This is a genomic window from Campylobacter concisus, assembly GCF_902460665.1.
Lineage (GTDB): Bacteria > Campylobacterota > Campylobacteria > Campylobacterales > Campylobacteraceae > Campylobacter_A > Campylobacter_A concisus_AL.
The window spans coordinates 20,472-77,397 of the sequence record NZ_CABPUR010000001.1; the positions used below are offsets into that span (position 1 = coordinate 20,472).

60 protein-coding genes (1 of these 60 running past the window's edge) are annotated in these 56,926 nt (G+C 38.7%); 20 read left to right on the forward strand and 40 right to left on the reverse strand.

The features are described from left to right. Positions 1-399 precede the first annotated feature (399 nt). The 5 genes from F3G66_RS00100 to mqnE are packed head-to-tail and all read right to left on the reverse strand — an operon-like array spanning position 400 to position 5,151. Positions 400-1,101 (reverse strand): pilus assembly FimT family protein, encoded by a 702-nt coding sequence (locus tag F3G66_RS00100; protein ID WP_149706735.1) that lies wholly within the window; start codon positions 1,099-1,101, stop codon positions 400-402. Next, positions 1,102-2,319, reverse strand: a complete 1,218-nt coding sequence (locus F3G66_RS00105; RefSeq protein ID WP_149706736.1) for a glycosyltransferase family protein — start codon at positions 2,317-2,319, stop codon at positions 1,102-1,104. A 9-nt stretch (positions 2,320-2,328) separates the two neighbouring features. Further along, positions 2,329-2,769, reverse strand: coding sequence for a phosphoribosyltransferase (locus F3G66_RS00110; protein WP_149706737.1), 441 nt, complete (start codon positions 2,767-2,769; stop codon positions 2,329-2,331). 12 nt (positions 2,770-2,781) lie between these two features. Beyond that, positions 2,782-4,074, reverse strand: a complete 1,293-nt coding sequence (locus F3G66_RS00115) for an NCS2 family permease (protein WP_149706738.1) — start codon at positions 4,072-4,074, stop codon at positions 2,782-2,784. 12 nt (positions 4,075-4,086) lie between these two features. Then, positions 4,087-5,151, reverse strand: coding sequence for an aminofutalosine synthase MqnE (gene mqnE, locus F3G66_RS00120; RefSeq protein ID WP_149706739.1), 1,065 nt, complete (start codon positions 5,149-5,151; stop codon positions 4,087-4,089). 110 nt (positions 5,152-5,261) lie between these two features. Between mqnE and F3G66_RS00125 the strand changes: the two genes are divergently transcribed. The 6 genes from F3G66_RS00125 (at position 5,262) to F3G66_RS00150 (ending at position 11,680) form a co-directional block, all read left to right on the forward strand. Beyond that, entirely contained in the window at positions 5,262-7,757 is a 2,496-nt protein-coding gene (locus F3G66_RS00125) for an HD domain-containing protein (protein WP_149706740.1), read from the forward strand. A 3-nt stretch (positions 7,758-7,760) separates the two neighbouring features. Then, positions 7,761-9,572: a glutamine--fructose-6-phosphate transaminase (isomerizing) gene (gene glmS / locus F3G66_RS00130; RefSeq protein WP_149706741.1), complete on the forward strand. Its 1,812-nt coding sequence runs from the start codon at positions 7,761-7,763 to the stop codon at positions 9,570-9,572. 147 nt (positions 9,573-9,719) lie between these two features. After that, on the forward strand, positions 9,720-10,508 hold the full coding sequence (locus F3G66_RS00135) for a peptidoglycan-binding protein (RefSeq protein WP_103579085.1): 789 nt from the start codon (positions 9,720-9,722) through the stop codon (positions 10,506-10,508). 1 nt (position 10,509) lies between these two features. Further along, positions 10,510-10,935 (forward strand): gamma-glutamyl phosphate reductase, encoded by a 426-nt coding sequence (locus F3G66_RS00140; RefSeq protein WP_149706742.1) that lies wholly within the window; start codon positions 10,510-10,512, stop codon positions 10,933-10,935. Between the two features lie 31 nt (positions 10,936-10,966). Next, positions 10,967-11,167, forward strand: coding sequence for a DUF4172 domain-containing protein (locus tag F3G66_RS00145; protein ID WP_149706743.1), 201 nt, complete (start codon positions 10,967-10,969; stop codon positions 11,165-11,167). Between the two features lie 147 nt (positions 11,168-11,314). After that, positions 11,315-11,680, forward strand: a complete 366-nt coding sequence (locus tag F3G66_RS00150) for a Fic family protein (protein ID WP_149706744.1) — start codon at positions 11,315-11,317, stop codon at positions 11,678-11,680. 179 nt (positions 11,681-11,859) lie between these two features. Here the strand turns inward: F3G66_RS00150 and F3G66_RS00155 are convergent, their stop codons facing one another. Both F3G66_RS00155 and F3G66_RS00160 read right to left on the reverse strand, forming a co-directional pair. Beyond that, the gene (locus F3G66_RS00155) at positions 11,860-12,354 is read right to left on the reverse strand and encodes a type 1 glutamine amidotransferase family protein (protein ID WP_149706745.1); all 495 of its coding nucleotides are present in this window, start codon (positions 12,352-12,354) and stop codon (positions 11,860-11,862) included. Positions 12,355-12,365: 11 nt separating this feature from the next. Beyond that, positions 12,366-13,565 carry a 2,3,4,5-tetrahydropyridine-2,6-carboxylate N-succinyltransferase gene (locus tag F3G66_RS00160; protein ID WP_149706746.1) on the reverse strand — a complete coding sequence of 400 codons (1,200 nt, stop codon included), beginning with the start codon at positions 13,563-13,565 and terminating at the stop codon, positions 12,366-12,368. A gap of 163 nt (positions 13,566-13,728) precedes the next feature. Here F3G66_RS00160 and F3G66_RS00165 point away from each other — a divergent pair, with 163 nt between their 5' ends. Next, a complete protein-coding gene (locus F3G66_RS00165) occupies positions 13,729-14,331 on the forward strand; it encodes a YagU family protein (protein WP_084109298.1) in 603 nt (200 codons plus the stop codon). Between the two features lie 85 nt (positions 14,332-14,416). Here F3G66_RS00165 and F3G66_RS00170 read toward each other — a convergent pair whose 3' ends face one another. From F3G66_RS00170 to thiC, 6 genes are all read right to left on the reverse strand, one after another. Then, complete coding sequence (locus tag F3G66_RS00170; protein WP_149706747.1) at positions 14,417-14,869, reverse strand: hypothetical protein; 453 nt, start codon at positions 14,867-14,869, stop codon at positions 14,417-14,419. Positions 14,870-15,040: 171 nt separating this feature from the next. Beyond that, positions 15,041-15,730 (reverse strand): cytochrome-c oxidase, encoded by a 690-nt coding sequence (locus F3G66_RS00175; protein WP_103628670.1) that lies wholly within the window; start codon positions 15,728-15,730, stop codon positions 15,041-15,043. A gap of 104 nt (positions 15,731-15,834) precedes the next feature. Then, the gene (locus F3G66_RS00180) at positions 15,835-17,172 is read right to left on the reverse strand and encodes a PFL family protein (protein WP_149706748.1); all 1,338 of its coding nucleotides are present in this window, start codon (positions 17,170-17,172) and stop codon (positions 15,835-15,837) included. A 9-nt stretch (positions 17,173-17,181) separates the two neighbouring features. After that, positions 17,182-17,448, reverse strand: a complete 267-nt coding sequence (locus F3G66_RS00185; protein ID WP_021091480.1) for an ACT domain-containing protein — start codon at positions 17,446-17,448, stop codon at positions 17,182-17,184. Positions 17,449-17,595: 147 nt separating this feature from the next. Beyond that, positions 17,596-18,696: an Mrp/NBP35 family ATP-binding protein gene (locus tag F3G66_RS00190; RefSeq protein WP_087577746.1), complete on the reverse strand. Its 1,101-nt coding sequence runs from the start codon at positions 18,694-18,696 to the stop codon at positions 17,596-17,598. After that, positions 18,690-19,988: a phosphomethylpyrimidine synthase ThiC gene (gene thiC, locus F3G66_RS00195; RefSeq protein WP_149706749.1), complete on the reverse strand. Its 1,299-nt coding sequence runs from the start codon at positions 19,986-19,988 to the stop codon at positions 18,690-18,692. The genes F3G66_RS00190 and thiC overlap by 7 nt, the downstream gene beginning before the upstream one ends. A gap of 147 nt (positions 19,989-20,135) precedes the next feature. On the opposite strand from thiC, the gene F3G66_RS00200 reads away from it, so the two are divergent. The 4 genes from F3G66_RS00200 to F3G66_RS00215 are packed head-to-tail and all read left to right on the forward strand — an operon-like array spanning position 20,136 to position 23,776. Continuing rightward, a complete protein-coding gene (locus F3G66_RS00200; protein ID WP_149706750.1) occupies positions 20,136-21,254 on the forward strand; it encodes a bifunctional 2-C-methyl-D-erythritol 4-phosphate cytidylyltransferase/2-C-methyl-D-erythritol 2,4-cyclodiphosphate synthase in 1,119 nt (372 codons plus the stop codon). Continuing rightward, positions 21,251-22,141 carry a response regulator gene (locus tag F3G66_RS00205; protein ID WP_021091494.1) on the forward strand — a complete coding sequence of 297 codons (891 nt, stop codon included), beginning with the start codon at positions 21,251-21,253 and terminating at the stop codon, positions 22,139-22,141. Before F3G66_RS00200 ends, F3G66_RS00205 begins: the two co-directional genes overlap by 4 nt. Beyond that, on the forward strand, positions 22,119-23,300 hold the full coding sequence (locus F3G66_RS00210) for a sulfate adenylyltransferase (protein WP_149706751.1): 1,182 nt from the start codon (positions 22,119-22,121) through the stop codon (positions 23,298-23,300). The genes F3G66_RS00205 and F3G66_RS00210 overlap by 23 nt, the downstream gene beginning before the upstream one ends. Before the next feature lie 8 nt (positions 23,301-23,308). Next, positions 23,309-23,776 carry a phosphatidylglycerophosphatase A family protein gene (locus F3G66_RS00215; protein ID WP_084109307.1) on the forward strand — a complete coding sequence of 156 codons (468 nt, stop codon included), beginning with the start codon at positions 23,309-23,311 and terminating at the stop codon, positions 23,774-23,776. 53 nt (positions 23,777-23,829) lie between these two features. On the opposite strand, the gene F3G66_RS00220 is transcribed toward F3G66_RS00215, so the two are convergent. The 3 genes from F3G66_RS00220 to F3G66_RS00230 are packed head-to-tail and all read right to left on the reverse strand — an operon-like array spanning position 23,830 to position 26,164. Beyond that, positions 23,830-24,291: a response regulator gene (locus F3G66_RS00220; RefSeq protein WP_084042047.1), complete on the reverse strand. Its 462-nt coding sequence runs from the start codon at positions 24,289-24,291 to the stop codon at positions 23,830-23,832. Positions 24,292-24,341: 50 nt separating this feature from the next. Beyond that, entirely contained in the window at positions 24,342-25,295 is a 954-nt protein-coding gene (gene hemH, locus F3G66_RS00225) for a ferrochelatase (protein ID WP_149706752.1), read from the reverse strand. After that, positions 25,295-26,164, reverse strand: a complete 870-nt coding sequence (locus F3G66_RS00230; RefSeq protein ID WP_084042049.1) for a Gfo/Idh/MocA family protein — start codon at positions 26,162-26,164, stop codon at positions 25,295-25,297. Before F3G66_RS00230 ends, hemH begins: the two co-directional genes overlap by 1 nt. Before the next feature lie 167 nt (positions 26,165-26,331). On the opposite strand from F3G66_RS00230, the gene alaS reads away from it, so the two are divergent. The 6 genes from alaS (at position 26,332) to F3G66_RS00260 (ending at position 33,796) form a co-directional block, all read left to right on the forward strand. After that, positions 26,332-28,890, forward strand: a complete 2,559-nt coding sequence (gene alaS, locus F3G66_RS00235; RefSeq protein ID WP_149706753.1) for an alanine--tRNA ligase — start codon at positions 26,332-26,334, stop codon at positions 28,888-28,890. Next, positions 28,887-29,387 carry a 3-isopropylmalate dehydratase gene (locus tag F3G66_RS00240; RefSeq protein WP_149706754.1) on the forward strand — a complete coding sequence of 167 codons (501 nt, stop codon included), beginning with the start codon at positions 28,887-28,889 and terminating at the stop codon, positions 29,385-29,387. Before alaS ends, F3G66_RS00240 begins: the two co-directional genes overlap by 4 nt. Beyond that, positions 29,384-29,926, forward strand: a complete 543-nt coding sequence (maf, locus tag F3G66_RS00245; RefSeq protein ID WP_149706755.1) for a septum formation inhibitor Maf — start codon at positions 29,384-29,386, stop codon at positions 29,924-29,926. The genes F3G66_RS00240 and maf overlap by 4 nt, the downstream gene beginning before the upstream one ends. Next, positions 29,923-31,851, forward strand: coding sequence for a transglycosylase domain-containing protein (locus tag F3G66_RS00250; protein ID WP_149706756.1), 1,929 nt, complete (start codon positions 29,923-29,925; stop codon positions 31,849-31,851). The genes maf and F3G66_RS00250 overlap by 4 nt, the downstream gene beginning before the upstream one ends. 9 nt (positions 31,852-31,860) lie before the next feature. Further along, entirely contained in the window at positions 31,861-32,148 is a 288-nt protein-coding gene (locus F3G66_RS00255) for a ComEA family DNA-binding protein (protein WP_149706757.1), read from the forward strand. 76 nt (positions 32,149-32,224) lie between these two features. Beyond that, a complete protein-coding gene (locus F3G66_RS00260; RefSeq protein ID WP_149706758.1) occupies positions 32,225-33,796 on the forward strand; it encodes a phosphoethanolamine transferase in 1,572 nt (523 codons plus the stop codon). 45 nt (positions 33,797-33,841) lie between these two features. On the opposite strand, the gene glyS is transcribed toward F3G66_RS00260, so the two are convergent. From glyS to F3G66_RS00320, 12 genes are all read right to left on the reverse strand, one after another. After that, the gene (gene glyS / locus F3G66_RS00265; RefSeq protein ID WP_149706759.1) at positions 33,842-35,860 is read right to left on the reverse strand and encodes a glycine--tRNA ligase subunit beta; all 2,019 of its coding nucleotides are present in this window, start codon (positions 35,858-35,860) and stop codon (positions 33,842-33,844) included. A 152-nt stretch (positions 35,861-36,012) separates the two neighbouring features. Beyond that, positions 36,013-37,416, reverse strand: coding sequence for an endonuclease/exonuclease/phosphatase family protein (locus F3G66_RS00270; protein WP_149706760.1), 1,404 nt, complete (start codon positions 37,414-37,416; stop codon positions 36,013-36,015). Beyond that, the gene (locus tag F3G66_RS00275; protein WP_072594657.1) at positions 37,413-37,892 is read right to left on the reverse strand and encodes a tRNA (cytidine(34)-2'-O)-methyltransferase; all 480 of its coding nucleotides are present in this window, start codon (positions 37,890-37,892) and stop codon (positions 37,413-37,415) included. Before F3G66_RS00275 ends, F3G66_RS00270 begins: the two co-directional genes overlap by 4 nt. Positions 37,893-37,966: 74 nt before the next feature. Continuing rightward, positions 37,967-39,154 (reverse strand): tRNA nucleotidyltransferase/poly(A) polymerase family protein, encoded by a 1,188-nt coding sequence (locus tag F3G66_RS00280; RefSeq protein WP_149706761.1) that lies wholly within the window; start codon positions 39,152-39,154, stop codon positions 37,967-37,969. Next, the gene (locus F3G66_RS00285; protein WP_103623912.1) at positions 39,114-39,530 is read right to left on the reverse strand and encodes a CiaD-like domain-containing protein; all 417 of its coding nucleotides are present in this window, start codon (positions 39,528-39,530) and stop codon (positions 39,114-39,116) included. The genes F3G66_RS00280 and F3G66_RS00285 overlap by 41 nt, the downstream gene beginning before the upstream one ends. Next, entirely contained in the window at positions 39,527-39,772 is a 246-nt protein-coding gene (locus F3G66_RS00290; RefSeq protein WP_021091490.1) for a hypothetical protein, read from the reverse strand. Before F3G66_RS00290 ends, F3G66_RS00285 begins: the two co-directional genes overlap by 4 nt. After that, on the reverse strand, positions 39,769-40,836 hold the full coding sequence (leuB, locus tag F3G66_RS00295; RefSeq protein WP_149706762.1) for a 3-isopropylmalate dehydrogenase: 1,068 nt from the start codon (positions 40,834-40,836) through the stop codon (positions 39,769-39,771). Before leuB ends, F3G66_RS00290 begins: the two co-directional genes overlap by 4 nt. Positions 40,837-40,839: 3 nt before the next feature. Further along, positions 40,840-41,319 carry a 3-isopropylmalate dehydratase small subunit gene (locus F3G66_RS00300; protein ID WP_087580646.1) on the reverse strand — a complete coding sequence of 160 codons (480 nt, stop codon included), beginning with the start codon at positions 41,317-41,319 and terminating at the stop codon, positions 40,840-40,842. 123 nt (positions 41,320-41,442) lie between these two features. Next, positions 41,443-41,625 (reverse strand): YgaP family membrane protein, encoded by a 183-nt coding sequence (locus tag F3G66_RS00305; protein ID WP_149706763.1) that lies wholly within the window; start codon positions 41,623-41,625, stop codon positions 41,443-41,445. Between the two features lie 4 nt (positions 41,626-41,629). Continuing rightward, positions 41,630-41,791, reverse strand: a complete 162-nt coding sequence (locus tag F3G66_RS00310) for a YgaP family membrane protein (protein ID WP_021091464.1) — start codon at positions 41,789-41,791, stop codon at positions 41,630-41,632. 10 nt (positions 41,792-41,801) lie between these two features. Then, positions 41,802-43,139 carry an NAD(P)/FAD-dependent oxidoreductase gene (locus F3G66_RS00315; protein ID WP_103600157.1) on the reverse strand — a complete coding sequence of 446 codons (1,338 nt, stop codon included), beginning with the start codon at positions 43,137-43,139 and terminating at the stop codon, positions 41,802-41,804. A gap of 84 nt (positions 43,140-43,223) precedes the next feature. Next, entirely contained in the window at positions 43,224-43,868 is a 645-nt protein-coding gene (locus F3G66_RS00320; protein WP_087580643.1) for a Crp/Fnr family transcriptional regulator, read from the reverse strand. Between the two features lie 83 nt (positions 43,869-43,951). On the opposite strand from F3G66_RS00320, the gene F3G66_RS00325 reads away from it, so the two are divergent. Further along, the gene (locus tag F3G66_RS00325) at positions 43,952-44,911 is read left to right on the forward strand and encodes an SLAC1 anion channel family protein (RefSeq protein ID WP_149706764.1); all 960 of its coding nucleotides are present in this window, start codon (positions 43,952-43,954) and stop codon (positions 44,909-44,911) included. A gap of 20 nt (positions 44,912-44,931) precedes the next feature. Here F3G66_RS00325 and F3G66_RS00330 read toward each other — a convergent pair whose 3' ends face one another. From F3G66_RS00330 to F3G66_RS00360, 7 genes are all read right to left on the reverse strand, one after another. Then, positions 44,932-45,783 (reverse strand): hypothetical protein, encoded by an 852-nt coding sequence (locus F3G66_RS00330; RefSeq protein ID WP_149706765.1) that lies wholly within the window; start codon positions 45,781-45,783, stop codon positions 44,932-44,934. Between the two features lie 181 nt (positions 45,784-45,964). Beyond that, on the reverse strand, positions 45,965-46,861 hold the full coding sequence (locus F3G66_RS00335; RefSeq protein ID WP_149706766.1) for a DUF4299 family protein: 897 nt from the start codon (positions 46,859-46,861) through the stop codon (positions 45,965-45,967). 19 nt (positions 46,862-46,880) lie between these two features. Beyond that, positions 46,881-47,240, reverse strand: a complete 360-nt coding sequence (locus F3G66_RS00340; protein WP_149706767.1) for a DsrE/DsrF/TusD sulfur relay family protein — start codon at positions 47,238-47,240, stop codon at positions 46,881-46,883. A gap of 74 nt (positions 47,241-47,314) precedes the next feature. Continuing rightward, entirely contained in the window at positions 47,315-47,914 is a 600-nt protein-coding gene (locus F3G66_RS00345; protein ID WP_149706768.1) for a LysE family translocator, read from the reverse strand. Between the two features lie 108 nt (positions 47,915-48,022). Further along, the gene (locus tag F3G66_RS00350; RefSeq protein ID WP_149706769.1) at positions 48,023-49,069 is read right to left on the reverse strand and encodes a type II asparaginase; all 1,047 of its coding nucleotides are present in this window, start codon (positions 49,067-49,069) and stop codon (positions 48,023-48,025) included. A gap of 85 nt (positions 49,070-49,154) precedes the next feature. Beyond that, the gene (locus F3G66_RS00355; RefSeq protein WP_149706770.1) at positions 49,155-49,490 is read right to left on the reverse strand and encodes a branched-chain amino acid transporter permease; all 336 of its coding nucleotides are present in this window, start codon (positions 49,488-49,490) and stop codon (positions 49,155-49,157) included. Then, positions 49,487-50,149 (reverse strand): AzlC family ABC transporter permease, encoded by a 663-nt coding sequence (locus tag F3G66_RS00360; protein ID WP_149706771.1) that lies wholly within the window; start codon positions 50,147-50,149, stop codon positions 49,487-49,489. Before F3G66_RS00360 ends, F3G66_RS00355 begins: the two co-directional genes overlap by 4 nt. A 104-nt stretch (positions 50,150-50,253) precedes the next feature. Here F3G66_RS00360 and F3G66_RS00365 point away from each other — a divergent pair, with 104 nt between their 5' ends. Beyond that, positions 50,254-50,700, forward strand: a complete 447-nt coding sequence (locus tag F3G66_RS00365; protein ID WP_149706772.1) for a tetratricopeptide repeat protein — start codon at positions 50,254-50,256, stop codon at positions 50,698-50,700. Positions 50,701-50,885: 185 nt separating this feature from the next. On the opposite strand, the gene flgG is transcribed toward F3G66_RS00365, so the two are convergent. Together flgG and F3G66_RS00380 are read right to left on the reverse strand one after the other, a co-directional pair. Beyond that, on the reverse strand, positions 50,886-51,674 hold the full coding sequence (flgG, locus tag F3G66_RS00375; RefSeq protein ID WP_021091447.1) for a flagellar basal-body rod protein FlgG: 789 nt from the start codon (positions 51,672-51,674) through the stop codon (positions 50,886-50,888). Positions 51,675-51,689: 15 nt separating this feature from the next. Further along, the gene (locus F3G66_RS00380) at positions 51,690-52,499 is read right to left on the reverse strand and encodes a flagellar hook-basal body protein (RefSeq protein ID WP_149706773.1); all 810 of its coding nucleotides are present in this window, start codon (positions 52,497-52,499) and stop codon (positions 51,690-51,692) included. A 148-nt stretch (positions 52,500-52,647) separates the two neighbouring features. Here F3G66_RS00380 and rpoD point away from each other — a divergent pair, with 148 nt between their 5' ends. Next, entirely contained in the window at positions 52,648-54,504 is a 1,857-nt protein-coding gene (gene rpoD / locus F3G66_RS00385; protein ID WP_149706774.1) for an RNA polymerase sigma factor RpoD, read from the forward strand. 235 nt (positions 54,505-54,739) lie between these two features. On the opposite strand, the gene F3G66_RS00390 is transcribed toward rpoD, so the two are convergent. From F3G66_RS00390 to F3G66_RS00400, 3 genes are all read right to left on the reverse strand, one after another. Continuing rightward, entirely contained in the window at positions 54,740-55,495 is a 756-nt protein-coding gene (locus tag F3G66_RS00390; RefSeq protein WP_188115805.1) for a flagellin, read from the reverse strand. 84 nt (positions 55,496-55,579) lie between these two features. Continuing rightward, positions 55,580-56,872 (reverse strand): histidinol dehydrogenase, encoded by a 1,293-nt coding sequence (gene hisD, locus F3G66_RS00395; protein ID WP_149706775.1) that lies wholly within the window; start codon positions 56,870-56,872, stop codon positions 55,580-55,582. Beyond that, positions 56,869-56,926 carry the end of a pyridoxal-phosphate dependent enzyme gene (locus F3G66_RS00400; protein ID WP_149706776.1) on the reverse strand. 794 nt of this gene lie beyond the right edge of the window, so the window shows 58 of its 852 coding nt (coding positions 795-852); its start codon lies beyond the right edge, outside the window — the gene reads right to left on this strand; its stop codon occupies positions 56,869-56,871. The genes hisD and F3G66_RS00400 overlap by 4 nt, the downstream gene beginning before the upstream one ends.

Here is a 56,926-nt window from a genome sequence, read left to right on the forward strand (position 1 = left end):
GTTCACTCTGAGCCAGGATCAAACTCTCCATATTAATTACCTAGCAAAATTTATTTGATAGGATTTTATTATGAAGTTTTTAATCAAAAAAACTTTTAGTTTTATTTATTAGTTTGTCTAATCTATTATAAATTATAAAATAATAGACTGGCTCAATCGATCACTTGTTTAGATTTCAAAGATTGACTAATAGTTTAACAATTGTAAGTTAAAAGAACAACGATAAAAAGAAAAGGCTTTATTAACCAATGAAGTTAAAGGTGGTTTCTCGTTTCGTGAGCTGGAATTATATATGAGCAATACTTAAAGATAGTTGAAATAATTAGGGAATTTTAGAAAAAATTATTAGGCGCTTAAAAATTTTAAATTGTGTATTTTTATTAGTGGGTTTTATAGGGTTTAGTTTATATGTGCGTATCCACTTCTTTTTTCTATATTTATAGAGGCCACATTATTATTTTTATCTGTTAAAACTATCTTACAATCACCTTTTAATAGTCTTGAATAAGGCCTTTTTGCTCCTTTATTGCCAGTAACACTTACCACTCTCATAGGCCTACCTAATTCATCAAAATCAATGGTTTGCGTTTTGCCTTTTCCGCAACTACCGACAAATTTAACCGATTTTATGCCATATTTTTTTTCAATATTTAAATCTATATTAATTTTATTGCAATAAGATTGAGGAATGCCTCTCCAGCCCGCACTTAAGAATTTGTTTGATTTTTGTGTATCGATGGCAACCTCTTCTTTGGAATTTAAGTTACCGCTAAATTTATTACCACTACCTCTTTTATCATAAAAAATACTATATTTCCAAGATTTAACCCCAGGCTCATCTACTGAGCACTCTTGCAAACTGGTATCATTAATAGCTATCCCCCATCTCATTTTAAACCAAATTTTTTCATTTTCTGAATGAACAAATTTATCATCTTGCATGGCAAGGTGCTGGGCGTACCTTATATGCGCTAGCATCTGTGTAGCTGCCTCTCTAGCTCCGTTTATTTCTAGCCTTGGTATGATCATTGCTGCAAGTATGCCCACGGCAATAATTACAAAGATAAGCTCTATAACGGTAAAACCCCTATTTTTATGCATCTACCTGCCTCTTATGTCAAAATTTGCAATTACTTTTCCCATTTTTTCTATGCAAAATTTTGATTCTCCATCTAGATCGGCGCTTACTAATAAATTTTTAGACTCATCTCTTACATCTATACCATAAAATTTAAGTCTTAATGCAAGCTTTTTATTATCAGTGTATAAATCCTTAATTTCCGCTTCTTTTAATTTATCAGCAAGCTCTTTCACAACATCAAATTTATAGACAAAATGCTTTGTTGGGTTATCTAAAAATAGGTAAAAAATTTGATTAAATACGATTATCGACCAGTTTAAGGCTAAAAAAAGCATCACTAAGGTCGTACAAATTTTATAGCCTTTTCTAAATTTTGGCAATCTTACGCGATACGAATTAAAAAATACTCTTACCATAAGTGGCGTTGCGATCACACAAAACGGCAAAAACTGCTCAAGCTCTAGCCTTTGACGCACTGAGACTATCATGCAAAAGCAAAATGAGCAAATCGCAATAAACCATAAAAGATCCTTCTTTTCCTTAACCCAAATTCTATAAATCGTATAGACAAAAAAGATAAAAATAAACGGCGAAAAAACAGCGGCAAAGATACCAAAAGTATCGATAAAGTGCCCACTTGGCCTACCATTTGTATCAAAACCAAAAAAGTAAAGCGTGAGTAAAAATAAAATAGCACTTAGCCAAGCAAGCGGTGGTTTCCTTTTATAAAGTGAAAATATAAAAAATCCTGCGTAAAATATCAAAAAATCGCCATCTATAAAAAAAGAAAGACAAAAAAATGTTACAAATAAAATTTTATTTTTAACATGAAAAAAGTATGTACATAAGAGCGCCAGCATAACGCAAAGCCCAGCATTATTGACGATAAGGGCTGAAGCTAGCGTACCAGGAAGTAAGATAAAAAGCAATACCGCAATAAGTCTGTCAAACTCTAATTTAATATAAAATTTGCTTATCTTATACATTAAAACGACGCTTATGATATGAAAAGCGATCATCACGGATCTTAGAGCAATATCCGTTTGACCAAAAATTTGAACGCTTAAGTTTAAAACATGGCTAAGAAAATTTTGTTTGTTAAAAAAAATTTCAGCTTCACTATAACTTATACTAAGAGAATTTGCCGTATAAAGTAAAAATATACAATCGATCAAACATATTAAAAATACGCTAAAAGCGACGTGATGTCCAACAAATTCTCTAAATTTATCTAGCAAAAATTTTCCTTAAATATGTATATCCCAAAAAAACTCGATCCAATCGTGAGCCTCTTTTACCTTAAATTCTGGCAAAAGCAAAGCCTTCTCTTTATAAAAGACGGTCGCTATTTTTATATCTAAATTTGGATAAAGCTTAAGTAGCTCTCTTTTTATCTCGACCATGCTCTCACCACTATCGATGATGTCATCGACGAGCAAAATTTTAGTGTATTTGCTAAGATCTGGTACGTTAAAGATATTAATCGTATCAAGCTTGTTTGTATCTTCATAATGGATAGAATTTAGGGTAAATAAATTTCTATTATTAAGCGCAACAGCTAGCGAGTGGCCAAGCGTTAGACCGCCTCTTGCCACAGCTAGTATCACCTCTGGATCAAACTCATCTTTTATCTGTTTTGCCATCTTTTTAGTATCAACAGCAAATTCATCGTAGCTATAAAATATCATCTTTCATCCTTATCAATGCACTAAAAATACGATAAAACTAATGAGCGCTAGTACGACTACGCCTAAATTTATATCGCTAAATTCTCTCTTTATGAGCTTAACTATGACGTATGACATAAAACCAAATGCAAGGCCGTTTGTGATCGAGTAAGTAAGTGGTATGAGTACAACTATGAAAAATGTCGCAACTGCAATGGCTGGATCTTTGAAATTTATACTAGCAAGCTCGGCAAACATAAGCACACCAACCATTACAAGGATCGGATAGATGGCATTGCCAGGGATCGCTTTAAAAAGTGGCAACATAAATAATGTAAGTATAAATAAAAGTCCGCAAAACACAGCCGTTAGACCAGTTCTACCACCCTCTTCTACACCGCTAGCACTCTCTACAAACGATGTGGTCGTACTTACGCCTACAAGTGAGCCAGCTGCCGTAGCAATAGCGTCAGCTTCAAGAGTTTTTTCAAGTTTTACGACGCCATCTTTTTTGTTTTCATCAAAAATTCCAGCCCTCGTGCCTACACCAGCTAGTGTGCCTATCGAGTCAAAAAGATCGGTCACAAAAAATGTGATAACAACTGGCAGCAAGGCTAGGCTAAGCGCACCTTTTATGTCAAGCTCTAAAAATATCGGAGAGATAGAGGCTGGAGTTGAGAAAATTTCTGTTGGATGAGGAGCTATACCAAGCACCCAAGCTATTACTGAAGTAGTAAGCACAGCTAGGATAAACGCGCCCTTTATCTTCCACGCCCAAAAGCAAATAACTAAAAATAGTCCTAAAACACCAAGAAGCACGTTTGGATCTTTGAAATTTCCTATGCTAACCAAAACTGCGTCGCTATTTACGATAAAGCCCATTTGTTGAAACGCCACAAAGCTGATAAAGGTGCCTATGCCAGCGCTTATCGCCCTTCTTAGATCAAGCGGGATGGATCTAATTATCCACATCCTAAAATTTGTAAAAGACAAGACGACAAATATCACACCGCTTAGAAAAACAACGCCAAGAGCCGTTTGCCAAGGTACTTTCATGCCGATGCAAAGACCAAATGTAAAATAAGCATTAAGCCCCATGCCAACGCTCATCGCAACTGGCGTGTTTGCCCAAAGACCATTTAATATCGTAGAAAATATGGTAATTAGCGCTGTTGCAGTGATTAGTGCCTCATAAGGCATGCCAGTTTTGCTCATAATGATCGCATTTACCGGCACGATATACATCATCGCTAAAAATGTCGTAAGTCCCGCTCCAAATTCCTGTTTCACACTTGTTTTGTTTTGTGCTAAGTCAAAAAATTTCACCCCAAGCTCCTTTTAGTAAATTTTAAGTTCGTTATATAAGCTATCACGCTCAACCGGCGTAAAACCAGATGTTTTAATAAGATCACAAAATGTCTTTAGTGTAACGCCATTTGCGCTATTTGCACCAGCTGCACTTTGGATGCTCTCTTTTTCTATCGTGCCATCAAGATCATCAGCACCAAATTCCTGAGCGATCATCGCCAAATTTAGCGTCGAAGTAGCCCAGTAAGCTTTAATGTGTGGAACATTATCAAGCACAAGACGTGAGATCGCCAGAGTCTTTAAAATTTCAGCTGATCCTAAAAATTTAACATCTTTTAAGTAGTTGTTTTCTCTTTGATAAACTAGCGGTATAAATGCGTTAAAACCGCCAGTTTCATCTTGCAAGTCCCTGATCCTTAGCATATGATCGATCCTATTATCGCGACTTTCTATATGCCCAAAAAGCATTGTCGCGTTGCTTTGTTTGCCGTGGTCGTGCCACATTTTGTGGATTTTGAGCCAGTTTTCACTACTTACTTTGCCTTTGCAAATTTTAGCCCTGACCTCTTCATCAAAAATTTCAGCCCCGCCGCCTGGCATGCTATCGACGCCGTATTCGAGCATCTTCTCTATCACCTCATCATAGCTTAAGCCGTAGTGTCTTGACAAAAAGTCGATCTCAGCTGCCGTCATCGCCTTTACATGAAGCTCTGGATGAGCTGCCTTTATCTTTTTAAAAATCTCTAAATACCACTGCCAGCCACTTTTTGCGTTATGAGCTGATACGATGTGTATCTCCTTTACGCCGTGGCTCACGCTCTCATCAACGATCTTTAAAATCTCTTCGTGGCTCATTAAGTATGGATTTGGATTTTTTCTGTGAGCCGAAAATGCGCAAAATTTACAGATATCAGCACAGATATTTGTTGGATTGATATGGCGATTTACATTAAAAAAGACCTTGTTGCCGTGCAGTTTTCTGCGCTTTTTGTCGGCAAATTTAGCTAACGTAAAAAGATCAAGCTCATAAAGCGAAAAAGCCTCTTGCTTGCTTAATCTCTCGCCACTTTCTAGTTTTTGTAATAGATTCATTATCTTTATCGTCCTAAAGCTGAACTTAAGGCTTTATTATAGGCAAATAAAGCTTTGTTTTTGCAAAAATTATGTAACATTTGCCAAGATATTTTTAACAATGGAAACATTAAATGCTGGCCGATAAAAGTACCAAAAATAGCGATAATTATTTAAAAATCAAAGAGAAATTTCTTGATTTTAAGGCAAATTTACCAAAACATTTTCAAAAAAATCAGGGTAGAAATTTTGCAAATTTTTTAGCCAAAGAATATGATGATTTTATAAAATCTTATTTAAATGAAACTATGCGAGATTTTTTTGATGATTTTGTACCACAAAATGACAGCTTTGCTTTTAGCGCTCTAGCTACTGGAAAATACGCCCAAACCTTACTTAGCGCAAATAGTGAGCTTGAAATTTTACTAGTTTATAAAAATTTAAAAGGCTACAACATAAAGAATTTCTTAAAAGAATTTAGCGAAATTTTAAGTAGCTCTGGAATAAATTTTTATATAAAAAGTGTTGAAATAGATGAAATTTTTACAAATTACAAAGATGATCTCAAATTTAAAAGCGAAACATCGCAAGTCCGATATATCTGTGGTTCAAAAAGTCTCTACCGCCTAGTAAAAAGCGAGATCGTAAAATTAAAAGAATTTGATAAAAAAGCCTTTTTAAACTACCATTTAAAGGCATTCTTGCCATTTTCTAGCATCAGCTACTTAGCCCAAGAGCCAAATTTAAAAAGTGGCTTTGGCGGGATAGATGAAATTTATCACCTAAACTGCATACTAAACTACCTTGATAGCGACATTTCAGTTAGATCACAAGCCCTAAAAGTGATGAATGAAAAAGAGATCGCTAGCTTTAACCTAAATGTGGACTTTTTACTAAGCCTACTAACCACCTTAAATTTGACGCAAAATTCTGATACTTTTAGCGCTTCAAGCGTTGAGATCACGACAAATTTCATGCAAACAAAGTCCAAAAAGCTTCAAGATAACGAAAGCGTTATTAGCCAAAAAATGCTAAGCTCGATGAATAATGTCGCTATTTATTCGAGGTTTATCGTCGCTTCTCTTTGCAGGCCATTTTTCAAAAGTGAGCTAAATTTTGATCAGAGAAAATTTGCAAGGCTAAAAAATGGCTTTTACGAGATAAATGGCGTTATCTACGTACCACTTCATAAAAAGCCAGCTCTCATTGAAAATCTAATAACTGAGCTTTTGGAGCTAAAAGATGTGGATTATAAATTTGACATAAGTGCGATCTTTTACATCAAGCGAGCCATTATCACAAAAAGTGACTTAGAGCGCGCTATCAGCGAGTTTAAAAAGATATTTTTAAGAAAAAATTCCTACGCAATTTTAAAATCATTGCTCGATGCGCAAATGATACAAATTTTAATAAAGCCAATGGAGCACATCAGCCAGCTAGCTCAGTACGACGGCTATCACGAATTTACGGTCGATGAGCATAGCATTTTAAGTGTAAAATTTCTTGAAAATATAAAAGATAAATTTATAAAAAATCTCTATACCGAGCTTTGTTTGGAGGGCAAGACGATGCTAAAGATCGTGACTTTAATGCACGACGTTGGCAAGGGGCTTGGCAAAGACCACGCAAATATCGGTGCTAATATCTTTAGAGCCTACGCAAACAAGCTAAATTTAAGCCAAAAAGCCGTAAATATCGGCGTCATCTTGATAAAATACCACACGCTAATGAGCAATGTCTCAAACAGAGAGGACATTTATTCGCAACGCGTTATATTTGCTTTTATCTCAAAGCTTGGCGACAAGCAGGTTTTAAAACTGCTTTACATCCTTAGCTACTGCGTGATAAACGCCACAAACGAGAGGCTCTATAACGCCTATACTGCAAAGCTTTTAAGAGAACTTTATGAAATTTCTCTTAGTGCATTTAACGATGAAAATTTACTAGATGAAGCGACAAGACGCGTAAAAAAAGAGCAGTCTATAAAACGAAATAGTGAGTTTTTAGCGCTTGAGTCAAGCTTGCAAGAGAAAATTTTTAAAATCACATCAAATCTTGTCTTTATAAAATATAGTGCGAGCGAGATCATAAATTTAAGCAAGGTTGCAGATAGCTTAGATACGACAGAAATTTTTATAAATAACTCTAAAAATTTAAGCATTCAGATTTATACAAAAAAGAGCCTAAATTTAAGCGCCCTGCTCTATGAATTTGCCAAATTTGACCTAGCATACATGGAAATTTTTGAGCTATTTGAGAAAAAATTTTATATCAGGCTTGATTTTAACCAAAATGTTAAAAAAGAGGAGCTTGAAAATACTAAAAATTTAGCTCTAAAATCCCTAAATAGCGAAGTTTTAAAAGAGCCTTTGAAACCAAACATTAACAAAGATGAGATAAACTTCGAGCTAAATCACTCAAAAGATTACGCCAAACTTAGCATCAACGCAAAAGATCAGCGTGGGCTAATGGCTTATGTGATGAGTATTTTTGACAGGCTTCATTTTCAAGTCACGAGTGCTAGAATTCAAACGGTCAAAAATAGAACAAGAAATCTCTTTTTGATCGAGAAAAACGAACGACTTGAGAGTAAAGGCGAAGAGATATTAAATTTATTAATAAGCGAGTAAAACATGTGTGGAATCGTAGGATACATCGGAGATAAAGAGAAAAAAGAGGTCATTTTAAGCGGTCTAAAAGAGCTTGAGTATCGCGGATACGACAGCGCTGGTATGGCTGTGATGAGTGATGGCAAGATTGATTTTTTTAAGGCGGTTGGCAAGCTTGAAAATTTAGCCCTAAAGACAAAGGACTTTACATCAACTGGCTTTGGTGTGGCAATAGGTCACACACGCTGGGCGACGCACGGCAAACCAACTGAGATAAACGCTCATCCGCACCTTGGCGAGCACTCATTTGTCGTTCACAATGGCATCATCGAAAACTATAAAGAGCTTAAAGATGAGCTTGAAGCAAAGGGCGTGAAATTTGTCAGCCAAACCGACACCGAAGTGATCGTGCATCTTTTTGAAGAAATTTTAAAAGAGAAAAAAGACCCATTTAAAGCTTATGAGGCGACTATCGCAAAGCTAAGAGGTGCATACGCGACGCTACTTATCACCAAAACTGCACCTGATAAGATATTTTTCGCAAAAGATGCCGCTCCTATGGCGATAGGCAAAAGCGACAAAAAAGAGCTATATTTTGCCTCATCAGATGCCCCACTTATCGGTAACGCAACTGAAGTTGCATATCTTGATGACAATAATTACGGCTATGTTAGTTTAGACGAGATTGCCGTTTTTAAACACGGCAAAAAGGCAAGCATAACGTTTAATGCTTTACCAAAAGATAAGAGCTATGCCCAAAAAGAGGGCTATACATTTTTTATGGAGAAAGAAATTTACGAGCAAGGTGCGGTCGTATCTGAAACCATCATGGGCAGAGTCAAAAACCACAAAGTCACCCTTGAAAATTTAGACGATGAATACCTAAAAGGTATCGATGATGTCGTGCTTTGTGCGTGCGGTACGAGCTACCATGCAGCGCTAACCGCAAGCTATCTTTTTGAAAGACTTGCCAAAGTTAGAACAAAGGTCGAAGTGGCAAGTGAATTTAGATACAGAAAGCCTTATCTAAACAAAAACTCGCTCTTCATCGTCATCTCACAAAGTGGCGAGACAGCCGACACTCTTGAAGCACTTAGGATAGCTAAAGAGGCTGGGCTTAGAACGCTTGCGATTTGCAACGTCGATAACTCATCTATCGTTAGGCTAGCTGACAATACACTTCTAACTCGTGCTGGCATCGAAAAAGGTGTGGCAAGCACAAAAGCTTTTGCAACGCAGATCATCGTGCTTTGGATGCTTGTGCTTCAAATGGCGGCAGCTAAAAATTCTATCAGCAAAAAAGAGCTTGATCACGAGATCAAAACGCTTCTTCACATTCCACAAATTTTAAATATCAATAACTCTCTTCAAGAGAAGCTTCACCGCCTAAGCAAGCACTATTTGCACGGTCATGGCTTCTTCTTCATCGGCAGAGACATCTTCTATCCGCTGGCACTTGAAGGTGCGCTAAAGCTTAAAGAAATTTCATATCTTCACGCCGAAGGCTATCCATCAGGTGAGATGAAACACGGCCCTATCGCACTTGCAGATGAGAAGCTATTTACCATAGCGCTTATGCCTCAAAATTTACTCTATGAAAAGACAAAGAGCAATGTAGAAGAGCTTGCCGCAAGAGATGCTTACATCCTAGCTATAAGTCCACTTGAGTTTGAGCTAAGCGATGACTACGTAAAAACAAGCGCGCAAGATCACTATATGAGCGAATTTTTTGAGATGATGCTTGTACTTCAGCTACTTGCACTTGAAATTTCTGTTAGACTTGGCAACAACGTCGATATGCCAAGAAATCTCGCAAAAAGCGTGACTGTCGAATAACTCGTGTGGCTGGCATCTTGCTGGCTACTTAAATTTTTGTGAAAAATAATTTTGCATTTATGTTATTAAACATAAATTTTATATTAATATTTTTATAATATTTGCTTATATATAATGCTAAGACCAACTTAAATATTAAGGATAAAAATGAAGTTAAGTTCATCTTTACTAAGCGTAGGTCTTGGAGTTTTACTTTTAAGCGGTTGCGCAACTGGCAACAACAATGGCGTAACTGGCAGTGCTGCTGGTAGCAACAACAAAAACGCTAACACAAAAATAGAAAAGTGTAGTAGCACTCTTGGAACACTTGCGTTTTACGAAGATCAGAATTCTGACTGGTATTCATATTTAACACGCAACTACAAGCTCACATCAACTATTCCTGTTTTACGCCTTCTTGCACAACAAACTGGTTGTTTTGTTATAGTTGAACGTGGCGCTATGATGGATAATATGATGCAAGAGCGTGCACTTGATAGATCAGGCGAACTACGTAGTGGTTCTGGTTTTGGCAAAGGTAAAATGGTAGCAGCTGATTATACTATTCGCCCTGAAATTTTCTTTAGTAACGAAGATACGGGCGGTGCAGGTGCTCTTGTTGGAGCACTTTTTGGTAGTGTAGCAGGTGCTATAGCTGGTGGTTTTTCAACAAAAGAGACACAAACCACATTGGTTCTTATAGAAAATCGTTCAGGTGTTCAATTAGCGGCAGCTATTGGCTCAGCTTCTAGCACTGACTTCTTTGGCATGGGTGGCGGTGCTGGCGCTTCTCTTGGTGCTGGACTTGGCGCGTATTCAAGAACACCTGAAGGAAAAACACTTGTAAATGCTTTTCTTGATTCGATGAATCAATTAGTTATTGCCCTAAAAGACTACAAAGCACAAACAGTAAAAGGTGGTCTTGGTAAAGGTGGAAGCCTAAAAGTAGGAGATTAGTATGAAATTTATAGCCATTTTATTTTGTTCATTAACTTTTTTGTTTTCTATGAGTTACGAAAAAAAAGTTGAAGCTAGGCTTTGTGGTCTTATAAATCAAAGAGAAATGGCTAAAATTTATGGCGATATAAGAAGTATTGATAGCTTTGATAAAAAAATAGAAAGCTATAAATTTCGTAATGGAATAGAAAAATTCGATGAGGATAGTTGCCGTGCAAATGGCTACTATCCTGTTGATCCAAACTATGCACCATATCCTCCTAACTACCGTCCATACTATCAAAATGGGTACGAAAGATTTGATAGATTTCAACGTGGTTACCGCGGAGACTACTATAATGATGACGACTACGATGATGGTTTTGAGCGTGGATATAGACGTGGCTACAATGACGCTAGAAGAGATTATAGAAGACCTTATAGATAGGCACAAAAGCCGTAATTTTTAAAGAAATTTGATGCAAAACCTATGGATATGGCAACATCCTAACTACCCAAATTTTTCTTTCGACAAAAGAATAATAAACACCCTTGCAAATAAACTAGAGCAAGATCTCGAAATTTTAAAAGATATAACAAGCAAGATCATTAGAAATGATCTTTTAAAAGCGCAAATTAATGCGCTTGAAGATGAAATAATAAGCTCATCTCTCATATAAGGCAAGAGGCTTAATAGATCAAACATTCGTTCATCGGTAAAAAAGAGACTAGATAAAAATTTTGACTGGCTAGCTGACACTCATGCGACTAGACATAGCAACAACCTAGTCTCGCTAATACTTGAAGCAAATTTAAACAAAGCCCCTATGAACTTCGAGTGGCTACATGGCTGGTACAATGCCTTGTTTGAATATATCCAAAGCAAAACTTATAAGATAAAAAGAGCTAAATTTAGAGATGATGAGATGAGCGTCGTCTCAGGTCCTTCAAAAAATGTGCAAATTCACTACGAAGCCTTGCCAGTAGAGCGCATAGAGGATGAGATGAGAAAAATTTTAAATTTTATCAATAAAAGCCCTGAAAACGCCTATGTAAAAAGCGCCTTAGCGCACCTTTGGTTTGTGATCATCCATCCTTATGATGACGGTAATGGACGCATAACAAGGGCTTTGGCACACTACTTTTTAAGAGAAGATGGTGTTAAGCCATTTTCTATCTCTAGCATTATTTAAGCAAATAGAAAAAATTATTATGAAATTTTAGAGCAGATAACAAAGCTTGGAAATAATTTAAATTTTGATTTCACAGAGTGGATAATGTAGCACACCTACAAGCGGTAAATAGCGCTATAAACAAGCTATAATCTTACTAAAAATATAAAATTTCTATCGTAATTTAAGAGTCAAAGCCATTAAAATTTATCTTTACCCAGCATCGTTGCCAGCTGTTCTTTTATTCTATCATCGAATTCACTAACACTTATGACACCCCTACTTTCGCACATCTTGGCATCATTAACATCGCAGTAGTCACTAAGTGCATTTTTGTATCCGCCCCTTATGCAAGCCTCTCTATCTTCTAAAAATCCAGCACCACCAAGGATAAGTACGCCAAGATCAAAACCTATCTTAAATTTCGCACTCGCTGAGCTTTTAACCCAGCTTAAAAATATCTCATCGTATCTTAATCCAAGTGCTCCAACGCCATCTGGCACGACTAAGATATCCACACCATAAAGGCTTTCAGCATAAATTTCTGGATGAAGCCTGACGCCAAATTCATCGACAATCTCAGGCTTTAGTGCGTAAGTCTTGATATTAAAATCCTCAAATTTATGTAAAAAATCATAAATTTTGGCAAAGCTTAGTAGGTTTAGCTTGTCAAACATCAAAATGCCAACTTTCATGCTAGCTCCTTTTAATGAAGTGCCTCATTTAGCTTGATCGCCCCTTTGCTCGCACTTGCAGTGATCTGGCCTGTTTGGCTATTTTGTCTAAAATGAAGTCCGTTTAGCCCGCCAAGCTCAAGTGCTTTGTAAATTTCAGCTTCAAATTTAAAGCTAGGATTTAGCATAGCTAGCTTTTCGCGCTCGCTAGCTGATATATAGACCTTTGTGCCTTCAAGCACTGCTATGCCAGCATCCACGATGCAGTTATCGCCAAGAGGCACGCCTGTGACTGAGTTTGCGCCAAGCAAGCAGTGTTTGCCGATGCTTACAGGGTTGCCGTTTGTGCCACTTAGCACGCCAAGTATGCTTGCCCCTCCGCCTACGTCACTGCCCTCGCCAACTACGACAGAGCTACTGACTCTGCCTTCAACCATAACGCCACCAGTTGTACCTGCGTTAAAGTTGATATAGGCAGCACCTGGCATGACGACTGTGCCAGGATGCACGGCAGCACCCATGCGAACCTTGGCTGAGTCTAAAATTCTCGTATTATCAGCTGGGATGATGTGGCTTAAAAATCTTGGGAATTTATCGACACTAACGATCGCTGGATATTCGCCAAACATCTTTAGAGAAATTTCATTTTCTCTTAGCCATTCAAGCTCAATCGGCGTATTTTGGCTAGTCCATGCAACATTTGGTAACACGCCAAAAGCTCCATCAAGCACGATCGTCCTAGGTGCAACCTTGCCAAGCGAGATCAAGTAAAGTTTGAGATATACGGCCTCTACGCTAAGTGGTTTTGCATCATCAAACAAAAACACAAGCTTAAATTTATTCTCATTTAGTTCAAGATCATCATCAAATGCCATTTTTACGGCATGCAAATTTTGTACATTTTTATGAGAGCTTATCTCTTTTTCAAAGACACTAAAGAGCTTGCTAGCCTTTTTTACCACTTTTGGAGTAAGATCGGCTACAAATTCAGAACCATTAAAATCAACCTTAACATCACATTTTTGCAAAGCATAGATATAAGCAGCTGCGCTTAAAAAACTCTCTTTGTAATTTACAACAGCGAATGTCGCTTGCAAAATTTTGTCTGTATTTTTTTGTCCGCGATCGATCCTAGCGATACCAAAAGCAAGCGGATCTTTATAGCCATCTTTTTTTCTAAATTCTTCAAAAAATTCCTTAAATTCATTTGCATCTTTAAACTCTTTAGACATCTATTCTCCTTTAAATTTTTTCTTAGTCTAGCCAAAAATGGCTAAAAATTTTATGATTTTAAGTCCATTAAAATTTTTAAATATTTTTATATTTTTAATAATGATTAATCTTATCATAAAGTAAATTGCAATAAGATTTTGCAAATTTAAAGAAGGGGTTTAAATGTCAAATTTAGTAACAAAACCTAGATTTGCTCTGGCTGCGTTAATCGGCCTTATCGCTGGTGTTGTCTCAGCCTTTGTCAAATGGGGAGCGGAATTCCCACTTCCTCCAAGAAGTCCGATGGATATGTTTAACGCTGCTTGCGGACCAGAGAGTGCCATTAGAGCAGCCGATGCGATCGATTGCTCTAGAAATTTCTTAAATCCGCCTTATGTATTTTTAAGGGATTATTTGGGAGTAGCCGATCCAAATGCCGCCATTTACGAGTTTGCAGGGCATGCGTTTAACTACGTAATGATGACGCATATATTATTTTCGATCGTTTTTGCGGTTGCTTATTGCGTTTTGGCTGAGAAATTTCCAAAGATTACAATATGGCAAGGCTTACTAGTTGGTGTTATCGTAAATATCGCTGTTCACGTGATCACATTGCCTATTTTGGGGCTTACTCCACCACTTTGGACACTCCCTTGGTACGAGCATGTATCTGAATTTGTCGGCCACATGATATGGTTCTGGTCAATAGAGATCATCCGTCACGACCTAAGAGCTAGGATCACAAAAGAAAAAGATCCAAGTGATTATTGCTGCTGCAACGCATAAGTGTAAATTTTTGCTGTTTTGGGACAAAAACCTAAAATAGCAACCAAATTTATCTCACCGTTTAAAAGCAAAAATTTATCCGTGATTAGCACTCTTGGCTAAGCTCTAAATTTTCTAAACGAAGTGGCTTTTCACCTTCAAAAATCACCCCAATACCAAAAGGCTCGCAAATATCAAGCGCACCCTCAGCAAATCTCATCAGCCACTGGCTATCTTGCGCATAAAAGGTACACTGTGGGGACTCAAACGGCAGATCGCAAACTGGCACATCAAGCGCTCTAAGCTCATCCTTGCTCAAAAAGTACCCTCGCCTAAGCTCATCTTTTAAAAAGATAAGTGCCTCTTTTACATACCGGTCAATATCGCCGGCGATTCGCTCTGCTAGCAAAATCGTCTCATCGTCCACATCTGCCCCATTTGCCGAGATAAGGCAAAAGAGCACTTGGCCAAAAATTTCGCTTTTTAGCCACGTCTGGGCATACCAGATAAAACCCTCATCTGTTGCAACTTTTTCAAGTTCGCCAAATTTTAAAGTCATTTTTTATTCTCATTTTTGTGGTTTTGCTACTCTTACGAAAAAGAGCGAAATTTAAGCAGATTTGTAGTGAGCTAAAATTTATCATCTAAAATAGAGATAGCTTGTAAATTTGCCCTTTTAGCATAAAGCAAAAGCTAAATTTACAAGCAAATTTTCAGTTTTTCTCGCTATTTAGAAGCAAAATTTCTCATCAGTGCCATTTTGCTTGCGCATAGCTTTAAAGTTAGCAAGATTATCTTTATCTAAAAAGTAATCTTTCTCTTTTTTATTGCGAGCTTCTAGCTTTTCTATGCCTTTTGCAAGGGCTGCTTTTCTATCTTCGTGAGGTGAGCTAAATTCTGGCGAGAACATCGCTTCATAGGCATTTTTCTTAGTCCATTCAAGCGCTTTATCAGCGATCTCTTGTTGCTTTTTGATATCGCAAAATGCATAAGGATTGACCACGTCGCCAACAAGCTTCATAAACGCCCCTATCGCGGCCACCACGTCAGTAAATTTCTCGCCCTCCATGTCTATAACGCCTCTTAGCAAGATCGCGCGATTTTTTGCCGCATAAAACCAAAATACCGCATCATCGCGAAGTCCAAGATCGTATGCGCGAGCTGAAAGAACAAAAAGAGTTATCGGAGAGACCATTTGTGGGGCGTCTTGCACGATCTTTTCAGCCTTTTTAAAGTCCTCTTCTTTGCCACTTTTTAAAAGCTCATCTATCTTGTCATAGACCTTGACGTACTCCACCTTGCCAGCATTTGCTGAGTAGTATGGCGTGACGTAGATGTCGATACTTCTTACTTTGCCATCATTTGCAAAGCCACATACCGCTCCAAAAAGTAGCACCGTAAGCAGTGATAAAATTTTCATTTTAGCTCCTTGGCTTAAAAATTTTTATTATTTTAACTAAAAGCGGTTGAAAAGATTAGATAAATTTAAGAAAAAGTCCGCAAGTTTAAAGCGGACTTTGAAGATTAGTTTTTAAAACTATGAATAGGTGCTGGAATTTGTCCGCCACGAGCGATGAAATCAGCACTAGAGGCTTTGTTTATCTTCATCACAGGCGCTCTTCCTAAAAGGCCGCCAAACTCGATCATATCGCCCTCATGGCCTAGAGGTATGATACGAACGGCAGTTGTTTTTTGATTTATCACGCCGATAGCCGCCTCATCAGCGATCATCGCAGCTATGCTCTCGCTTGGTGTGTCAGCAGGTATGGCGATCATATCAAGTCCCACCGAGCATATCGCGGTCATCGCTTCAAGCTTTTCTAAATTTAGCGATCCCGCGCGCACCGCAGCTATCATGCCCTCATCTTCTGAGACCGGGATAAATGCACCGCTTAAGCCGCCAACTTGATTGCACGCCATGACGCCACCTTTTTTTACTGCGTCATTTAAGAGAGCAAGTGCCGCAGTCGTTCCGTGTGTACCAACAGCCTCAAGCCCCATCTCTTCAAGCACACGAGCTACCGAGTCGCCCACAGCAGGCGTCGGAGCAAGAGAGAGATCGACGATACCAAATTTAACCCCAAGGCGCTCACTCGCCATCTGGCCAACTAGCTGGCCGATACGCGTGATCTTAAATGCCGTCTTTTTCACAGTCTCAGCTACCACGTCAAAGCTCTCGCCACGCACCTTTTCAAGTGCCCTTTTTACCACGCCTGGACCAGAAACGCCAACATTTATCACCACATCAGCCTCGCCCACGCCGTGAAATGCCCCAGCCATGAAAGGATTATCCTCGACTGCGTTTGCAAAAACGACAAGCTTCGCGCACCCCATCTCAGAAGCTGCTGCTGTCTCTTTTATGATGCGTCCCATATCACGCACCGCGCTCATATTTATGCCGGTTTTCGTTGAGCCGACATTGACACTTGCACATACTTTTGAAGTCTGAGAAAGTGCTTGTGGGATAGAATTTATCAAAATTTCATCGCCCTTTTGATATCCCTTTTGAACTAAAGCTGAAAAACCACCTATAAAATCAATGCCAATCTCAATTGCAGCCCTATCAAGCGTCTTTGCGATCATTACGTAGTCTTTTGCATCCGTTGCCGCTCCGATTATCGAGATAGGCGTCACGCTCACTCTTTTATTGACGATTGGTATGCCTAGCTCAGCAGAAATTTCGTTGCCCACTTTGACTAGGTCTTTGGCTTTAGTGGTGATTTTTGCGTAAATTTTGTCACAAGCTTTGTTGATATCAGGATCAATGCAATCAAGTAAAGAGATACCCATCGTGATCGTTCTGATGTCAAAATTTTGCTCTTCGATCATCGAGATCGTTTCGGTTACGTTTTTGATGTCCATTGTTTTTCCTTAGATTGTATGCATCGCATCAAAGATAGCAGAACTTTGGATATTTATCTTTACTTTTAGGCTCTCTCCAAGCTCGTTAAGCTCTGCTCTTAAGGCCGTAAAGTCTTTATTTTCATCACTTGAAACCACTGCCATCATCGTAAAAAACTCATCTAAAATAGTCTGTGAGATATCATCTATATTTAGTCCAAGCTCGCTAAGCTTTGCTGAGACGCCAGCAACGATGCCAACTCTATCTTTTCCGACTACGGTTACGATCGCTTTCATCTTTTCTCCTGTTAAATTTAAATTTTTGATTTGAAGTGTATTTTGGCTCCAAAATTTAAACTAAGCATTAAGCAAAGCTAAATTTTGGTAGCCAAATTCAAACTGGCAAATTTTAAAATTTGCTCTAAATTTTATCTTTTGTAAATTTTACTTCGAGCAAGCACTCTTGCCGTCATTTACTGGCTGGATCGCTGAGTTATCAGCCCCACCATCACTATTTATATTTTCTATCACTTCCCAAAGCCTTGCAGCCGCACTCTCGTAACGTTTTGCAGTGACTGAGTTTGGCTCGTAAAAGCTAACTGGCTTACCATTATCACCACCCACGCGAACAGCTGGTTCGATAGGGATTTCAGCCAAAATTTGAGTGTTATAAGCCTTTGCCACCTCTTCAGTCGTGCCTTTGCCAAAGATGTCATACTCTTTGCCGTTATCTGGGCAGATAAAACCGCTCATATTTTCAATCACACCTGCGATTGGGATGTGGAGCTTCTCAAACATATCAAGCGCACGTTTGCTATCGTCAAGCGCTACCACTTGTGGCGTTGTGACGCAAACACCTGCCGTTACTGGCACGCTTTGAGCTAGAGTTAGCTGCGCGTCGCCCGTTCCTGGAGGCATGTCGAGAAACAAGACATCAAGTTCGCTCCAAAGCACGTCTTTTAGCAGCTGCTCGATCGCTTTCATTATCATCGAACCACGCCAGATGAGGCTCATGCCCTCTTCCATCAAAACGCCCATACTCATCATCTCAACTCCGTGGCTAAGTATCGGCTTTAGCTTATTCCCAACGACTTGTGGCTGGGTATTTACTTCGCCAAGCATTCTTGGGATATTTGGTCCATAGATGTCAGCGTCTAAAATTCCAACCTTTTTGCCTAGTTTTGCCATTGAGATGGCTAAATTTAGAGTCGTGGTTGATTTACCAACGCCACCTTTTCCTGAGCTTACCATTACGAAATTTTTAACTTGAGGCGCGATATTTTTACCACTTTGAGTGTTACTTTTCTCCTCAGGTATCTTTGGCTGGATCAAATTTAACACATACTCATTTGAGCCCATAACACGTTTGATGTCCGTTTTTAGCTCATTTGCCACTTCAGGGCTTGAGCTAACTATCTCAACTTCAATTAAAATTTTATCGCCGATTTCTACATTTTTTACAAAGCCAAAGCTAACTATATCTTTTTCAAAACCGGGATATATAACACCTTTTAGCCTATTTAAGACCTCTTCTTTATTTAACATTTTTCTCCTTTTTCTAGATCTTTTGAAATTTTATATGCACAAAATTTTGGTCCGCACATCGAACAAAAATGAGCGCTCTTAAACGCGTCTTCTGGCAAGCTCTCATCATGAAGCTCTTTTGCTTTTTTTGGGTCAAAGCTAAGCTCAAACTGCTTGTTCCAGTCAAACGCATATCTCGCATCACTCATCTCGTGATCCTTTTCTATCGCTCCCGCCTTACCAAGTGCGACGTCTGCGGCATGAGCTGCTATCTTGTGAGCTACGATGCCCTCTCTTACGTCATTTTCATTTGGCAAGCCAAGGTGCTCTTTTTGCGTCACGTAGCAAAGCATGCTAGCGCCGTGATATGCCGCCATTGTGCCGCCGATCGCTGACGTGATATGATCGTATCCTGCACCTATGTCTGAGACAAGCGGCCCAAGCACGTAAAATGGGGCGTCATGGCAGAGCTCTTGTTCGATTTTCATATTATACTCAATTTGATTTAATGGCACATGACCAGGGCCCTCGATCATTACTTGCACATCTTTTTCCCACGCACGAAGCGTTAGCTCGCCAAGCACCTTTAGCTCGCTAAGCTGTGCCTCGTCTGTTGCGTCATAAAGGCAGCCTGGGCGAAGTCCGTCGCCAAGCGAGAGCGAGACGTCATATTTAGCGCAAATTTCTAAAATTTCATCAAAAATTTCATAAAATGGATTTTGCTTATTTAGCTTTGACATGTAGCTTGCGCTTAAACTACCACCACGGCTTACTATGCCCATTTTACGCTTTTTAACAAGCGGTAAAAACTCACGCAAAAAGCCAGCGTGTATCGTAAAGTAACTAACTCCTTGCTTTGCTTGTTTTTCTAGTATCTCTAAAATGAGCTCATTTGTGATATTTGTAACCTCTTTTGCCTCTTTTAAAATTTCATACATAGGCACTGTGCCAACTGGCACGCTTGAATGCTCGATGATCGCACTTCTAATAGCGTCCAAATCGCCGTCCGTACTTAGATCCATAACCGTATCAGCGCCAAATTCTAGGCAAATTTCAAGCTTTCTAAGCTCAGTACAAATGTCACTACTTAGGCTTGAGTTGCCAATATTTGCATTGACCTTTGTCTTTAGCTTTCTGCCTATGCCCATTGGCTTTAAATTTTTATGTTTTATATTTGCTGGGATGATGATGCTACCTTTTGCAATCCCATCCATCACTAAATTTTCACTAAGCCCTTCGATCCTTGCCACATAGCTCATCTCTTGCGTTATCTCGCCGCGCCTAGCATAATACATCTGCGTCTTATCTCTCATATAAGGCCTTTTTTGATTTTTAAAAACCTCATTTTAGTCCTTTTTTGATTTAAACTAACTAAATAAGCTTTTAAAAATTTACTTTTTAAAAAGAAATTTTGAAGTTTTGAGATGTATAATTCTGTAACAATTTTCAAAGGAGTTATCTTGCTTGATATATCACTTATAATGCTTGGAGCAGGAAATTCTAGCCGTTTTGAGCTACCGGTAAAGAAGCAATGGCTTCGAATAGGAAGCGATCCACTTTGGCTATTTGCCACTAAAAATTTGAGTAACTTTTACACATTTAAAGAGATCATTGTTGTTAGCAAAGAGTGCAAATATATGTCAAAATTTGCTCCAAATTATAAATTTGTTGATGGCGGCGAAACCAGACAAGATAGCCTAAAAAACGCACTTGAGCTAGTAAATAGCGAATTTGTCTTAGTTAGCGACATCGCTCGCCCTTGTATCTCAAGCGAACTTTTTCACAAGATTATAGAGGCAGCAAATCAGGCTGATTGTGTAGTTCCAGCGCTAAAGATCGCAGACACTGCTTATCTTGGCGAAAATGTGGTTGATAGAGATAAGGTAAAACTTATCCAAACACCGCAGCTCTCGCGCACAGCACTTCTTAAAAAGGCTCTTAGCAGCAGTGAAATTTACACAGATGATAGCTCAGCTATGAGAGCCATTGGCGCAAGCGTTTGGCAAATTTTAGGCGATGAAATGGCAAGAAAGATCACATACAAAGAAGATCTTGCCAAAATTTCAGCCCTAAGACCTCCTGAAAATGAAGTCTTTGTTGGAAATGGCTTTGACGTTCATGAGTTTGAAAAAGGTCGCCCTTTGATTCTTTGTGGCGAGAAGATCGACTATGAGTTTGGATTAAAAGCTCACAGTGACGGCGACGTGGCACTTCATGCGCTAACTGACGCTATCTTGGGAGCTGCTGGACTTGGCGATATAGGCGAGCTTTTCCCTGATACAGACGCTAAATTTAAAGATATTAGCTCCATTTACTTGCTTGAGGAAGCTTACAAAAGGGTGCAAAGTGTGGGCTTTGTGCTAACAAACGCTGATATTACGATAATGGCGCAAAAACCAAAAATTTCAAAGCTAAAGTCAAAAATGGAGGCAAATATCGCAAAAGCTCTAAATTTAAGCCAGAGCCGTATAAATGTAAAAGCGACGACTACTGAAGGGCTTGGCTTTGTAGGCAGATGCGAAGGGATCGCCGTAATGGCAAGTGCTAGCCTTAAATTTTACAACTGGAAGCAAATATGAAAATTTTAATAGTAGAAAATGAAATTTACCTAGCTGGCTCGATGGCTAGTAAACTAGCTGATTTTGGCTACGACTGCGAGATCGCTAAAAGCGTAAAAGAGGCGTTAAAGTTTGAAAATTTTGATGTAGTGTTACTTTCTACTACACTTCCAGGGCAAGATTTTTACCCTGTTATTGAAAAATTTAAAAGCTCTATCATCATTTTATTAATCGCTTATATCAATAGTGACACTGTGCTAAAACCGATTCAGGCAGGTGCGGTTGATTACATCCAAAAGCCATTTATGATAGAAGAGCTAGTTAGAAAGATAAAGCATTTTGAGGAATTTAGAAATTTCAAAAACGAGATCAAAAATTACGAAAGCTATGTAAATTACGCTTTAAAAGAGTATGAAATTTCTAGCTTTGAGGCAAAAAAGATAAAATTTCCACTGCTTTTAAAATCAAGCAAAAGCGGATACAGCGATAAATTTATATTTAGCTATGTAAAAGCTTGCAAATTACCATTTTTATTTTTAGGCAAAGCCTGTTTCTCTGAGCTTGAAAAGGCACTAGCCAAAAATGGTGACGAGCTAATCTATATGACAAATTTAGAGGAGCTGAAACAAGAAGAAAAAGAGAAAATTTTAGAAATTTGCAAAAAGAAAAAGGTCGCGATCTCAACTAACGATTTTGCACAAAAAGCACCATTTGACGAGCTTGAGCTTTCAGGACGCGATAAAAATTTCAATATCGATGAGATCGTTACGATCGATGAATACATAAAATACATAATCGTTAATTATCAAGATAAATTCCCTGATACAGAACTTAGCAAAAAGCTTGGAATTTCTAGAAAATCACTTTGGGAAAAGAGAAAGAAATATGACGTCAGCAAGAAAAAATAGTGAAATTTCAATCAATACCGAAGTTTTTGGTGCTTTGGAGCTAATAAAAAATAAAATTCTCTCAGATTACGACTCGTTGATGGATGATGAACAGATAAAAGAGGTGAGTAAAAAAGGCTATTTTAATGGCGAGCCGATGCCGTATTCTTTTGGATTTGCTCCATTTGGCGAGCTAAATCAAAATATTGCTAGCAAGCTTACTCCTGGACAAAAGGTAAATCTAAGTCTTGATGGTAAGATCGTTGGACACATCAATGTTGCCAAGGTCTTTAAATTTGACGAGAGCATGAGGGCTAAAAATATATTTTTAGCAAACGAAGCCAGCAATGATAAAGAGCTAAATTTAGGCAAATACGGCATTAGTGGCGAATTTGAGCTTTATGATGAAAGTATGCAAATAAGTAAAAATGCGCTAAATGATCTAATAAAAGAAGATGGTGCCAAAAAGATAACGGCTGTCTTTTTAACGGCTGATCCATTTAATAGAGCTCACGAGCGCCTTGTTAGAATGACTATTGACAAGGCTGATTTAGTAATCATTTTTTTGATACGAACACGTGAAGAAAAGCACGTTGATTACGAGATTAGAAAACAAGTGCTAGATTATTTTATACAAAATTATTTACCGATAAAAAAGGTCTTTGTCTTTGCTCTAAAAAATACGACTCTTTTTAGCTCACATGCAAACCCAACACTTGAATGCATCGCTGCTTCAAGATTTGGAGCAAATAAGCTAGTCATCGGACAAAACCACTCAGGAATTGGAATGTTTTTTGATCACAATGAAGCTCATACGATTCTTGATATTTATAAAAACGACCTAAATTTAGAGGTAATCGTACTGCCAGAGCTAGTTTATTGCAACAAATGCAAGACGCTAGTTAGTACCAAAAGTTGCCCGCACGGACAACATCATCAGATCAAATATCATCCAGATGTTATCAAGGAGCTGCTATTTAACGGCATTATGCCACCAGCCATTCTTGTGAGGCCAGAAATTTCTGCACTAGTTTTAAGCAAACTCTTTACAAATCGCTTCAAAGACGTGCAAAAGCTTTGTGATGACCTTTTTGTAAATTCAGGACTACTTGAAAACAAAACTGACCGCGATTTTTACGAAGAGCTTATGAAGCTTTATCAAACATCATCGCTCACTTAAGGAAATTTATGCAAAAACTATTTTTAACTTTTTTTGGATTTGGACTTTTGCCAAAAGCGCCTGGCACTTGGGGCTCTATCGCCGGCGCTGTGGTAGCTTATTTTGTGCTTTATTTTTTATCATCAACCACGCTTTTTCTAGCTAGCATTTTGCTATTTTTGGTAAGCATTAGCGTTATAGATGATTTTGAAAAAAAGGTAAATTCTCACGACGAAAGTTTTATCGTTATAGACGAAGTTGCTGGAGTTTGGCTTGCTATTGCCATTAGTGGAGCTACGATCTCTCAACTCATACTCTCGCTTGTGCTTTTTAGAGTGCTTGATATCAAAAAGCCTTCGATAATAGGCAGGATCGACCGCAATGTAAAAGGTGGCCTTGGCGTAATGGGCGATGATATGGTAGCTGGCTTTTTTGCTGGAATAATTAGCGCAATAATATACGGGGCTGCTATAAAATTTGGCATAACTTTGCCATAAAAATATAGACTTTTGGCAAAGTTATATAGGCTTAAATATCTTTTATATAAATTTTAAGCAAGTCCTAGCTCATTTAAAACAGAACTTAAATTAACCGAGCTACTATTCTTGCTATTAAGATTTTTTTGCTTCTCTAGTAAAGCTTGATTAGCAAGTGCAACATTTAGCTCTTTGCGGTAATCGCTCAAAATTTTATCCATTATTTTAAGCAGCTCATTTTTTTGATCCTGTGTTTTTGCGGGATCATCTATGCCTAGAAGTTCAGTTAGCTCCTTTTTCTTTTGGGCTATTTTTTCTTCTATCTTGTTAGAATTTAGCTCACTTATAAAACCAACTGCACCGATTTCAGTAAGTCTTTTTTTAAACTGTTCAATCTTATCTGAAATTTTTGCATCGCTTGCGATTTTATCCATAGCAAGGTTTAAAATTTCATCAAAACTATTTTTTTTATCCTTAGTTTTGCTTGAGCCTGATTGCAATAGATAATCGATTATGTCGTTATTTTGTACCTTCATATATCTCCTTTTTACTGTATTGAGATATATTTTATAAGCAAGATTTATTCCTAAAAGTTAATCTCTTTGGCTGTTTTTGCTTTTTGTAAGATAAAACTAGCAAACTCATCACTAAAATTTGGGCACCAAACAACCTTGTAGAAGCTAAAATTTAGCTCTTTTGCGATCTTTGCATACTCAATAACTAGCTCAAAAATAGTCTCAGAGTTATCAATACAAAAAGAGAGTGGATAGATAAGGGCCTTTTTACTCTTGCACTTTGCCAAAATTTCATTTAGTGAGGGCTCTAGCCATTTTACAGGGCCAAGGCGCGATTGGTAGGCTAAATTTATCTCTTGGAAGCTTAATCCGCTATCTTTTATCATTTTGCTTAGAATTTGCACATGCTCATTTATATGTTTTTCGTAGACATCGCCTTTATCGATAATTTTTTGAGGCAACGAATGAGCCGAAAAGATAAGCTCTACGTCGCTTATATCTATATTATTTATGGCTTCATTTATGTGCGAGATTATGATTTTGTTGTAAATTTCATCATCATAAAATGGTCCACAAAGCAAAATTTTGGCCTTTATCTCTAGCTCATCTTTTGCTTTTTTAAAATCATCTAAACTCGAAGTTATCGTAGTTTGTGAATGATGAGGATAAAGTGGCAAAAGCACTATCTCGTCAAAATTTTTATACTTTTTAAGCACATCTTTTGCAAATGGTGAAGTATAGTTCATCGCAAAATCAACTGCATCAAACTCATTTTGTATGCTTGAAATTTTATCGCAAAGCTTAGCTGTAAGCTCGCAAATAGGCGATTTGCCACCTATTTGTTCGTAGTTATACTTAGCCGTTTTTAGCCTACCTTTTGTGATCATAAAAGCTACAAATTTTCTTAAAAATTTATTCTTTATACCCAAAATATAAGGGTCATTAAACATATTTTTTAAAAAAATTTCTACATCAGCAAGGCTATTTGCCCCGCCCATATTCAAAAGCAAAAGTACCTTTTTCATCAAAATAGCTCTTTGATTTTTATCGCATCATCAATGCTTGAAAGCTCGCTACTTTCGCCGCTTTGACAAAGATCATAAAAGGCATCGTATTGAGCTTTTATCTCATTATTTATGGGGTCAGTTTTTAAATTCATCTGCCCATTTTCATTGACTCTATGAAGCTTATAATCGATAAGATCGCCAAAATAAACACCTTCTTTGGCATTTACTTCTATTTTAAAACGCTCTAAAGAGCCGCAAAAAGAATCAGTAATACTCACCAAAATTTGATTTTTCATTTTAATGTTTATTCCAACATTGTCGCATATTTTGGTATTTGTTTTATTTGCCTGAGTATAAAAAAAGCTGCAAATTTCACTATCTACTAAATTTTTCGCAAGGTCTATATCGCAAAGCGAAAGCTCGTTTATAATATTTCCCTCGCAAAGTGGTCTAAAATGCGCAATTGAAATGCTATAAATTTCTTCTTCTTTTAAAAGTGCCTTTTTTAATGAAACAATGGTTGGGTTAAAGCGCTCATCAACGCCGGTACAAACTCTTACTTTATTTACCACTGAGGCATATTTTATCTCTTTTAGCTCGCTTACACTTTTAAATATCGGCCTTGAAATCAAGATATTTTGGCAATATTTTGCACACTGACAAAAGGCCTCTACGATCTCATGTTGAGGCAAACAAAGTACGACAGCTTGTGGTTGGGCAACTTCTATAAATTTCTTAAACTCATCAAAAAACGGAGCTCTGCAAGCATCATCTCTATTTTCTTTATCAAAAACTCCACAAACTTCAAATTTGTCAGAACGCCTCAGCTCCATATAGTGCCGCTTGCCAACTAGATTGTATCCAACAATGCCAATTTTGAGTTTCACTAAAGACCTTTTAGTTATAAATTTTTAGGCTATTTTAATTGCAAATCGCTTTTAAACAAATAAATTTATAAAATATATTAAGCAAAAATTAATTTTGTATTTTTTTATAAATTTACAAACGATTTTTAGCTAAAATCGAGCAAAATTTAAAACTAACGAGGATAAAAATGCAAAATTTAGATATAAGAAAGGCATATCTTGATTTTTTTAAATCAAAAGGTCACGAAGTAGTAGCTTCTGCACCACTCGTACCAAACGATGCAACACTACTTTTCACAAACGCTGGCATGGTGCCATTTAAGAGCATCTTCACAGGCGAAGTGCCACGCCCAACACCACCTATTCGCACTAGCTGTCAGACCTGCATAAGAGCTGGAGGTAAGCACAATGACCTTGATAATGTCGGCTACACAGCACGCCACCACACATTTTTTGAGATGCTAGGAAATTTTAGCTTTGGCGAATACTTCAAAAAAGAGGCGATCGCTTACGCTTGGGAATTTGTAACAGAAGTACTAAAACTGCCAAAAGATAAGCTTTATGTAACCGTTCACGAAAGCGACGATGAAGCATTTGAAATTTGGAGCACTCACATCGCAAAAGAGAAAATTTACCGCTTTGGTGACCATGATAACTTCTGGCAGATGGGCGATACTGGACCATGTGGCCCTTGCAGTGAAATTTTTTACGATCAAGGTGCTGAGCACTTTAATACGCCTGAGGACTACATGGGCGGCGATGGCGATAGATTTTTAGAGATTTGGAATCTTGTTTTTATGCAGTATGAAAGAAGCGCGGACGGCAAACTAAGCCCATTACCAAAGCCAAGCATTGACACTGGCATGGGACTTGAGCGCGTTACTGCTATCTTACAAGGTAAATTTAGCAACTACGACAGCACACTTTTTATGCCACTCATCAACGAAGTAGCAAAGCTTTGTGGCAAGCCATACGTCTATGAAAGTGGTGCTAGCTACCGCGTCATAAGCGATCACATCCGCTCGGTCACATTTTTGCTAGCTCAAGGCACGACATTTGACAAAGAGGGCCGTGGCTACGTGCTTCGCCGTATCTTACGCCGTGCGATCCGCCATGGATACTTGCTAGGCATAAAAGAGCCATTTATGTATAAGCTTGTCGATAAAGTTTGCGAGCTAATGGGCGAGCACTACACCTATCTAAATGAGAAAAAAGCGGCTGTAAAAGAGCAGATCAAGCTTGAAGAAGAGAGATTTCTAGCGACAATCGCTAGTGGCTTGGAGCTATTTGAGAGCGAGCTTAAAAATACAAAAGAAATTTTTAGCGGAGAGGCTGCGTTTAAGCTTTATGACACATTTGGCTTCCCACTTGACCTAACAGCTGATATGCTTAGAGAAAAAGGCTTAAAAGTCGATGAGGCAAGGTTTGATGAGCTTATGAGCGAGCAAAAAGCACGTGCAAAAGCTGCTTGGAAAGGCAGTGGCGATAAGAGCGCAAAGGGCGATTTTAAAGAGCTACTTGAGAAATTTGGCGAGAATAAATTTATAGGCTACGAAGAACTTAAGAGTAAAAGTAAAATTTTAGCCCTGCTTGATGAAGAATTTAAAAATGTAGATAGTTTAGATGCTGGCAAAGAGGGTTGGGTGATGTTTGATGTCACTCCATTTTACGCTCAAAGTGGCGGCCAGTGCGGCGATAGCGGTAAGATAGTGGGCAAAGCAAATGTGCTTGATACGCAAAAATTTCATGGACTAAATTTATCTTTAGTAAAAACTAATGCAGCGCTAAAAGTTGATGACGAAGTAGAGCTTGAAGTTAGCAGTGATAGAGCCCAGATCGCACGTCACCACAGCGCCACACACTTGCTTCATGCAGCCCTTAGAAACGTGCTTGGCACGCACATCGCTCAAGCTGGCTCAAATGTCGAGGCAGATAGGCTAAGGTTTGACTTCTCACATCCAAAGGCACTTACTAGCGAAGAAATTTCAAAGATCGAAAACCTTGTAAATGAGTGGATACTAAATGGTGCTAACTCAAAAACAGAACTTATGAAGCTTGAAGATGCTAAAAATAGCGGAGCTATCGCACTATTTAATGAAAAATACGCTGATAATGTAAGAGTCGTTAGCTTTGGCGACGTTAGCAAAGAGCTTTGCGGTGGCACACACGTAAAAAATATAGATGAGATCGGATCGTTTTTCATCACAAAAGAGAGTGGCGTAAGTGCTGGCGTTAGGCGTATAGAGGCTGTTTGCTCAAGAGCTGCGCTAAATTTAGCAAAGTCATTTAGAGCTGAGCTTGACGAGCTAAAAGATGAGTTAAAGAGCACTGAGCCACTAAATGCAGTCAAAAAGCTAAAAAATGAACTAAGAGTTTTAAAAGACAAACTAAAAAATGCTAAAAATTCTCATGAGCTGGTCTATTTAGATATAAATAAAACCAAGCTTTGCGTCACAAGCGTAGATGGTGGAGATATAAAAACTTTGATAGATGAGTTTAAAAATGAGCATGAAAGTGCTGCTATTTTGCTAATCCAAGCCGATGAGAGTGGCAAAATTTCTCTTGCAGCTGGAGTCAAAAATGCTCCTTTAAAGGCAGGTGCTTGGGTAAAATTTGCAGCGCAAATCCTAGGTGGCAATGGCGGTGGCAAAGATGACTTTGCAACAGCCGGTGGCAAAGATGCATCAATGATAGAAGATGCGATAAAAGATTCACTTGAGTACGCAAGGCAAGCCTTAGAAAAATGAGTCATTACGATATAGCTTTTATAAAATTTGACCAAGTAGTACTATTTTTGCATGTATGTTTTGTAGCTCTTTTTGTGGGGCTACAAGCCGGTCTTGTACTTGTTGGAAGTTACTTTATAAAAAATAAATTTGAAGACAAGGAACGCTATCACATCTTACTTCACATTATAAGACGCTTTGGCATTGCGATTTTCATACTAATCCTTTGTGTGATAGCGACAAGCATAGTTATAATTTTTGGATTTTATGATGCAAATTTGACAAATCCTATGGCAAGTGCAATGGTAGCAACAAAATGCGCAATAGAACTATTTTTGCTATTAAATTTAAGCTATATATTTTATAGATACAAAAAGGCCTTAAAAGCACTAAGATCGCATGACATGATCGAGCTAAACGAAAGTTTGATCGTTATAATTTATTACTTCACACCGCTAAATTTATTAGCTTCTCTAGCAGCCATTTATCTTGGCATAAGCTATAAGGTGTTTTTATGATAACACTCGCTTCAAGCTCGCCAACAAGGGCAAATTTATTAAAAGATGCTGGCATAAATTTCACTCAAATTTCTTTCCAGTTTGACGAGAGCAAGATAGAAAAAAATGTAAAGCCTGAAATTTATGTCCAAAATGTCGTAAAAGCTAAAAAAGAGCAATTTTTAAAAGAAAATATAGGTCTTAAAAATTTGCTCTTTGCAGATAGCTGTGTGGCTTATGGAGATAAAATTTTAGGTAAAGCAAAGGATGAAAAAGAAGCGATTACCATGCTAAATTTACAAAGTGGCAACGAATGCAGCGTCTATACAGCGATGATATTTTTAGGCGAATTTGAGCTTATAAACGTAAGCAAAACTACGTATAAATTTAAAAAATTTGACGAGCATGACCTTAATGAATACATAAAAAATAATGAATGGCAAGGCAAGGCTGGAGCCATGACGATAGAAAATTTTAATAAAAAATATATCATCTCCCAACACGGCGAAACCAGCACGGCCATGGGACTAAATTTAAAAATATTAAAGGCATTTTTATGAAATATATCTTGGCATTTATCTTTATAGTTGCCATTTCGCTTGGCGGAGCATTTTTATATTTTTATTCGCAAGTTAGATTTGATGCTTACGCTATTATTGATTATAAACCAAAGCTTACAACGCAAATTTTTGATAGAAACAACGAACTCATCGCAAATATCTTTGAAGAAAATAGAATTTACGTAAAGTATAACGACATCCCGCCGCGTGTCATCGAAGCACTCGTAGCTATCGAGGATACAAGCTACTTTGAGCACGGCGGCATAAACGTAGAAGCTATGGCAAGAGCTGCCATAAAAGATATTAAAGCTAGAAAGCTAGTCGAGGGAGCTTCAACACTAACACAACAGCTCATTAAAAATTTGGCTCTAAGCCGTGAGAAGAAATTTACAAGAAAGATAAAAGAGATCGTGCTTGCCATGAAGCTTGAAAGCGAGCTTAGCAAAGAAGATATCATCGAAAGATACCTAAATCACGTCTATTTTGGACATGGCTACTACGGCATAAAAACAGCAGCTGAGGGATATTTTAGAAAAGAGCTAAATGAGCTAAGCATAAAAGAAGTCGCCATGCTAGTTGGCCTGCCAAAAGCGCCAAGCACCTATGATCCTACAAAGCACCTTGACCTATCACTTAGCCGTGCAAACAGAGTGCTTGAGAGAATGTATAGCATCGGCTGGATAAATGAGGACGAGTACCGCAAGGGCGTGCTTGAAGAGCCAGCAGTCTTTGACGATACACTCACAAGAAATAAAGCCCCTTACGTAGTCGATGAGATAATAAAAGAGGCTTCAAAGAAATTTGACGATATAAAAACTGGCGGCTACAAGATACAAAGCACAGTTGATCTAAACGTTCAAAAGATCGCTCAAGAAGCTCTAGTCTATGGCTACAATGAAATTTTAAAGCGCGATAAAAAAGCAAATGCAGAAATCCTAAATGGAGCTATAGTAGTTACTCATCCACAAAGCGGTCAAATTTTGGCACTAATTGGCGGTATCGACTATGCAAAAAGCAGCTATAACCGCGCCACTCAAAGCAAGCGTCAGCCAGGATCTAGTTTTAAGCCATTTATCTATCAAATAGCACTTGATAGTGGCTACTCAGTCGTTTCTCAAGTGGCTGATATCGCTAGGACATTTGACATGGGAAATGGCAAAGAGTGGACACCAAAGAACTATAGCGGCGGTTTTCAAGGCTATATCACTATAAAATCAGCCATAACCCAGTCGCGTAACCTCGCAACCATAAATTTGCTAAACGATCTTGGCCTTAGCTCGGTTCGTAAACAGCTTACGGATATGGGCTTTAATGACATCCCTGAAAATTTATCAATCGCACTTGGTAGTTTTGGAATTTCGCCACTTGACTTTGCAAAATTTTACTCGATGTTTCCAAACGATGGCGAAGTGGTCGAGCCTACGCTCATTAAGCATATAGAAAATAGCTTTGGTGCGTCGATGGACTATGAGCCACAAAAGAAGCAGGTGCTAAAACCAGAACAAGCATTTTTGATGACGACACTTCTTCAAAATGTCGTAAATAACGGCACTGGACGTAACGCTAAAATAAACGGTATCCAAATAGCAGGCAAAACCGGCACAACAAACAATAACATCGATGCTTGGTTTTGTGGCTACTCGCCTGATATCGAAGCGATAATCTGGTACGGAAATGACGACAACAGCCCTATGAAAAAGATTGAGGGTGGTGGTAGAACAGCCGCACCTGTGTTTAAGAAATTTATGGAAGGCTACATTAAGCTTTATCCTACTTTAAGACGTGCATTTGAGCAGCCAGACGGTGTTTATAAAGGCTATTATGGTGGCAGTGACGAATACTACACAAACGACTCACCACTACCTCAAAATATACCGGCAAATGACATCATACAAGATCAAGAAAATGATGGATTATTATTTTAGGAAGATAATATGAAGATTAAAATTTTACTTTGTTTAGCAGTCGCAAGTATTGCATATGGCGCTAATCTAAATACGGCCAGCAAAAACGAGTTAATGGGGCTTGGGCTAAGTAAAGGACAAGCGTTAAACATTATAAAATACAGAAAAGCCCATAAATTTAAAAGCATCGATGAGCTTGAAAGAGTCCAAGGTATTGGCTTTAACGATATGCAAAAAGTTAAAGAAAAACTTAGCATAAAAGAGAATGCAAAAGTCAAAAAAACTGAAGCAAAAAACTCCAAAGGCAAGAAAAAATAATCTTATTTTTTATTTAAATTTTCTAGCCATTTACATTTAAGTCCTATTATTATGGCTTTTTACAAAGGCTGAAAAGATGCTAAATATTAATAAATTTAAAAATATCAGTTTTATAAAATTTCTGATTTTATTTACTGCTTACATATTTTTTATAAATTATATATTTTTATACAAGGGCGTTTTTTCAGGCTTTCTACAAAATAATCAACTCTCTTTTTCCATATTCTTTTTTCTTATATTTGCAATTGTCTTTATCTTAGTTTTCGCTAGTATTTTTTGTATTTTATTTGTACCTTTTTTACTAAAGCCAGTTGCAATTATTTTGATTTTAGCAAGTGGCATATCTGCTTACTTTATGCAAGCATATGGTGTTATTATAGATAAAAATATGTTATTAAACGTCCTACACACCGATACCAAAGAAGCCTTTAGCTACTTTAGCACAGGTTTAGTTTTTTGGATAATTATTACAACCATCTTACCTTGCGTATATGTAGCATTTGTAAAGATTAACTATGGTAGTTTCAAAAATGAGCTTAAATTAAGAGCAAAAATTATCTCATTTTCTATAGTTGCGATAGCTATCATATTTTTATTAACGTCTAAAATTTTTATACCATTTTTTAGAGAACACTCGAATTTAAGAACCGTATTGCTCCCATACTATCCCATCTACTCGGCTACAAAACTAGTAAAATCGATCACACAAAAATCACTACCTTTTACCTATGTAGCAGATGATGCGGTACTAGCTGATGATAAAAAGAAAATTTTAGTTTTGATAGTTGGCGAGACGCAAAGAAGCAGAAACTACTCACTAAATGGCTACGCCAAAAACGATACGAATAAATTTACTAAACAAAAAGGTGTGATAAGTTTTACAAATTTCTACTCATGTGGAACAGCCACGGAGACTAGCGTGCCTTGCTTATTTTCAGACTTAAAGCGAGAAAATTTTAGCAACCGCGAAGCTAAAGCTCGTGAAAATTTAGTTGATATCATCAACAAACTTGGAATAAAAACATACTTTTTTGGCAACAATAGCGGCGGCTGCAAGGGCGTTTGCAACAATCTTGATCAAAACCATACTTCAGATCATAGAGCAGAAGGCTTTGATGAAGTGATATTTGATGAGGCCAAAAAGGTCATCAAAGATGTAAATTCCACCACCTTTATCGTGCTACATCTGCAAGGCTCGCACGGCCCTATCTACTACAAAGGCTACCCAAGCAAATTTAAAGAATTTACCCCAACTTGTGATACTGCCGAGCTAAATAAATGCACGTCAGATGAGATAGCAAATACCTATGACAACACTATTTTATATGAGGACTATCTACAAAGCGAGCTAATAAACGCCCTTGAAGCAAGAAAAGATGAATTTGAAGTCACCATGTTCTTTTTCTCAGATCACGGGGAGAGCCTAGGTGAAAACGGTATATATTTACATGGTCTGCCTTATTCCATCGCTCCAGATGAGCAAAAACACATCCCAGCTATCGTCTTTTCAAGCGATAGTGGGCTTTTAAAAAGGCTAAAAATTAGAAAAAATGAAAGTCTTTCGCATGATTTTATATTTAGCTCAGTTCTTGGATATTTTGGAATAAAAACTAGGGCTTATGAGCCAGAATTTGATATCTTTAGGTAGTAAATTTAAAGCCAGCCCAAGCAAGAGCCTGAAGCTGGCGTAAATTTAAAAGCTGATCTCTTTTATATCAGCTACTTTTAGTATCTCACTATAAATTTGACCGATGACCGCGATGCGATTATTTCGTACTTTCTCGTTTTCAACGTTTATCATAACTTTGTCAAAAAACTCATCGATCTGTGGTTTTAATGCAAATAGCGCCTTTAGCCTTGGCTCATACGCTAGGCTCTTATCAACCGCTTTAAATGCATCATTTAGGGCTTTTTCAGCATCTATCTCAAAGAGGTTCTCATCAACCTTGCTAAATTTATCATCTTTTATGATGTTTGCAAGGCGTTTAAATGTCGAGAAATTCTCTCTAAAATTTGGCTCGCTAGAAATTTTAGCAAGTGCCTCTATCATCTTGGTTAGCTCCAAGATATCCTTTTCGCCGCTTTTTATGCAAGCTTTTACGATAGAAGAGTTTGCGTCAAAGAAGGTGTAGAGCCTATCAAGGATGAAATTTATAAGCACTTCAACGTCAAATTTCTTATAATCTTTCGCGATATCTTCTAAAATTTCTTTTACGTTAAATTTCAAATTATGTGCCAAAACGATCTTTATCACGCCATTAGCCGCACGTCTTAGAGCGTATGGATCTTTGGTGCCACTTGGGATTTTGCCGATACTAAAGAGTCCCATTAGCGTATCAAGCTTATTTGAAAGTGCCACAACCGAGCTAAAGACCTTGCTTGGGCACTGCGCCTCTTCACCATCTGGCAGATACTGCTCTTTTATGGCTAAAACGACGTCTTCATCCTCGTTTTTAGCCTTTGCGTAGTAAGCGCCCATGATGCCTTGAAGCTCGGTAAATTCATAAACCATCTGCGTTGTAAGATCGGCCTTGCTTAGCATTACAGCTCGCTCTAGCTTAGCCCCGTACTCGCCAGCTTCTTTTTTGAGTAGCTCGTCATAGTTGATAGCAAGCTTTTTAGCCACTTTTAGCTCTCTAAGCTCTTTTTCGTAGATACTTCCAAGCTCTTTTAGATATGTTATATTTTTTAGTTTTTCTGGACCAAATTCGTGCGCTAGGTCGCTTTGCCAAAAGAACATCGCATCACTCAGCCTTGCTCTTAGCACCTTTTCGTTGCCTTTGATGATGAGCGAGTAGTCCTGCGTGATGGCGTTGCTAACAACCACAAAGCCATTTGCGAGCTTGCCATCTTTAAAGACTGGAAAGTAGCGCTGATTTTCTTTCATCGAAGTGATAATAACCTCGCTTGGCACCTCCAAAAATTCCTCTTCAAACGAGCCAAGAAGGGCTGTTGGATACTCGGTGATCGCCACGACTTCAGCCAACAAGTCTTTATCGATCTCGATCTTTAACCCACTTTTTTGGCTGATCTTTTCAAACTCATCAAGGATTATTTTCTCTCTCTCATCCGCTTCAAGCACGACACCACGGCTCTTTGAGCCTTCAAAATACTCTTTTATGTTTGAAATTTTTATCTTGTCATAGCTAATACTTCTGTGCGGATAGGTTGAATCACCGCTCTCAACTCCAAATTTATTAAATTTTATGACTTCATCGCCAAGTAAACACAAAAACGATCTTATCGGGCGGATAAACTCGAACTCTCCGTTACCCCAGCGCATAGACTTGCCAAAGTTAAGACTCTTTAAAAACTCTTCAACCATCTCGCCCATTATCTTGGCAACCGGCTCACCTTTTACCTCTTTTTCGTAGTAAAGCACCTCTTTGCCGTCTATCTCTTTAAATTTAAGCTCACTATCATCTATGCCGCATTTATTTGCAAAGCTGAGTGCTGCCTTTGTAAAAGCTCCGTCTTTTAGTGCCACTTGCTTTGGCGCACCGATAAAGCTAGCTACACTGTCAGGCTGAGATTGTGGAAATTTCTCATGGAAAAAGACCAAACGACGCGGCGTATAATAAAATTTAAAAGGACTTACAAGATTATATTTTTCAAGAACAGCCTGCCATTTTGCATTGATATTTGGCAGCTCCCTTAAAAAGGGTATCGCTGGAAGCTCCTCAACTCCAATTTCTAACAATAACTCTTTCATATTTCACTCTTTTTATTAAAATTTTCTCTTTTTTCTCTTGCCATTTTTCTTGCCCTCTCCTTCTCCTGTGACTGCAAAATGACGCCTCTTATCATAAAAATAAGAAATAAAACAAACGCCGTAATCATAAAAATATCTAAAATTTGCACTCTCTACTCCACAACGATTTGGTTTTCTCTCTTGTAAATTTTAACTCTCGCGTTTTCAAAACTATACTCGCCATCTTTTAGCTTTTTCTTACTATAAACTCTGATCTTACCGTATGGTGTATGCAGGTAGCCTCTCTCTAGTCTGCCCGAAATTTTAGCAAAAACATCGCCACTTCTAGCTTCGCTTAATTGCGATGCATCTAGTAAATTTTCGCTAATATCTTTTGTACCATGCTCATTTATGATCTCATAAGAGCTAACCTCAAGCGCATCTTTATAAATTTTCATTCGCCTTACTAAAATATCTAGCTCTTCGCCTACAGTAACACTATTTTTAGGATCATAAACATAAATTCCGCGGTGATTTTTCGAGATAATAAAGCCATGCTTATCTTTTAAGATAACAACCGCTTTTTCAATCACTGCTGGCACTGCCCCTGGGTGATCAAAAAGCGTATCCACATCGGCCGTCTTATAGTTTTGTTCAATTATTTTTTTATTGGCTTTGTTTTTATCTTTTTTAAAAATTTTACTTACAAAGCTCTTTTTTACTGGGCTTGGATCAGTTGAAATTTTAAATTTTAACGCAAAGTGATCTGAGTAAAAGTCGCTCTTTGCAAAGCCTTTTTCATCGACTGCAAAGCTTGGTTTAAAGACTTCAAAACTACCACCAACATAGCTTAGATCACCATTTTCCATAAAACTAGGCGAAAGCAAAACATGATCGATCGCTCTTTTTTTGCCATGCACTGCGTGAGAATATCTATCTTTTGGCTCAAGCTCTTTATAAAGATCATAAAAATTTCTCGTTGCAATGATGTCATTTAGGATGGATTTTTGTCCGAAGGGTGAGTTAAAATCACCCAAAATAATCGCGTTTTTCTCTTTACCCAGAGCTGTTCTTAACGTTTTTTCAGCCTTTTTTTGCATATTTATACCATTTTTATAAGTTGGAAAGTGATTTACAAATATGCTAAATTTCTTACCTTTCGTCTCAAAAATAACCTTTAAAATATTTCTCGTCTTTACGTTTGGAACTTTAAAAATTTCACTGCCGCTTGGCTGTAACTTTGAAATAAGCCCAAGCCCAACAGGCGAGTTTTTCTCCTTTGTAAAGCTTATAAATTTATACTCGCTATCACTTACTAGAGCTTTTAAAACCTGTTCATTTTCGATCTCTTGAAGTGCTATAATGTCGGTATTTAGTGCATTTATGACTTGTCTTGTTCTTTGTAGTTTTGAATCAGCCGCCTCGCAGTCCCACTTTGATACGCCTACTTTAAAATCAAGATACTCGCTACCATCATCTTTGCAATCAAATAAATTTTGCACATTATAAGTTGCGATGCTAATTTCACTCGCAAATGCCACTAAAATAGTAAAAACCAAAGCAAAAACTACTCTCAAATCTCACTCCTAAAGTCAAATTCAGTGATATTTTGCCTGATCGCCTCATACGCGATAATGCCAGCACTCATAGCTAAATTTAAGCTTCTGCCCTCTTTTCCCATTGGTATGGTTATGGCGTTTTTAAAATTTATATCCATAAATTCTCTTGGCAACCCAGTACTCTCGCCACCAAAAAATATAAAATCTCCTGGCTTAAACCTAGCCTCGTAGTAAAGCCTATTTGTCTTTGTGGTAGCGAAGAAAAATCTATCCTTGTGGCTTAAGTTTGCTTCTAAAAATTCTTCCAAACTATCCCAAATTTTTGGATTTAAAATTTTCCAGTAGTCAAGCCCTGCTCGTCTAACAGCCTTTTCACTCAGATCAAACACAGTGGGCTTAACGATATGTAGCTTTAAATTTGCATTAACGCACATTCTACCGATAGCTCCAGTATTTTGCGGTATCTGAGGATGAACTAAGACTATGTTAAACATAAGCTTTCTTTGCCTTAAAAAGTGTTATAAACTAGCCTATTTTAGCCAAAATGGGCTTTTAAGAGTTTTAAAGACTAATCTTTTCTAGGCTTACGCTCGCTTAGATATTTTGAAATTTCAAGCTCTTGCCTACGTTTTATCTCTTTTGCGATCTCTTCGTTTTTAAAACCAGCTGATAAAATTTCTGCCACATCAACCTTCGCATCAAATTTTGCCTCATAAATTCCAAGCTTCTTGGCACGCTCTATCCGCTCTTTATTATAAGCTCCAAGCCATGATTTTATGGGCATATTTAGAGCTATTTGCATTAGCTCTTTATCGATTGGCATGTCCTTAAAATAAGGCTGCTTTAAGATAGAAAAGTAGCTCTTTGGCAGACGCATTTTCTCTAAAATTTCTTTTGCGTCAAGCTCAAATTTGCCAAACAAAAGATACAAAAATAGCCTCTCATCATTTATAAATTTTCTGACACTTTTAAGCTCAGTTAAAAACTCATCATCTTTATAAATTTGCACGCCAAAAATTTCTTTAAAAAGCCTAAGCTCAAAAAGATAGTAAGCTCCTTTTTCTAGATGCTTCGCGCGAAAAAATTTAATAAGCTCAGTATTTATCCTATCTCTGCTTAAAAACTCTAAACTAAGGCTTTTCATAAGAGCTAGCGTATCATCAGTTATGTTAAAATTAAGCCTAGCGCTAAACTGCACGCCACGAAGTATCCTTAGCGGATCTTCTTTAAATTTTTCACTATCAATGTGCCTTAATGTCTTGTTTGCCAAATCTTGCTTCCCGCCGTAAAAGTCTAAAATTTCTCCATTAAAGATATTCATCATCATGGCATTTATAGTAAAATCTCGCCTAAGACTCGCCGTTTTTGGATCGTTAATATAGCTTACTGCAAAGTCTTTGTGTGAATCTCCAGTTTTGCTCTCGCTTCTTGGAAGCCCAATATCGTAGTTTTTGTATTTATAGATGAAGTAGCTTTTGCCAACGCCACTCGCTCCAATGCTAGCCATTAGCTCATTAAATTTAGTAGGCTCAATGTCATAAACTTCGATGTCATAATCATAAATTTCTCGCCCCAAGAATGCATCTCTCACGCAGCCACCTACGAGATAGACACGTGAAGTAAATGGGGCAAATAGCGATCTAAAAAAGTCTAGCTCGCTATTTTTATAAATTTCATTTTTGATTTTTATCTCATTTTTTGAGCCATCTAATGGCTTATTTTGAGAGATTTTGGAGTCTATTTTCGATGTTTGCAAGGGTAAATTCTAAAAATTTTGTCGTTAGCTCAAGCCTTGAAGCAAGATTTTGTTCACTAGTTTGTTTAAGCCCTTCAAAAAGCACTTCTATGCGTTCAGCAAGGTTTGCTAAGAAAATTTTCTCTTCGCTCACCTCTCTATTTTTTATTGGACTTACTGGTTCCTCTTTTACCTCAAATGCTTGCTCATTTTGTAAATTTGCCTCAACTTTTAGCTCGTTATTTAGCGCATTTTCATTATTCTCTATGGCCAAAAGCTCTTTTTTTAGATTCTCACGCTCAAGCTCTTCTTGCTTTTTACTTTGCAATGCTTCTATTTTCTCAAGCTCAGCGCTAACCTCACTGATTGCCATTCTAGCGATATCATCAAGCTTCATAATCTTATCAACCACCTTTTAAATTCATTTATCTCTTCATCACTTTTCATCGCTATAAAAAACTCTTTCATCTGCTCGTTTTTTATCGCTCGCTCTTTGCGAAGTCCGCTCAGGCGATTTATCGCGCTAAGGGCGTCTTTGTTTGACGGATCTTGCTTTAAGATATTTTTATAAATTTCAAGTGCGTCATCTTTTAGCCCCTGAGCTTCGTAGATCAGTGCTTCAGTGATTGTGTTTTTCATTTTTTGATAAATCCTGCGATAACATCGCCTATCTCGCTAGTTGAGCAAATTTCAACCGCGTTAAAAGCAGCGATATCTTTTGTTCTATAGCCTTTTGCTAGTGCCTCTTTCACAGCATTTTCTATCGCATCTGCGGCTTCATTTTCACTAAATGCGTATCTTAGCATCATAGCTGCACTTAAAATCGTTGCGATTGGATTTGCTATGCCCTGCCCTGCGATGTCTGGAGCTGAGCCGTGTATTGGCTCATAAATTCCCACTTTGCCACCCATACTAGCGCTTGGCAAAAGTCCTATCGAGCCACAGACCATGCTAGCCTCATCACTTAAGATGTCGCCGAATAAATTTTCAGTAAGTATGACGTCAAAATTTGCTGGCGCTCTTACTAGCTGCATCGCCGCATTATCCACATACATAAAGCTAAGCTCTACTTCAGGGTAATTTTTAGCCACCTCGCTAGTCACCTCGCGCCAAAACTGGCTTGTCTCAAGCACATTTGCCTTATCGACCATGCAGACCTTTTTCTTGCGAAGCATAGCCGTCTCAAAGGCGATCTTTGCTATACGCTCGATCTCAAATTTAGAATAAACCATCGTATTAAACGCTCTATCTTCGCCTTTTTCACGTGGCTGTCCAAAATAAAGCCCGCCCGTTAGTTCACGAACCACGACAAAATCAACGCCTCTTAAAACCTCTGGTTTTAGCGTGCTAGCATCCACTAGCTCATCAAAAACAATGGCTGGGCGTAAATTTGCATAAGCTTCAAGCTCTTTTCTAATCTTTAAAAGCCCGCTCTCTGGCCTTAGATGTCTTGGCAAACTATCCCACTTCTCGCCGCCGATCGCTCCAAAAAGCACAGCATCAGAGCTTAGAGCAGAACTAAGCGTTTCATCTGGCAAAGGCACGCCAAATACATCATAAGCTGCACCACCCATAAGCTTATAGTCGTACTCAAATTTTATCCCAAACTCAGCGCTAACAACATCTAAAATTTTTATCGCCTCATCTATGATCTCAGGGCCGATGCCATCGCCTTTTATAACACAAATTTTATATTCTCTCATTATTTAATCCAACTTTACTTTTGCGTATTCTATAAGTCCGCCGGCGTTTAGAAGCTCTTGCATAAACGGCGGTATAGGGCTAAATTTATACTCTTTGCCGCTGGTTAGATTTGCGACCGCGCCGTTATCTACGTCTATTTTTAGCTCATCGCCCTCGTTTATCTCGTCCGTTTCTTTGATCTCGAGTATCAAAAGCCCCGTATTAAAGCTATTTCTATAAAAAATTCTCGCATAGCTTTTAGCTATCACCGCGCCTATACCGGCAGCTTTAAGCGCGATAGGAGCGTGCTCGCGAGAGCTACCGCAGCCGAAATTTTCGCCCGCTACGATAATGTCGCCCTTATCTATCTTGGAGCTAAAATTAGGATCGGCGTCCTCCATTATATGTTTTGCTAAGATATTTTCGTCGGAAGTATTTAAGTATCTGGCGGCGATAATTATATCGGTATCGATATTGTCGCCGAATTTCCAAACTTTATTCATCGTTTCGCCTTTTTTAAATTTTCGAGATTTTAGCCAAAAGTAGCTAAATAATTCATCAAACGGCGAATAAAATTTGCGGCCTAAACGGCTAAAGGGCAAGGCAAAGGGCGCTAAACGCCCCTTTTATTTTTTTAAATTTAAAGAACACCTGCCTAAGAATTTACACGCAGGACAAAAACCCGTAACGCCGACGATAATCGGGATTAACCCGATTAACGCCCAGTAGCTCTCGTAAAAATACCAAACTACCGCCATAAAAACTAGCCCTAGTACGACCCTAATAATTCTACTTTTCACGCTTACCATATTTTTACCTTTTCTTAAAAATTTTATAAAGCGGGCAGTAGCCGTAATATCCCGTTAAAAGCGGAATTAGCCCGACCGTCCACAACCAGCAGTCGCAAATAAATCCGAAAATAAAAAACCAAATCGCCGCTATAATCAAACGTATAGTTTTATCTAAAACGCTCATTTTATCTCCTTTAAGCTAAAGCTTTTAGCATTCCGTTCATAACCATAGGTTTAAATCCGTAAATTTTAACCAGCCAACTCATGTAGCTCTCTCTGGTAGCGCCGAAGCACTCTAGCGTCGGAGCCGTTCCCTCCCAGTCGAACTCTACCATTATGGCCTTGCCGTATTTGGTGATAAAAGGGCAAGCCGTATATCCGGTAAATTTCTCGCTAGGTTCTCGTCCTTTTATCGTATCGGCTAAATTTTTAGCTAAGATCGGATACATTTTCCTAACGCTAGCCCCCGTTTTGCCGGCCGCAAATCCGCAAATATCGCCGATACCGAATATATTTTTAAATTTTGTACTTTGCAGGCTGTATTTATCGACGGCTAAAAAATTTAGCTTGTCGCCCTCTTTGGTTAGGCCGGCGCGAGCTAAAATTTCGCTTCCTTTTTGCTTAGGCGGCAAGTGAAGCCAGTCGTATTTTACGTCGATTAGCTCGGACGCGATTTTATCTTCGCCGTTTTGCCTATACGCCGTCCAAAACTCGAAAGTAGCGGTATTTGAGCTTTTATCGACGGCTACGATTTGGTGGCGAAGATTAAATTTTATCTTTCTTTTTATCATTATTTGAGTCATAGCCGCGGCATAAGTCGGATCGCCGAAAAGTTTGCCGCCGCCGACGTAAAGATTAACGCTGCCTTTATCGCGGTTACCGGCCAACCTCAGCCTATCTTCGCTCATGCATGTTACTTTTTTATTAGCGCCGCTGCATTTCATCGGGGTTTTTTGATCGCAAAATACAGCCGCGCCGCCGTTTTGAGAGAATTTTTTCATCAGCTCGTTGCTCTTTACGGCGCCTTGTAGAGTGTAGACGGAGGATATATTGCCGCTCGTATCGTTAATATCCTCTAAGCTTAGCCCCTTAACGGCTTCAAAGTCGTATTCCACGCCGCTTGCTACGATTAGATAATCATACCCCAGCTCGCTCCCGTCGTCTAAGACGAGCAGATTAGCTTCGGGCTTTATTTCCGATACGTTTTTGCGTATCCACTCGGTTCCTTGCGGGATATAATCCGCTTTTTCGTAAACGACGTCGCTAGCTTCGTAAATTCCGACGGCGATTAGCGTAAAGCCCGGCTGGTAGTAAAATTTCTCGTCTTTATCCACGAGAATTACCTTGGCGTTAGGCATATCTCTTCTAAGTTTAGCCGCCAACGCGATACCGCTAAGTCCCGCGCCCATTATGACGATTTTAGAATTTATATCGTCGTTTTCGCCACCCGTTACCGAGCAACCGCTCATACTCGCGGCTAGTCCCGCGGCCCCCATTAGCTTTAAAGCGTCTCTTCTTTGCAGTCCTTTCATAAATTCTCCTTTTAAACGAGTTTATGAAATGCTACCCAAAAAAGGCCGCTCTCTCCGTAACAAAGTTACCTTAAAACGAGAATTTTAAGAAACAAGCCTTATTTCGCCGCGGCTTTGCGTTATTTGCCCGCTTCTCTCAAGCTCTTTTAGCACCCTAGATACCGCTTCTCTAGCGCTTCCTAGATGATTCGCCAGCTCTTCGTGAGTTATTTTTATAAAATTTTCGTTTAGGTTTTCGATGCTTTGGGATAAAAAATTCATAATCCGCGCCGAAAGCGGCAAAAACAAAGCCTGTTCCATAACGTTTATCGTTCTGGCAAACCGATCGGCTACGATTTTTAGAGTAAAATTTAAAATGCTCGGATATTTTTCTTTAAGAGGTTTGTAAATTCGCGCCGGAATAACGATAATCTCGCTGTCTTGCTCGATTTCGACGCTTACCTTATTTTCTAGCGAATTTATAGAACACGTATCGCACAGCACGCAACTCTCGTCTTTAGTTAGCCTAAATATCGTTATTTCCTTTGCGCTAGACGACACGAACGCCCTTAAAACGCCTTTTAGTATAAGGATAAATCCGAAGCAATCGTTTCCGGAATAAAATATATCGCCCTTCTTTACGGTTTTTAGATACGCGTTAGCAAAGATCGCATTTAGATCCTCGCTTGCTAGATCGAAATTATTCGTAAACCTTTCGCGCAAAATTTCTTTTAACTCTTCGCTTAGCATTTTGCCCTTTCGTGACTTCGTTACAAAAATTTAACCTTATTATAGGTAATATTGCATAAAAATTTAATACGAAAAGAAAAACAATGCACGATATTAAGCAAAACGACTCGCAAAGCAAAATAAAATCGCTGCCGATTATGCTTTTCGCCGGTACTATGGGGCTTGGCGGGCTTTGCGCGGCTTATAAGAAATTAAGCGAGATATTTGATTTACCCAGCGAGATATTCTCGGCGCTTAGAGCGCTAGACTGCACGGTATTTTGCCTACTTTCGGCATTTTACCTCTTTAAGCTTTTAAAATTTAAAGAAGAAGTAAAGGCCGAATTTTCGCACCCTATAAGGATAAATTTTTTCGGCGGATTTATCATCTCGCTTTTTCTTTTAGCTCTGGCCTACAAAGACGCACCGCGACTATACTACTCGCTTTTTTACGCGGCTTTAGGCTTGCAGACGATTTTTACGCTTTACGTAATTTCTTTTTGGATCGACGAAAAATTCGATATCGCGACGCTAAATCCGGCATGGTTTATCCCCGTAGTGGGCAACTTGCTAATTCCGATCATAGCCGAAAAATCTCAGGCGATCTGGTATTATTTTAGTTTGGGGCTATTTTTCTGGATTATTTTATTTGCCGTTATATTTTACAGATTAGTCTTTTTCGATAAGTTAGCCGATAAATTCGTCCCAACGCTAGTTATTACGCTAGCGCCGCCGGCTATGGCGTTTTTAGGATACGTAAAATTAACCGAGCAATTCGACGCTTTTGCGGCGATACTTCTTAATATAAACGTATTTTTCGCCGCGCTTATACTTTTTTCGTATAAAAGATTTATTAAACTCAAATTCGCCCTATCGTGGTGGGCTTTTACTTTCCCGACGGCCGCTAGCTCCATAGCGTTTTTAAAAGCTTACGAAATTACGCAAAGCGATTTTTATTTAGTTTTAGGCGTCGGCGCTTTTACGGCTCTAGTCGCTTCGATTTTGATAGTCGGGTTTTTAACGGTTAAATCTATAATAAACGGCGAAATTTTTTCGGAAAAATAGCCTTAGCTCAAAAATTCACTTTAGTAGTATTCGTAGCTAATTTCTAGCTTTTTATATAGGCCGATTTCCGTTATGTCGCCATTTTCGTAGTATTTGTCCGCGGGCTTAAATTTGACCGAGGTTTTACGCGTCAAATTTCCACGCTCGTCCCTGCTTATATCCTTAAACTGCAATATTTGCCAGATTTTTGCCTCGGAGCCGAAGTAATTTACCGACGTATACTCCATCTCGTCGCCGTTTACAGCGTAGTAATAAACCCATTTTGAGTTTGGGGCTTGCGTGATTTTTTCGTATTCGCCGTTTGGCTTGCGCTCGAAGCTTATCTCTATGCCGTTGCGCGGCTCCATATTATTTTCTATCCGCGTTAAAACGCCACTTTCGTCGTAGACGTAGCTATCGTCCGTTACTAGCGTCCCGCCCGAATACGTCGCCCGAGCGATCATTTTGCCGTCCTTGCCGTAGGTAATTTTCTCCGTGCGGGGGTAAAATCTATCCTCCACATGCTGCTCTTTGGCCGTCGCGACTAAATTTTCGCCGTCAAATTCGTATTCATAGAGATAAACGGCGCTATCTTGATATTTTTTGCGCACTAGCCCGTCTTTGCCGTACTCAAACAAAACCGAGCCGTTCGGTACGCCGTTTATATGTTCGGTTTCTTGCAGTATATAGCCGTTTTCGTTAAACTCCGTCCGCTTTACGCGCGTATTTTCTAGCGTGCCGGAGCCGTCCGTAGAGTATTCGTACTCCGTAGCCGTCATGCTTTTTACCTCGCCTTTTAGCTCTCTTTTGCTCCAGTCGCTTTGCGGTAAAACGGCCGAGTTTAGATAGCAAACGGCCGATACCGCCGCAAAAATAACCTTTAAAATTTTCATTTTTATCCTTTTTCAAATCACGCAAATCCTAGATTAGTTTAGGCTAAATTTCGCCTAATTTAGCCTAAAAGGCGGCAATACCGATAAAATCCTAGCTTTTACGAGTTTAAATCCGCGCCTGAAACCGACTTAAATTTTTAAGCAAGTCTGAGGCGAATTTTCATTTCGGCAGTTTATTAACTTAAGCTTCGTTTGCCTTTTTTAAAATTTCTCTCATCTCTTCTTCGCTAAGCGGCTCAACCAGTATATTTGCGGCGTCTATGAAGCGATATTTTTCTTTTGGTAAATTTGCCATAAAGGCATTGTATTCGCATTCGCCGAACACGTGCGCGTCCCTATCGTCTACGCCGACTACTAGCGTAAGTATCCAGCGCGAGACCTTGCGCTCTCCTAGAACTTCTTGCGCCTGCCACGACGGAGAGGGAGCGTAAGGCAAGATGGTCGGTAAATTTTCGCTAAGCGTATACGCGCCAAAAATTTCGTTGCCGTCTTTATCTTCGTATAAATTCTCTCTTGCGCTATAAGCGTCAAGATACTGCACCCGCCTCATCATCTCATCAAATTTAGCCGCAGGGCTAGCGCTTGCAAAAATTTCATCTATCATAACCGCGTCAAACGCCACGTCGCGCTCCAGGCCAGAGATATAAAGCGTTTGATTTTTCTCTTTTGCATCCTTTAGAGCTTCGAGCCCCCACATTATGTCGGCTTCATAATCAAATTTTAAAATTTGCTCGCTATCGTAAATTTCTTCATTGTCGCGCTCTATTTTCGAGCCGGTTTTGGCTGAAATTTTAGAAAGAAACAAAATCGCCGTCTGCCAGTCTCCAACGCCGCTTGGAGTACAGACTCGCACGATATATTTGCCGTCTTCGTAGCTTAGCTCAAAGCCGCGAGCGCTCTTTTGCCATACGCCTGCGATCATCACGTTTTCGTTTAGCGAAAGCTCGCTCGGCTCGTCGTTTTGGCTATTAAAAAAGCAAAATCCCTCTATAAAATCTGAAATTTCACGCTCGCTTAGCGCCTTTTCATATCCGCCAAAAAGCTTCTTTTTGTTTTTTACCTTAAATGTTACGCTCATAAATTCTCTTTCGCCTACTCTAAAACGTCATCGCTTGATCGCACTGCCTAACCCACTCGGATAAGATATCCATGCTACCTTTCACCTCAGCCTCGAAATAAGGCTCTCCCGCATACAAACCGCACCTCGTTTGGCAGCTACCGCAAACCTTTAACATAGCGCCGCTAGCGTAAAGCTCTTTTAACATCGCCACTAGATCTACGTCGTAGTTTTCCGGCTTTTTGGTGCTATTTCGCGCAAGGTCGACCGCATCGTTCATTAGAAAAATTCTAACCTCTTCGCCTTTTTCTTTTAGCGTTTTAGCTAGCCTTAATGCGTTGTAAGCATTGTCGGTACCGTTGTATGGTTGATTTGTAAGTATAAATAGAAATTTTTTCATCTTTTTCTCCTTTTGCCAAAAATGTAGCGCAAACCGAGCAAATTTTAGCCAAGCTATATAAAAAGAGGCTAAATTTATCTAAAAAGTAAAAGTACGCCGATCGTACAGACGATAATGGCGGTGCAAATTTCAAGTAGCCTTAGGTGCGTTTGTAAAAATTTCTTTAGCATAGCTCCGCCAAGCGCGTAGATATTTAGCGAGCAAAACTCGATGAAAACGAGCGTTGCCGCGATCAAGCACATACGAGCGAGACTGAAGGGATCGTCTTTGTCTAAAAATGTAGGTAGCAAAGCCGAGAAAAATATCCATGCCTTTGGATTTGTAACGCAAACGATGAGTCCGTTTATAAACATCTGCTTTTTGCTTGGTAAATTTGAGACGTTTGTTACGCTAAGCTCGCCCTTGCCAAAAAGAAGCATCGCGCCAAGATAGAGCATATAAAGCCCTGCGATGATGTTTAGCGCCTTAAATGCGTACTCAAAATGATGAAGTACCGCGCCTACGCCAAGCATACAGCAAAACGCCACGAAAGCAAGCGAAAGAAGCTGTCCGGTCATCATAATAAGCGAGTGCTTATAGCCAAAGCTCATACCGATACTCATCGCATAGGTCATGTTGATGCCCGGCATTAGCGAGATAGGAGCAAGCATGGCGAAAAAGAGTAAGAAGTCCATAAAAAGCCTTGAAATTTAGCTAACAAATATAAAAATTTAAGCTATAAATCAGATCCCGCGATCAAATTTATAGCTTAAATTTAAAAGGCGGACCAAGCCGCCTCTTTTTTAGTGAGTTAAGAAATACTCTTGAATTTTGGCTTTGTCGCTTGTTTTTGTAAGTGCAAGCATCAAAAGCACTCTAGCTTTTTGCGCGTTTAGATTATCGCTTGTTAAAAAGCCGTATTTTGCGTCGTCCACCTCGCCGTTCATGGTCGTCTCGCCACTTCCTACACGTGAGTCGCGAACTACCACTACGCCAGCTTTTGAAGCCTCACCAAGTGCGTCAAGTACGCTAAAGTAAGGGTTGCCATTGCCAAGGCCAGCGCTAACGATACCTTTTGCGCCGTTTTTAACAGCTATGTTTACAAAGTCAGGGTTATCATTTGTATGAGAGTAGATGATATCAACTCTTGGAAGTTCTTTTACACCCTCTAGATCAAATGCTGATTTTGCTGTGTGTTTTCTAATCGGATTCATATAGTATTTTACGTTGCCATAAAAGACTGTGCCGATCTTACCGCTGTTTGGTGATTTAAATGTATCAACGCCTGTTGTGTTGGTTTTTGTTACCTCACGAGCCGCGTGAATTTCATCATTCATAGTAACCACAACACCCTTGCCTACGCTATCTTTACTAATAGCTACGTTTACAGCGTTAAATAAATTTAACGGGCCGTCTGCGCTTAGTGAGCCGCTATTTCTCATCGCGCCTACAAGCACGACTGGTTTGTCGCTTTTAACGACTAAATTTAGAAAGTAAGCTGTCTCTTCCATAGTGTCTGTGCCGTGAGTAACGACGATACCATCAGCTTTACCGCTATTTAGAAGCTCGTTGATTCTATTTGCAAGCTTTAGCCAAACTTCATTGTTCATATCCTGTGAGCCGATATTTGAAATTTGCTCGCCTTTTATGGTAGCGATCTTGTTGATGTCAGGTACGGCTGCGATTAGTTTATCGACCGTAACAGTTCCAGAAGTATAACTTGAATCAAGCGAACCTGAGCCGCTTCCTGCTATCGTTCCACCAGTAGCTAGTATGTAGATGGTTGGCTTTGCAACCGCTAAAGTAGCACCTAAAATCATGAGTAACACCGCCTTAAAGATTAAACGCATTTTAGCTCCTTTGCATTAAAATTTGCTAGAGCATTATAACGTCACATATTTAAAAAATTTATTAATTTTTAAAATTTATATTTATTTAAAAAATTCTTATCAAAAGCATATAAATTCCAGTTGAAACGACTATGCTAAGAAGGGCGTTTTTAAACTTTAAATGCACCAAAATAGCCGTAAAAACCGCCACTATCTCGCTTAAGCCGTATGGAAACTCGCCAAATTTCGTATCTTTTAGACCGTAGCAGACCAAAACGACCATTATCATCATGCCCATATGCTTCTCGATGGCGTCCAAATAAGGGTTTGGCTTATAGTTTCTTAACACATAAAACGGCGTTGCTCTCGTTATAAAAGTAGCTAGAGCACTTAAAAGCACCGCCACAAAAAGTACCATCTCGCTTGAGCTTACACTTATCAAATTTTATCCTTGAACAAAAGCAAAAATATAAAACAAAGCGCCATTGAGCCAACAAGCACAAATTTAGCTGGAAAGAGGCTCACTCCAAGCACGCCAAAAAAGGCAGCTGCAAAGAGCACGCGGTAGTTTTTGTCATTTTTGAACATCTCGATGACGATTACTATAAAAAGCGAGGTCAAACTAAACTCAAGGCCTTTTGTATCGGCTTTTATAAGGTCACCAAGAAGTGCTCCAAGAAGTGTTCCAGCCGCCCAGTATGACCACGAAAGTACATTTAGCCATGTAAAGACAAAGCTACGATCACTCACCTCTTTTAGTCCCAAATTTTTAAATATCGCAAAGGTCTCATCTGTTAGCAAAGCGATGTTTAAAAGCCTAAATTTGATCCCACTATACTCTTTTAAAAGTGAAATTCCATAAAAAGTGTGACGCAAATTTACAAGGTAGCTCACGATAAAAACCTCAACATAGCTCGTGCCAACGCTAAAGAGCGAGAGCATCATAAACTGCGCTGCGCCGCCGTATGCTAACGTACTAAGCGCCACAGCGATAAATGCGCTAACACCCATACTTTTAGCCAAAATGCCAAATGCGACACCAAGCGGAAAATAGCCCATAAAGATAGGAATGGATAGTTTAAAAACATATTTAAATGTCAAATTTTTACCTTCGTAAGAAGCCGAAATGTTAGCAAAATTTGAAAAATTTAGAGTAAAAATAGAGTTAAATTTTATAAAATGATAGAAATTTATGGAGCCAAAAGATGAAAAAGATAATTTTAATTTTATTTTGTATTCTTTTTTCTTGGGGTAAAAATTTTGATACCGCTAAGCTTGAAAGTGAATGCGCTTTAAATAACGTAGAAAGCTGCACCGATCTTATATATATCTACCTTGACAAAAACGAGCGCGATAAAATGGCAGCTATGGCGAACAAGTCCTGCGAGCTAGGCAATCCACATAGCTGTCTCTTTTTAGGAAATATATATCTGCAAAAAGACACTCTAGCGCAAGAGAAAGAAGAAGGGCTTAGGCTTTATAATAAGGCTTGCGAACTAAAAAGTGCATTTGCTTGCTATACTCTTGCACTTATCTATGAAACTGGAGATGCTGGTATATCGCAAGATAAAAATAGAGCAAAAAACTACTACAAAAAAGCCTGCGAGCTTGATTTGGAAGAAGCATGCAGTAGCTTAAAAATTTCTCAGTAACTTTTATTCTTGCTCCTAAAAACAGAAATTTTAGATGAGATGTGCCAAATTTTAATTTCGCCCAAATTAATGCGTTTGCTTTATCGAGTCCTTGCCTTTTGGCGTTTTATTTAAAAAGTAAAATACCTCAAGCGTAAAAGAAAGCAGTATAAGTCCAACGATAGCTAGAGTCGCGTTCATACTACCTACCTTTTAAGCCCATTTACTATTTCAAGCATCGAGTCACTCGTGGTTATCGCCTTTGAGTTTGCCTCGTATGCGCGCTGACCAGTGATAAGATCAGTCATCTCTTCGACCAGCTGGACGTTACTCATCTCGACAAATCCTTGTCTGATCGTACCAAGTCCGTCAAGTCCTGCCACGCCTACTACAACATTACCGCTAGCACTTGTTTCCAGGTAGTTGTTATCACCCATTGAGTGAAGGCCAGCTGGGTTTATGAAATTTGCTAGCTCAATCTGACCTATCTGAGCCATCTCTCTCTCACCTGCTTGGAGTACTGATACGGTGCCATCTGTGCCGATAGAAATTTGCGTCGCATTCGCAGGCACGGTGATCTGAGGGATTAGCTGATAGCCATCGCTATTTACAATAGTACCATTTGCGTCAAGTTTAAAAGCACCATTTCTAGTGTAGGCTGTCGTGCCATCAGGCAACTGAATCTGAAAAAATCCATTGCCCGCTATTACCATATCTAGGTTGTTGCTAGTCTCTTTAAAATAGCCCTGAGAGAAAATTTTATTTATCGCCGTTGGACGCACGCCAAGACCCACTTCAATGCCTGTTGGGCTTGTGGTAGTCTGGCTTGTAGCCGTACCTGCGTACTCCATAACTTGATACATAAGATCAGCAAATTCAGCCCTATTTTTCTTATATCCATAGGTATTTACGTTTGCGATGTTGTGTGAGGTTACGTCTATCTGCGTCTGCTGAGCTATCATGCCAGTGGCCGCAGTGTAAAGTGATCTCATCATAGTTTTATCCTTTTATTAAGCTTTTAGAGCTAGTTTTTGAACAGCATCTTGGTTAAGATCGTTCATGTGGCTTGTCATAACCTTTTGATACATATCAACTAGGCGCTGGGTTTCTATTAGACCAACCATTTCTAAAACTGGGTTTACGTTTGACATCTGAGCATATCCTTGCATTACGCTATCAGCCTCATCAAGCTCATTTATGTCGTCAAAATTCCTACTCTCAAAGAGATTATCTCCAACCTTTTTTAGATCTCTTATCTCTCTTGGCTGAGCGATAAAAAATTTAGAAAATTGATTGTTATTTGAGTATAAATTTCCATTTTTATCAGCAGTTAGCACCTCTCCTTGTGGTACTTGGATACCTCTTTGATCAGGATTTTGTGCCTCGTAGCCGCTTGGCAAAACTTTATAGCCCTCTTTTGTGACGATGTAGCCGTCGCCATCAAGACTAAAAGAGCCATTTTTGCTAAGTTTTACGCCATTTGGGGTATCAACTAAGAAAAATGCGTCATCTCTTTTTATCGCAAAGTCAAGCGTGTTTGAGCTGTATTTAAAGCCACCGGCACTAAAGTCGGTGTACTCTTCGCTCACTTGTGGTACGCGATCAAGCGTTCTATTTAGAAATTTAGCTCCATCTTTTGTGTGATTTTTAAGCGGAAGCTCATCTTGCGTCTCTTTAAAAATTCTTGCAAAGTCACCGATGACCACATCGTTTCGCTTGTAGCCGATCGTATTTACATTTGCAAGGTTGTTTGAGATAACGTTTAATCTGTTAAACTGTGTTACCATACCAGCAGTGGCTTGATAATAACCATTTTGCATAAATTTTCCTAATCAAAATTTGATTTTTATAGCTACTAAGCAATCATCGTTCCAACTTTGTTTTTATACACATTTACAAAATTTGGGTATAATCCACTTTCTTTTAAACAACACTTAAATCACAATTAGACGATTCGAAAGGAAATTTATGAGCGCCGCAAAAGACTCTTTTTCTCAAATAGAAGAGCTTTTTGCTGAAAATGCAAAAGGCTTTTTGACATACGAAAAATTAGTAAAATTATTAGACAAAGCTCCAACTGCCACGATAGTAAAAAAGATAGAACAACTAGCAAAAACAAATAAAGTCAAGCTCATCACATCTGCTGAGGCTGCAAAGCTTAGAAATTTAGCTGATGCTAAAAAGCGCCAAGAAAACGCTCAAAAGAGCGATCAAGATATCGATGAGGATCTCGATCTTTCAGGCGAAAGTGACCTTTTAGAGTGGTCAAGATCAGATAGTCCTGTAAGGATGTATCTAAGAGAGATGGGTCAGATCGCGCTTCTTACAAAAGATGAAGAGGTAGAGATCAGCAAAAGAATCGAGCTTGGCGAAGATATCATTATCGATGCATTTTGTTCAGTGCCATTTTTGATTGACTTCATACTTGATTATAAAGAGCCACTAATCAATAGGGAGCGCCGTGTAAAAGAGCTTTTTAAGAGCTTTGAAGACGAGAGTGAAAACGAAGAAAATGAAGATAACGAAGACGATATAGACGACGAAGATGAAGAGAACGAAGAAAACGAAGCTCCTAAAAAATCAGCTAAAAACGATAAGCGCGCTGAAAAAGTTATAGAGAGTTTCAAGGCCCTCGAAAAGGCAAAAAAAGAGTGGCTAAAGACCGCAAACAAACAAGATAAAGTTGAGAGCGATGACACAGCTTCAAAGATGACGCTTGCATTTAAAAAGAAAATTTTAAAAGAGAAGCTAATGGATCTTGGACCAACAAGCAAGCTAATTAGCGAGATCGTAAAATCAATGGAGACAGCTCTAAAAAGCGACGATGAATTTGATAGAGAGCTAAAGCGCTTGGAGTATCGCTTACCGATGTTTAGCGACGAGCTTAAGAAAAATCACAAAAGTATCTTAAAAGATATCATCAAACTTAGCAAAGAAGAGATCGCGGCTCGCGTGCCAGAAGCCACAATGGTATCAACTTATGTCGAGATCAAAAAGCTATTTACTACAAAAGAGGCGAGCAAGCAAGGCTTTGATCTTGAGCCAGCAAGACTAAAAGAAATTTTAGAGCAGATCAAACGTGGAAAGAAAATTTCTGACGAGGCAAAAGCTAGAATGGCCAAGTCGAACCTCCGTCTAGTTGTAAGTATCGCGAAACGCTATACAAATAGGGGCTTACCATTTTTAGATCTCATCCAAGAGGGTAACATTGGCCTTATGAAGGCGGTTGATAAATTTGAATACAGAAAAGGCTATAAATTTTCAACCTATGCCACATGGTGGATCCGCCAGGCTATCTCGCGTGCGATCGCCGATCAGGCAAGGACGATTAGGATACCTATCCACATGATAGAAACGATAAATCGTATCAATAAAATCAACCGCAAATACCTCCAAGAAGAGGGGAAAGAGCCTGATGTAAGCATTATTGCAAAAGAGGTTGGGCTAAGCGTTGATAAGGTAAAGCAAGTTATCAAGATCACAAAAGAGCCGATCAGTCTTGAAGCTCCTATCGCAAACGAAGAAGATGGAAAATTTGGAGATTTTGTAGAGGATAAAAGCTCTCTTTCTCCGATAGAGCAAATTTTAAAAAGTGACCTTAGAGAGCAGATAGATGACGTACTTTCGCAGCTAAATGAGCGCGAAAAAGCGGTTATTTCGATGAGATTTGGCTTGCTTGAAGATGAGAGCGACCGCACACTTGAAGAGATCGGCAAGGCCCTAAATGTCACTCGCGAGCGTGTTCGCCAGATAGAAAGCTCAGCTATCAAAAAACTAAAACACCCAAAAGTTGGTAGAAAACTTAAAAACTACATTGAGGGCTAAAAGCCCCTTTTTTGGGATATTTTCCTTAAGACTTTTTCTTTAGCTTTATAAAATTTAAAAATTTTTTAGCAACAAATTTCACTAACAATCTACATTGATTTTATTATTGAAAGGCTGGATTCAGCCCTCATTTAGCCATTATATCGGCCTAAAAATAAAAATACAAAAACTTAATATTTTTTTAAAGAATAAAGTTAGATAAAAAGTATTTTACCGGCGCAAGACCGGTAAAAATTTATTCAGCTAGAAGTTTATCTAGTTTTGCAGCTAAGCTCGTAGTATCATGAGCTTTGGCTAAGCTCGCAGCATGAAGTTTTAAATTTGATTGTAAATTTTCTTCCAAGCTCTTTGCGATATCGCTGCTATCAAGATTTTCTACACTATTAGCATTTGCCACGCTCCTTGCGGCTAGAGCATTTATGCCTCTAAATACAGCATTTTGTGTTGATCCGATCTCTGAGCGAAGTGAATTTATATTTTTTAAAATTTCACCTGTATTTGAGCCGTTATCTTTTACATTTAAAAGAGCATTTGTGCCCAAATTTATATTTTTTGTACTCTCGCCTGTAAAAAATCCAAGCTCAGCATCAAATACGTTTTTACCGTTAAATTTAGCCTCTTTTACGCTATCATTCATGGCATTTCTTAGTGCGTTGATTTCGCTCTTTATGCCTTTTTGCTCATTTGCTGAAAGAGTAGGATTTGTAAGTTTACTTGAAAGCTCACCTATTCTATCTGTGCTTTTACTTAAATTTAAAAGTGTTGAGTCAGCGATTTGAAGTATTCCAATCATATCGTTTGCATTTGCCAAACCTTCGTTCAAGACATTTGTTTGTGACAGCAAACTCTCTGCGATTTGCAAATTTGCACCTGATGCTTTGATCTCGCTATTTGCAGAGATAGCATTTAGCGCTTTCTTCTCGCTATTTTTTGCTTGATCTAAATAATAGTTTCCTGAAGCCTGGTTTGCAGTATAAGTTCCTAACTTCATAACAACTCCTTTTTAATAATTCGCTATGGATTCTACTATAAATTCTATAAAAAGTTGCAAAATCTCTATAAAATCCATTTTTCTTTACTCTTCTAGCCTCACTGCGACTGATTTTTTATGAGCGGTTAGTCCTTCAGCTTCAGCTAGCTGCATGCACGATTTGCCAAGATGCATGATACCTTTTTTACTTACTGAAATGATCGAACTTCGCTTCATGAAATTTTCAACTCCAAGTGGCGAGTAAAATCTTGCACTTCCGCCAGTTGGCAATGTGTGATTTGGTCCAGCAATATAATCTCCCATCGCTTCAGGTGTAAAGTGTCCAAAAAATATAGCGCCCGCATGAGTCACATCATCTATATAACTTAAAGCATCATTTGTAGCGATCTCTAGGTGTTCAACAGCAAGCTCATTCATGAGAGCAAAACACTCTTTTAGATCTTTTGCCACTATTATTGCAGCTTTATTTCTTATGCTTGCACTTGCGATCGGCTCACGTTTTAGTGTCTTTAGCTCATCTTCAATGTGTCTTTGCACCGCTCTTGCGAAAGCTTCTACTGGCGTTATCAAAAAGGCACTTGCGATCTCGTCGTGCTCGGCTTGTGAGAGCATATCGATAGCTATGTGGCGAGGATCGGCACTATCATCAGCGATGACGCCTATCTCGCTTGGACCAGCGATCATGTCAATATTTACGTCGCCATAAACTAGCTTTTTAGCAGTCGCTACGTAGATATTGCCAGGTCCTGTGATGACATCGACCTTTGGCACCGTTTCGGTTCCGTATGCCATCGCTGCGATCGCGCTTGCGCCGCCTATTTTAAAGGCTGTCTTTATACCACAAAGGTGCATTGCAGCAAGAAGCAAGGTATTTACCTTGCCATTTGGCGCTGGAGTGCACACTACGATCTCTTTTACGCCAGCTACGATCGCTGGGATCGCATTCATAAGAAGCGAGCTAGGATAAGCCGCTTTGCCACCTGGGATATAAAGGCCTGCACGATCAACCGCTGTGTATTTTGCACCAAGCAAGATGTCATGCTCATCTTTATATGTCCAGTCACTTGGCTTTGTTCGCTCATGATAGCTTTTTATCCTATCGTGAGCTAAATTTAAAGCTACTCTCAAAGCATTGTCTAGCGAATTATAGGCAGCCTCCATCTCTTTTACGTCGATTATTATGTCGTTTTTACTTGTAACGCTAAATTTATCAAATTTACTTATCTGCGCAAAAAGTGCACTATCGCCATCTTTTCTTATCTCATCTATTATTCCAGCAACCACTGGCATTACAGCGCTCATATCATTATCACTTCGTTTAACAAGCTGTAAAAATTTACTCTCAAAATCAGCGTCACTACTATGAAAAAATTTCATTTATGCTCCTTTAATTTTAATTTTCTCTCATATCTTTGTCTTTGTGTAATGTTA

What these genes read in the sequence shown, in the direction of transcription:
- F3G66_RS00150 (WP_149706744.1), top strand. Translation starts at nt 11,315, where the DNA reads ATGAACTTCGAGTGGCTACATGGCTGGTACAATGCCTTGTTTGAATAT.
- F3G66_RS00140 (WP_149706742.1), top strand. Translation starts at nt 10,510, where the DNA reads ATGAAATTTATAGCCATTTTATTTTGTTCATTAACTTTTTTGTTTTCT.
- F3G66_RS00320 (WP_087580643.1), bottom strand. Translation starts at nt 43,868, where the DNA reads ATGCTAAGCGAAGAGTTAAAAGAAATTTTGCGCGAAAGGTTTACGAAT.
- maf (WP_149706755.1), top strand. Translation starts at nt 29,384, where the DNA reads ATGATAACACTCGCTTCAAGCTCGCCAACAAGGGCAAATTTATTAAAA.
- F3G66_RS00165 (WP_084109298.1), top strand. Translation starts at nt 13,729, where the DNA reads ATGTCAAATTTAGTAACAAAACCTAGATTTGCTCTGGCTGCGTTAATC.
- hisD (WP_149706775.1), bottom strand. Translation starts at nt 56,872, where the DNA reads ATGAAATTTTTTCATAGTAGTGACGCTGATTTTGAGAGTAAATTTTTA.
- F3G66_RS00365 (WP_149706772.1), top strand. Translation starts at nt 50,254, where the DNA reads ATGAAAAAGATAATTTTAATTTTATTTTGTATTCTTTTTTCTTGGGGT.
- F3G66_RS00260 (WP_149706758.1), top strand. Translation starts at nt 32,225, where the DNA reads ATGCTAAATATTAATAAATTTAAAAATATCAGTTTTATAAAATTTCTG.
- F3G66_RS00345 (WP_149706768.1), bottom strand. Translation starts at nt 47,914, where the DNA reads ATGGACTTCTTACTCTTTTTCGCCATGCTTGCTCCTATCTCGCTAATG.
- F3G66_RS00210 (WP_149706751.1), top strand. Translation starts at nt 22,119, where the DNA reads ATGACGTCAGCAAGAAAAAATAGTGAAATTTCAATCAATACCGAAGTT.
- F3G66_RS00100 (WP_149706735.1), bottom strand. Translation starts at nt 1,101, where the DNA reads ATGCATAAAAATAGGGGTTTTACCGTTATAGAGCTTATCTTTGTAATT.
- F3G66_RS00335 (WP_149706766.1), bottom strand. Translation starts at nt 46,861, where the DNA reads ATGAGCGTAACATTTAAGGTAAAAAACAAAAAGAAGCTTTTTGGCGGA.
- F3G66_RS00220 (WP_084042047.1), bottom strand. Translation starts at nt 24,291, where the DNA reads ATGAAGGTACAAAATAACGACATAATCGATTATCTATTGCAATCAGGC.
- glyS (WP_149706759.1), bottom strand. Translation starts at nt 35,860, where the DNA reads ATGAAAGAGTTATTGTTAGAAATTGGAGTTGAGGAGCTTCCAGCGATA.
- flgG (WP_021091447.1), bottom strand. Translation starts at nt 51,674, where the DNA reads ATGATGAGATCACTTTACACTGCGGCCACTGGCATGATAGCTCAGCAG.
- leuB (WP_149706762.1), bottom strand. Translation starts at nt 40,836, where the DNA reads ATGAGAGAATATAAAATTTGTGTTATAAAAGGCGATGGCATCGGCCCT.
- thiC (WP_149706749.1), bottom strand. Translation starts at nt 19,988, where the DNA reads ATGAGAGATAAGACGCAGATGTATTATGCTAGGCGCGGCGAGATAACG.
- F3G66_RS00190 (WP_087577746.1), bottom strand. Translation starts at nt 18,696, where the DNA reads ATGTTAAATAAAGAAGAGGTCTTAAATAGGCTAAAAGGTGTTATATAT.
- F3G66_RS00390 (WP_188115805.1), bottom strand. Translation starts at nt 55,495, where the DNA reads ATGAAGTTAGGAACTTATACTGCAAACCAGGCTTCAGGAAACTATTAT.
- F3G66_RS00330 (WP_149706765.1), bottom strand. Translation starts at nt 45,783, where the DNA reads ATGAAAATTTTAAAGGTTATTTTTGCGGCGGTATCGGCCGTTTGCTAT.
- F3G66_RS00290 (WP_021091490.1), bottom strand. Translation starts at nt 39,772, where the DNA reads ATGAAAAACACAATCACTGAAGCACTGATCTACGAAGCTCAGGGGCTA.
- F3G66_RS00300 (WP_087580646.1), bottom strand. Translation starts at nt 41,319, where the DNA reads ATGAATAAAGTTTGGAAATTCGGCGACAATATCGATACCGATATAATT.
- F3G66_RS00350 (WP_149706769.1), bottom strand. Translation starts at nt 49,069, where the DNA reads ATGCGTTTAATCTTTAAGGCGGTGTTACTCATGATTTTAGGTGCTACT.
- F3G66_RS00175 (WP_103628670.1), bottom strand. Translation starts at nt 15,730, where the DNA reads ATGAAAATTTTATCACTGCTTACGGTGCTACTTTTTGGAGCGGTATGT.
- hemH (WP_149706752.1), bottom strand. Translation starts at nt 25,295, where the DNA reads ATGAAAAAGGTACTTTTGCTTTTGAATATGGGCGGGGCAAATAGCCTT.
- F3G66_RS00250 (WP_149706756.1), top strand. Translation starts at nt 29,923, where the DNA reads ATGAAATATATCTTGGCATTTATCTTTATAGTTGCCATTTCGCTTGGC.
- F3G66_RS00380 (WP_149706773.1), bottom strand. Translation starts at nt 52,499, where the DNA reads ATGCAAAATGGTTATTATCAAGCCACTGCTGGTATGGTAACACAGTTT.
- F3G66_RS00275 (WP_072594657.1), bottom strand. Translation starts at nt 37,892, where the DNA reads ATGTTTAACATAGTCTTAGTTCATCCTCAGATACCGCAAAATACTGGA.
- F3G66_RS00240 (WP_149706754.1), top strand. Translation starts at nt 28,887, where the DNA reads ATGAGTCATTACGATATAGCTTTTATAAAATTTGACCAAGTAGTACTA.
- F3G66_RS00160 (WP_149706746.1), bottom strand. Translation starts at nt 13,565, where the DNA reads ATGTCTAAAGAGTTTAAAGATGCAAATGAATTTAAGGAATTTTTTGAA.
- F3G66_RS00310 (WP_021091464.1), bottom strand. Translation starts at nt 41,791, where the DNA reads ATGAGCGTTTTAGATAAAACTATACGTTTGATTATAGCGGCGATTTGG.
- alaS (WP_149706753.1), top strand. Translation starts at nt 26,332, where the DNA reads ATGCAAAATTTAGATATAAGAAAGGCATATCTTGATTTTTTTAAATCA.
- F3G66_RS00125 (WP_149706740.1), top strand. Translation starts at nt 5,262, where the DNA reads ATGCTGGCCGATAAAAGTACCAAAAATAGCGATAATTATTTAAAAATC.
- F3G66_RS00215 (WP_084109307.1), top strand. Translation starts at nt 23,309, where the DNA reads ATGCAAAAACTATTTTTAACTTTTTTTGGATTTGGACTTTTGCCAAAA.
- F3G66_RS00325 (WP_149706764.1), top strand. Translation starts at nt 43,952, where the DNA reads ATGCACGATATTAAGCAAAACGACTCGCAAAGCAAAATAAAATCGCTG.
- F3G66_RS00185 (WP_021091480.1), bottom strand. Translation starts at nt 17,448, where the DNA reads ATGAAAGCGATCGTAACCGTAGTCGGAAAAGATAGAGTTGGCATCGTT.
- F3G66_RS00170 (WP_149706747.1), bottom strand. Translation starts at nt 14,869, where the DNA reads ATGACTTTAAAATTTGGCGAACTTGAAAAAGTTGCAACAGATGAGGGT.
- F3G66_RS00255 (WP_149706757.1), top strand. Translation starts at nt 31,861, where the DNA reads ATGAAGATTAAAATTTTACTTTGTTTAGCAGTCGCAAGTATTGCATAT.
- rpoD (WP_149706774.1), top strand. Translation starts at nt 52,648, where the DNA reads ATGAGCGCCGCAAAAGACTCTTTTTCTCAAATAGAAGAGCTTTTTGCT.
- F3G66_RS00340 (WP_149706767.1), bottom strand. Translation starts at nt 47,240, where the DNA reads ATGAAAAAATTTCTATTTATACTTACAAATCAACCATACAACGGTACC.
- F3G66_RS00205 (WP_021091494.1), top strand. Translation starts at nt 21,251, where the DNA reads ATGAAAATTTTAATAGTAGAAAATGAAATTTACCTAGCTGGCTCGATG.
- F3G66_RS00305 (WP_149706763.1), bottom strand. Translation starts at nt 41,625, where the DNA reads ATGGTAAGCGTGAAAAGTAGAATTATTAGGGTCGTACTAGGGCTAGTT.
- F3G66_RS00155 (WP_149706745.1), bottom strand. Translation starts at nt 12,354, where the DNA reads ATGAAAGTTGGCATTTTGATGTTTGACAAGCTAAACCTACTAAGCTTT.
- F3G66_RS00285 (WP_103623912.1), bottom strand. Translation starts at nt 39,530, where the DNA reads ATGAAGCTTGATGATATCGCTAGAATGGCAATCAGTGAGGTTAGCGCT.
- F3G66_RS00135 (WP_103579085.1), top strand. Translation starts at nt 9,720, where the DNA reads ATGAAGTTAAGTTCATCTTTACTAAGCGTAGGTCTTGGAGTTTTACTT.
- F3G66_RS00180 (WP_149706748.1), bottom strand. Translation starts at nt 17,172, where the DNA reads ATGGACATCAAAAACGTAACCGAAACGATCTCGATGATCGAAGAGCAA.
- glmS (WP_149706741.1), top strand. Translation starts at nt 7,761, where the DNA reads ATGTGTGGAATCGTAGGATACATCGGAGATAAAGAGAAAAAAGAGGTC.
- F3G66_RS00110 (WP_149706737.1), bottom strand. Translation starts at nt 2,769, where the DNA reads ATGATATTTTATAGCTACGATGAATTTGCTGTTGATACTAAAAAGATG.
- F3G66_RS00145 (WP_149706743.1), top strand. Translation starts at nt 10,967, where the DNA reads ATGCAAAACCTATGGATATGGCAACATCCTAACTACCCAAATTTTTCT.
- F3G66_RS00315 (WP_103600157.1), bottom strand. Translation starts at nt 43,139, where the DNA reads ATGAAAGGACTGCAAAGAAGAGACGCTTTAAAGCTAATGGGGGCCGCG.